This window comes from Cryobacterium sp. MDB2-A-1, from assembly GCF_004402675.1.
Taxonomy (GTDB): Bacteria; Actinomycetota; Actinomycetes; order Actinomycetales; family Microbacteriaceae; genus Cryobacterium; species Cryobacterium glucosi.
In genome coordinates, this window is sequence record NZ_SOFK01000044.1 from 56710 (window position 1) to 112420 (window position 55711).

Annotated in this window: 53 protein-coding genes, 2 tRNA genes and 1 pseudogene (2 of these 56 running past the window's edge); 27 read left to right on the plus strand and 29 right to left on the minus strand. The window is 67.6% G+C overall.

What is annotated here, in order from left to right; translation table 11 throughout:
• On the plus strand, window positions 1-45 hold the end of the coding sequence (locus tag E3O39_RS16645; RefSeq protein WP_134449134.1) for a VOC family protein. 402 nt of this gene lie to the left of the window's left edge; only the last 45 of its 447 coding nucleotides appear in the window; its start codon lies beyond the left edge, outside the window; its stop codon occupies window positions 43-45.
• Between the two features lie 182 nt (window positions 46-227).
• Window positions 228-2747, plus strand: coding sequence for a bifunctional diguanylate cyclase/phosphodiesterase (locus tag E3O39_RS16650; RefSeq protein ID WP_134449135.1), 2520 nt, complete (start codon window positions 228-230; stop codon window positions 2745-2747).
• A gap of 38 nt (window positions 2748-2785) precedes the next feature.
• Here E3O39_RS16650 and E3O39_RS16655 read toward each other — a convergent pair whose 3' ends face one another.
• Entirely contained in the window at window positions 2786-3775 is a 990-nt protein-coding gene (locus tag E3O39_RS16655) for an aldo/keto reductase (RefSeq protein WP_134449136.1), read from the minus strand.
• Between the two features lie 186 nt (window positions 3776-3961).
• Here E3O39_RS16655 and E3O39_RS16660 point away from each other — a divergent pair, with 186 nt between their 5' ends.
• Window positions 3962-5086 carry a hypothetical protein gene (locus tag E3O39_RS16660; RefSeq protein ID WP_134449137.1) on the plus strand — a complete coding sequence of 375 codons (1125 nt, stop codon included), beginning with the start codon at window positions 3962-3964 and terminating at the stop codon, window positions 5084-5086.
• 70 nt (window positions 5087-5156) lie between these two features.
• A complete protein-coding gene (locus E3O39_RS16665) occupies window positions 5157-5798 on the plus strand; it encodes an NADPH-dependent F420 reductase (protein ID WP_134449138.1) in 642 nt (213 codons plus the stop codon).
• Between the two features lie 122 nt (window positions 5799-5920).
• On the opposite strand, the gene E3O39_RS16670 is transcribed toward E3O39_RS16665, so the two are convergent.
• Genes E3O39_RS16670 through E3O39_RS16680 form a run of 3 tightly spaced genes read right to left on the minus strand, consistent with a single transcriptional unit; the run spans window position 5921 to window position 8597 of the window.
• Window positions 5921-6937 carry an aldo/keto reductase gene (locus E3O39_RS16670; protein ID WP_134449139.1) on the minus strand — a complete coding sequence of 339 codons (1017 nt, stop codon included), beginning with the start codon at window positions 6935-6937 and terminating at the stop codon, window positions 5921-5923.
• 34 nt (window positions 6938-6971) lie between these two features.
• A complete protein-coding gene (locus E3O39_RS16675; RefSeq protein WP_134449140.1) occupies window positions 6972-7859 on the minus strand; it encodes a helix-turn-helix transcriptional regulator in 888 nt (295 codons plus the stop codon).
• A gap of 57 nt (window positions 7860-7916) precedes the next feature.
• Window positions 7917-8597 (minus strand): SDR family NAD(P)-dependent oxidoreductase, encoded by a 681-nt coding sequence (locus E3O39_RS16680; RefSeq protein WP_134449141.1) that lies wholly within the window; start codon window positions 8595-8597, stop codon window positions 7917-7919.
• An 85-nt stretch (window positions 8598-8682) separates the two neighbouring features.
• Here E3O39_RS16680 and E3O39_RS16685 point away from each other — a divergent pair, with 85 nt between their 5' ends.
• Together E3O39_RS16685 and arr are read left to right on the plus strand one after the other, a co-directional pair.
• Window positions 8683-9510 (plus strand): helix-turn-helix transcriptional regulator, encoded by an 828-nt coding sequence (locus E3O39_RS16685; RefSeq protein WP_134449142.1) that lies wholly within the window; start codon window positions 8683-8685, stop codon window positions 9508-9510.
• Window positions 9511-9573: 63 nt separating this feature from the next.
• Window positions 9574-10002, plus strand: a complete 429-nt coding sequence (gene arr / locus E3O39_RS16690) for an NAD(+)--rifampin ADP-ribosyltransferase (protein ID WP_134449143.1) — start codon at window positions 9574-9576, stop codon at window positions 10000-10002.
• Window positions 10003-10058: 56 nt separating this feature from the next.
• Here the strand turns inward: arr and pgi are convergent, their stop codons facing one another.
• The gene (gene pgi / locus E3O39_RS16695; protein WP_134449144.1) at window positions 10059-11786 is read right to left on the minus strand and encodes a glucose-6-phosphate isomerase; all 1728 of its coding nucleotides are present in this window, start codon (window positions 11784-11786) and stop codon (window positions 10059-10061) included.
• 244 nt (window positions 11787-12030) lie between these two features.
• On the opposite strand from pgi, the gene E3O39_RS16700 reads away from it, so the two are divergent.
• Entirely contained in the window at window positions 12031-12504 is a 474-nt protein-coding gene (locus tag E3O39_RS16700) for an aromatic ring-opening dioxygenase LigA (protein WP_134449145.1), read from the plus strand.
• A gap of 256 nt (window positions 12505-12760) precedes the next feature.
• Window positions 12761-13651, plus strand: a complete 891-nt coding sequence (locus E3O39_RS16705; protein ID WP_241975245.1) for an NADPH:quinone oxidoreductase family protein — start codon at window positions 12761-12763, stop codon at window positions 13649-13651.
• Here the strand turns inward: E3O39_RS16705 and E3O39_RS16710 are convergent.
• Window positions 13648-14256: a TetR/AcrR family transcriptional regulator gene (locus tag E3O39_RS16710; protein WP_134449146.1), complete on the minus strand. Its 609-nt coding sequence runs from the start codon at window positions 14254-14256 to the stop codon at window positions 13648-13650. The genes E3O39_RS16705 and E3O39_RS16710 overlap by 4 nt on opposite strands.
• 87 nt (window positions 14257-14343) lie before the next feature.
• On the opposite strand from E3O39_RS16710, the gene E3O39_RS16715 reads away from it, so the two are divergent.
• Together E3O39_RS16715 and E3O39_RS16720 are read left to right on the plus strand one after the other, a co-directional pair.
• A complete protein-coding gene (locus tag E3O39_RS16715) occupies window positions 14344-14733 on the plus strand; it encodes an MmcQ/YjbR family DNA-binding protein (protein WP_134449147.1) in 390 nt (129 codons plus the stop codon).
• 82 nt (window positions 14734-14815) lie between these two features.
• Window positions 14816-16138, plus strand: a complete 1323-nt coding sequence (locus tag E3O39_RS16720; protein ID WP_134449148.1) for a replication-associated recombination protein A — start codon at window positions 14816-14818, stop codon at window positions 16136-16138.
• Window positions 16139-16825: 687 nt separating this feature from the next.
• On the opposite strand, the gene E3O39_RS16725 is transcribed toward E3O39_RS16720, so the two are convergent.
• The gene (locus tag E3O39_RS16725) at window positions 16826-17398 is read right to left on the minus strand and encodes a TetR/AcrR family transcriptional regulator (RefSeq protein ID WP_166787370.1); all 573 of its coding nucleotides are present in this window, start codon (window positions 17396-17398) and stop codon (window positions 16826-16828) included.
• Between the two features lie 228 nt (window positions 17399-17626).
• Between E3O39_RS16725 and E3O39_RS16730 the strand changes: the two genes are divergently transcribed.
• The 3 genes and pseudogenes from E3O39_RS16730 to E3O39_RS16740 form a co-directional block, all read left to right on the plus strand.
• Window positions 17627-18427, plus strand: coding sequence for an alpha/beta hydrolase (locus tag E3O39_RS16730; RefSeq protein ID WP_198413462.1), 801 nt, complete (start codon window positions 17627-17629; stop codon window positions 18425-18427).
• A 10-nt stretch (window positions 18428-18437) separates the two neighbouring features.
• Window positions 18438-19538 (plus strand): SDR family oxidoreductase, encoded by a 1101-nt coding sequence (locus E3O39_RS16735; protein WP_241985116.1) that lies wholly within the window; start codon window positions 18438-18440, stop codon window positions 19536-19538.
• A 415-nt stretch (window positions 19539-19953) separates the two neighbouring features.
• Window positions 19954-20118: pseudogene (locus E3O39_RS16740) on the plus strand (tyrosine-type recombinase/integrase); the annotation flags it as partial.
• Between the two features lie 103 nt (window positions 20119-20221).
• Here E3O39_RS16740 and E3O39_RS16745 read toward each other — a convergent pair.
• From E3O39_RS16745 to serS, 5 genes are all read right to left on the minus strand, one after another.
• Window positions 20222-20312: transfer RNA gene (locus E3O39_RS16745), tRNA-Ser, on the minus strand.
• Window positions 20313-20406: 94 nt separating this feature from the next.
• On the minus strand, window positions 20407-21690 hold the full coding sequence (locus tag E3O39_RS16750; protein WP_241975523.1) for an LCP family protein: 1284 nt from the start codon (window positions 21688-21690) through the stop codon (window positions 20407-20409).
• Between the two features lie 41 nt (window positions 21691-21731).
• Window positions 21732-21816: transfer RNA gene (locus E3O39_RS16755), tRNA-Ser, on the minus strand.
• Window positions 21817-21957: 141 nt separating this feature from the next.
• A complete protein-coding gene (locus E3O39_RS16760; RefSeq protein WP_134449151.1) occupies window positions 21958-22767 on the minus strand; it encodes an HAD family hydrolase in 810 nt (269 codons plus the stop codon).
• A complete protein-coding gene (gene serS / locus E3O39_RS16765; protein WP_134449152.1) occupies window positions 22764-24029 on the minus strand; it encodes a serine--tRNA ligase in 1266 nt (421 codons plus the stop codon). The genes E3O39_RS16760 and serS overlap by 4 nt, the downstream gene beginning before the upstream one ends.
• 48 nt (window positions 24030-24077) lie before the next feature.
• On the opposite strand from serS, the gene E3O39_RS16770 reads away from it, so the two are divergent.
• A complete protein-coding gene (locus E3O39_RS16770) occupies window positions 24078-25079 on the plus strand; it encodes a diacylglycerol kinase family protein (protein WP_134449153.1) in 1002 nt (333 codons plus the stop codon).
• A 153-nt stretch (window positions 25080-25232) separates the two neighbouring features.
• Here E3O39_RS16770 and pheA read toward each other — a convergent pair whose 3' ends face one another.
• Window positions 25233-26168: a prephenate dehydratase gene (gene pheA, locus E3O39_RS16775; protein WP_134449154.1), complete on the minus strand. Its 936-nt coding sequence runs from the start codon at window positions 26166-26168 to the stop codon at window positions 25233-25235.
• A gap of 35 nt (window positions 26169-26203) precedes the next feature.
• On the opposite strand from pheA, the gene pgm reads away from it, so the two are divergent.
• A complete protein-coding gene (gene pgm, locus E3O39_RS16780) occupies window positions 26204-27820 on the plus strand; it encodes a phosphoglucomutase (alpha-D-glucose-1,6-bisphosphate-dependent) (protein WP_134449155.1) in 1617 nt (538 codons plus the stop codon).
• A gap of 85 nt (window positions 27821-27905) precedes the next feature.
• Here pgm and E3O39_RS16785 read toward each other — a convergent pair whose 3' ends face one another.
• The 3 genes from E3O39_RS16785 to E3O39_RS16795 form a co-directional block, all read right to left on the minus strand.
• Window positions 27906-28670: an amidase domain-containing protein gene (locus tag E3O39_RS16785; protein WP_134449156.1), complete on the minus strand. Its 765-nt coding sequence runs from the start codon at window positions 28668-28670 to the stop codon at window positions 27906-27908.
• A gap of 97 nt (window positions 28671-28767) precedes the next feature.
• The gene (locus E3O39_RS16790; RefSeq protein WP_134449157.1) at window positions 28768-30126 is read right to left on the minus strand and encodes an amidase domain-containing protein; all 1359 of its coding nucleotides are present in this window, start codon (window positions 30124-30126) and stop codon (window positions 28768-28770) included.
• Between the two features lie 98 nt (window positions 30127-30224).
• On the minus strand, window positions 30225-31070 hold the full coding sequence (locus tag E3O39_RS16795; RefSeq protein ID WP_134449158.1) for a M15 family metallopeptidase: 846 nt from the start codon (window positions 31068-31070) through the stop codon (window positions 30225-30227).
• Between the two features lie 155 nt (window positions 31071-31225).
• On the opposite strand from E3O39_RS16795, the gene E3O39_RS16800 reads away from it, so the two are divergent.
• Window positions 31226-33010 (plus strand): MDR family MFS transporter, encoded by a 1785-nt coding sequence (locus E3O39_RS16800; protein ID WP_241985117.1) that lies wholly within the window; start codon window positions 31226-31228, stop codon window positions 33008-33010.
• An 80-nt stretch (window positions 33011-33090) separates the two neighbouring features.
• A complete protein-coding gene (locus E3O39_RS16805; RefSeq protein WP_134449159.1) occupies window positions 33091-33771 on the plus strand; it encodes an NAD(P)-binding oxidoreductase in 681 nt (226 codons plus the stop codon).
• 93 nt (window positions 33772-33864) lie between these two features.
• On the opposite strand, the gene E3O39_RS16810 is transcribed toward E3O39_RS16805, so the two are convergent.
• The 3 genes from E3O39_RS16810 to E3O39_RS16820 form a co-directional block, all read right to left on the minus strand.
• Window positions 33865-34794: a carbohydrate ABC transporter permease gene (locus tag E3O39_RS16810; protein ID WP_174774658.1), complete on the minus strand. Its 930-nt coding sequence runs from the start codon at window positions 34792-34794 to the stop codon at window positions 33865-33867.
• A complete protein-coding gene (locus E3O39_RS16815; RefSeq protein WP_134449160.1) occupies window positions 34791-35918 on the minus strand; it encodes a carbohydrate ABC transporter permease in 1128 nt (375 codons plus the stop codon). The genes E3O39_RS16810 and E3O39_RS16815 overlap by 4 nt, the downstream gene beginning before the upstream one ends.
• 84 nt (window positions 35919-36002) lie before the next feature.
• Window positions 36003-37334 (minus strand): ABC transporter substrate-binding protein, encoded by a 1332-nt coding sequence (locus E3O39_RS16820; RefSeq protein ID WP_134449161.1) that lies wholly within the window; start codon window positions 37332-37334, stop codon window positions 36003-36005.
• Between the two features lie 306 nt (window positions 37335-37640).
• Between E3O39_RS16820 and E3O39_RS16825 the strand changes: the two genes are divergently transcribed.
• The gene (locus tag E3O39_RS16825) at window positions 37641-38669 is read left to right on the plus strand and encodes a LacI family DNA-binding transcriptional regulator (protein ID WP_134449162.1); all 1029 of its coding nucleotides are present in this window, start codon (window positions 37641-37643) and stop codon (window positions 38667-38669) included.
• A 131-nt stretch (window positions 38670-38800) separates the two neighbouring features.
• Here E3O39_RS16825 and E3O39_RS16830 read toward each other — a convergent pair whose 3' ends face one another.
• Window positions 38801-39724, minus strand: coding sequence for an LLM class F420-dependent oxidoreductase (locus E3O39_RS16830; protein ID WP_134449163.1), 924 nt, complete (start codon window positions 39722-39724; stop codon window positions 38801-38803).
• 27 nt (window positions 39725-39751) lie between these two features.
• Complete coding sequence (locus E3O39_RS16835; RefSeq protein ID WP_134449164.1) at window positions 39752-40708, minus strand: site-specific DNA-methyltransferase; 957 nt, start codon at window positions 40706-40708, stop codon at window positions 39752-39754.
• A gap of 34 nt (window positions 40709-40742) precedes the next feature.
• Between E3O39_RS16835 and E3O39_RS16840 the strand changes: the two genes are divergently transcribed.
• Window positions 40743-41096 (plus strand): GNAT family N-acetyltransferase, encoded by a 354-nt coding sequence (locus E3O39_RS16840; protein ID WP_134449165.1) that lies wholly within the window; start codon window positions 40743-40745, stop codon window positions 41094-41096.
• Window positions 41097-41132: 36 nt separating this feature from the next.
• On the opposite strand, the gene E3O39_RS16845 is transcribed toward E3O39_RS16840, so the two are convergent.
• A complete protein-coding gene (locus tag E3O39_RS16845; protein WP_134449166.1) occupies window positions 41133-42182 on the minus strand; it encodes a biotin/lipoate A/B protein ligase family protein in 1050 nt (349 codons plus the stop codon).
• Window positions 42183-42191: 9 nt separating this feature from the next.
• Entirely contained in the window at window positions 42192-43055 is an 864-nt protein-coding gene (locus E3O39_RS16850; RefSeq protein ID WP_134449167.1) for an alpha/beta fold hydrolase, read from the minus strand.
• Window positions 43056-43145: 90 nt separating this feature from the next.
• Here E3O39_RS16850 and E3O39_RS16855 point away from each other — a divergent pair, with 90 nt between their 5' ends.
• Together E3O39_RS16855 and E3O39_RS16860 are read left to right on the plus strand one after the other, a co-directional pair.
• Window positions 43146-43622 carry a MarR family winged helix-turn-helix transcriptional regulator gene (locus E3O39_RS16855; RefSeq protein ID WP_241975505.1) on the plus strand — a complete coding sequence of 159 codons (477 nt, stop codon included), beginning with the start codon at window positions 43146-43148 and terminating at the stop codon, window positions 43620-43622.
• Entirely contained in the window at window positions 43619-44950 is a 1332-nt protein-coding gene (locus E3O39_RS16860) for an MFS transporter (protein WP_166787371.1), read from the plus strand. The genes E3O39_RS16855 and E3O39_RS16860 overlap by 4 nt, the downstream gene beginning before the upstream one ends.
• Before the next feature lie 154 nt (window positions 44951-45104).
• Here the strand turns inward: E3O39_RS16860 and E3O39_RS16865 are convergent, their stop codons facing one another.
• Window positions 45105-46571, minus strand: coding sequence for a peptide MFS transporter (locus E3O39_RS16865; RefSeq protein ID WP_134449168.1), 1467 nt, complete (start codon window positions 46569-46571; stop codon window positions 45105-45107).
• A 127-nt stretch (window positions 46572-46698) separates the two neighbouring features.
• On the opposite strand from E3O39_RS16865, the gene E3O39_RS16870 reads away from it, so the two are divergent.
• Window positions 46699-47094 carry a sortase gene (locus tag E3O39_RS16870; protein ID WP_134449169.1) on the plus strand — a complete coding sequence of 132 codons (396 nt, stop codon included), beginning with the start codon at window positions 46699-46701 and terminating at the stop codon, window positions 47092-47094.
• A gap of 153 nt (window positions 47095-47247) precedes the next feature.
• Complete coding sequence (locus tag E3O39_RS16875; protein ID WP_134449170.1) at window positions 47248-47838, plus strand: DJ-1/PfpI family protein; 591 nt, start codon at window positions 47248-47250, stop codon at window positions 47836-47838.
• 6 nt (window positions 47839-47844) lie between these two features.
• On the opposite strand, the gene E3O39_RS16880 is transcribed toward E3O39_RS16875, so the two are convergent.
• Window positions 47845-48612, minus strand: a complete 768-nt coding sequence (locus E3O39_RS16880; RefSeq protein ID WP_134449171.1) for a dienelactone hydrolase family protein — start codon at window positions 48610-48612, stop codon at window positions 47845-47847.
• A gap of 262 nt (window positions 48613-48874) precedes the next feature.
• Here E3O39_RS16880 and E3O39_RS16885 point away from each other — a divergent pair, with 262 nt between their 5' ends.
• Together E3O39_RS16885 and E3O39_RS16890 are read left to right on the plus strand one after the other, a co-directional pair.
• Window positions 48875-49684: a FadR/GntR family transcriptional regulator gene (locus E3O39_RS16885; protein WP_241985118.1), complete on the plus strand. Its 810-nt coding sequence runs from the start codon at window positions 48875-48877 to the stop codon at window positions 49682-49684.
• 81 nt (window positions 49685-49765) lie between these two features.
• Complete coding sequence (locus tag E3O39_RS16890; protein WP_134449173.1) at window positions 49766-51028, plus strand: alpha-hydroxy acid oxidase; 1263 nt, start codon at window positions 49766-49768, stop codon at window positions 51026-51028.
• A gap of 66 nt (window positions 51029-51094) precedes the next feature.
• Here E3O39_RS16890 and rocD read toward each other — a convergent pair whose 3' ends face one another.
• Together rocD and ddaH are read right to left on the minus strand one after the other, a co-directional pair.
• Complete coding sequence (gene rocD, locus E3O39_RS16895) at window positions 51095-52393, minus strand: ornithine--oxo-acid transaminase (RefSeq protein ID WP_134449174.1); 1299 nt, start codon at window positions 52391-52393, stop codon at window positions 51095-51097.
• The gene (gene ddaH, locus E3O39_RS16900) at window positions 52390-53247 is read right to left on the minus strand and encodes a dimethylargininase (protein ID WP_134449175.1); all 858 of its coding nucleotides are present in this window, start codon (window positions 53245-53247) and stop codon (window positions 52390-52392) included. Before ddaH ends, rocD begins: the two co-directional genes overlap by 4 nt.
• Before the next feature lie 275 nt (window positions 53248-53522).
• On the opposite strand from ddaH, the gene E3O39_RS16905 reads away from it, so the two are divergent.
• The gene (locus E3O39_RS16905; protein ID WP_134449176.1) at window positions 53523-53960 is read left to right on the plus strand and encodes an Lrp/AsnC family transcriptional regulator; all 438 of its coding nucleotides are present in this window, start codon (window positions 53523-53525) and stop codon (window positions 53958-53960) included.
• A gap of 40 nt (window positions 53961-54000) precedes the next feature.
• Here E3O39_RS16905 and E3O39_RS16910 read toward each other — a convergent pair whose 3' ends face one another.
• Both E3O39_RS16910 and E3O39_RS16915 read right to left on the minus strand, forming a co-directional pair.
• Window positions 54001-54774, minus strand: a complete 774-nt coding sequence (locus E3O39_RS16910) for an ABC transporter permease (RefSeq protein WP_198413463.1) — start codon at window positions 54772-54774, stop codon at window positions 54001-54003.
• Between the two features lie 108 nt (window positions 54775-54882).
• Window positions 54883-55335, minus strand: coding sequence for a YdeI/OmpD-associated family protein (locus E3O39_RS16915; RefSeq protein ID WP_134449177.1), 453 nt, complete (start codon window positions 55333-55335; stop codon window positions 54883-54885).
• A 93-nt stretch (window positions 55336-55428) separates the two neighbouring features.
• Between E3O39_RS16915 and E3O39_RS16920 the strand changes: the two genes are divergently transcribed.
• A protein-coding gene (locus E3O39_RS16920) for a GntR family transcriptional regulator (RefSeq protein ID WP_134449178.1) crosses the window boundary here: on the plus strand, window positions 55429-55711 show its 5' portion. Its footprint extends 80 nt past the window's final position; 283 of the gene's 363 nt are visible here — the first part of the coding sequence; the start codon lies at window positions 55429-55431; its stop codon lies beyond the right edge, outside the window.

Consider the following 55711-nt stretch of genomic DNA (forward strand, 5'->3'; position numbering starts at 1 on the left):
GACCCCGACGGCATCCAGCTGGAAATCTGGGAGTCGCCCGCCTGAGCCCGCCCCCACACCTCCCCCTTCCTCGCGAAAGCGGGTGAGCCGTCGTTCTGAGCGCGGCAGAACGACGATTCACCCGCTCTCGCGGAGGCGAACCGGACTGCGTGCACGGCACCGCATCGGAAGCCAGTACTGTTCAAGTGTCGACCGGCACCAATGCCCGGCAGTTGGGGGGAGCGGTGGTGCGCGTCAGCCGTGACAGTCGGGTCGTTTCCGCCCTCGTCGCCCTGGTGACCCTCTTCTCCCTGGTCCGGTGGTACATGCTCGACCTGTCGACCGGCGCAGCGTTGCCACACGACGTCATGAAGCCGACAACGATCGTTGGGCTCCTCGTTCTCGCGGTCGCCCTCGCCCTCGCCGACCGCCCGGCGGTCGCGACAGCGCTGGGCGCCGTCGCGACCGTCATCGGCGGACTGACCCTCGCCGAATACGTCTCGGGCGTTGGCCTGGGCGTCGACGTTCTCCTGCCGGGGCTCCGCCTCGGTGGCTCGCCACCAAGAATGGCGATCGGGACCGCACTCTCCCTCGTGCTCCTCGGACTTGCCTTCTGCCTCCGTGGCGTGGCGGGTGCCGCCGTCACCGCCGGCTTCGCCGTTCTCACCCTGTTGCTGGTGCTCCTGACGATCCTCAGCGCCGCTTACGGAGTATCGGCCGTGAGTGACCCCGGCCGGCCGCTGAACATCTCCACGCTCACCGTTCTCTGCGTGGGCGCGATCGCCGCGGCCATCCTGTACGAACGACCGGATATCGGGCTGGTCGGCCTGGTCCGCGACCGCCGGAGTGCGGGCCGGCTACTCCGAAGCGGTCTCCCCATTATCATTCTCGGTCCGTTCTTTCTTGGTTGGCTGCGCCTCTGGGCCCAGCGAGAAGGCTGGTTCGACGCCGAATTGGGCAACGCGCTGCTCGTCTCGTCCACCATCGGGCTCGTCCTCGGCGTCGCCTGGATCGCGGCCGGACGGCTCCGCGCGCTCGACATCCAACGGGACGGCGCTTTCGACGCCCTGGCCGTGGCCAATGCAACCCTGGAGAGCGCGGTGCACGACCGTACCCGCGAACTGGCCAGGACCGCCGAGCGACTGCACGCGCTCATCCGCATCGCGCCCGTCGGCATCGTGCAATTCGACGCCGGCGGCGGCGTCGTCACAACCAACGAGCAGTGGATGCGAATGACCGGACTGAGCGTCGAGGCGTCGCGGGGAGACGGCTGGGGCCGGAACATCCACGCCGACGACGCGGAGCGGGTGATCGACGCGTGGAGGACGACCGTCGCATCCGGTGCCGCCTTTGAATCGACGTTCCGGTTCCAGACCCTGACCGGTGAGGCGAAATGGGTGCAGGCGAGCGCCACCCGGATTCTCGACACGACCGGCGTCACCGGCTACCTGTTGAGCGTCACCGACGTCACGGCCGTGCGAGCGGCGGAGGCGCGTGTGGAGCACCTCGCCTTTCACGACCCCCTGACGGACCTGCCCAACCGCCTGCTCCTGCTCGACCGGCTCGACCAGGCACTCCTCTTCGCCGCCAGGGCGCACCGTGGAGTCGGCCTGCTCTTCATCGACCTCGACCGCTTCAAGGTCGTCAACGACAGCCTCGGCCACCACGCCGGCGACGCGGTCCTCGCCCAGATCGCGGTCCGGCTGCGCGCGGCGGTCCGGGCCTCTGACACGGTCGCCCGGATCGGCGGCGATGAATTCGTCGTGCTCTGTCCCGACATCGGCACGGGCGCGGAGGCACGCCGGATCGCAAAGGCGGTGCAAGCCGCGGTGTCCCTGCCCATTGAGATCGGCGACCAGACCGCAATGGTCGACACGAGCATCGGCATCGCCGTCAGCGCGGGTACCGAGGACGCCGAGACGCTGCTCCGGCAGGCCGACCAGGCGATGTACCTGGCGAAGGACCAGGGTCGCGCCCGGTATGAGGTGTTCAACGACGACCTGCGCGGGCGCATCCGCCGGCGGGTCGACACGGAGATCGGGCTTCGCACTGCTGTCGGACGCAGTGAGATCGAGACCTGGTACCAGCCGATCGTCGACCTGCAGAACCCGCGGGTCGCGGCCGCCGAGGCCCTGGCGCGCTGGCGGCGACCGGAAATCGGCATTGTCGCGCCGGGCGATTTCATCGCGATCGCCGAGGAGACCGGGCTGATCAGGGACATCGGCCGCGCGGTGCTTCGGCAGGCGTGTTCTGCGGCCACTTCGCTCGATGCCGATCAAGCCGTCAGCGTCAATGTCTCCGCGCGGCAGTTCGTGCGCTCGGACTTCGGCACCGTCGTTCGCCGTGCCCTCCTCGAGACCGGGCTGGCGCCCGGCCAGCTCTGGCTAGAACTCACCGAGAGCGCCGTTATCGACGTCATGGATTCGGCGACCCGCACGTTCGACGAACTGCGTGATCTCGGCGTCCGCCTCGCGATCGACGACTTCGGAACCGGCTATTCCTCGTTCGCCCAGCTCCGTTCGCTGGAGGTCGATCTACTCAAGATCGACATGACCTTCATCGACAACCTTGTCTCCTCTGACCGCGACCAGGCGATCGTACGCGGAATCCTGCACCTGGCCGATTCCCTCGGACTCGACGTCGTCGCCGAGGGAATCGAGACCAGCGAACAGCTTGAGCTCCTCCGCGATATGGGCTGCCGCTACGGTCAGGGTTATCTCTTCGCGCGCCCGCAGCCGGACATTTCGGTCGCGGTCCTCGTCCACTAAGACGACCGAAGGACGGTGCCAGCGCCCCGCGGGTGAGGTCAGTAGCGCTGGGGGGCAGGCGGTTCGTTGCCGAGGATCTCCTCGATCGCTGCGACCACCTCGGCGGTCAGAGCGGCCTTCGAGTCCAGGGCCGCGAGGTTGTCGGCCAGTTGTTCCTTCTTACTCGCCCCCAGGATCACCGTCGACACCCGCGGGTTGCGCAGGCACCAGAGCAGCGCCAGGTGCGTCAACGGCAGCCCGGCATCCGAGGCGACGATCGCCAGTCTGCGGACCTTCTCGAGCTTGGCCTTCCCGGCTTCGGATTCCCACTCCGCCCTGAGCCACTCGTAGCCCGGGAGGTTCATCCGGCTGTCCGAGGGAACCCCGTCGTTGTACTTGCCGGTGAGGACCCCGGAGGCCAGCGGCGACCAGATGGTCGTGCCGAGGCCGAAGGTGTCGTACAACGGCAGGAACTCGCTCTCCACCTTCTGGCGCGTGAACATGTTGTACTGCGGCTGTTCCATGGTCGGCGGCGTGATGTGCAGGGCACGGGCGACGGCGTGGGCCTCGGTGATCTGCTGCGCACTCCACTCCGACGTTCCCCAGTACAGCACCTTGCCTTGCATGATGAGGTTGTGCATCGCCCAGACCGTCTCTTCGATCGGCGTATCGATGTCGGGACGGTGGCAGAAGTAGAGGTCGAGGTAGTCCACCCGCAGGCGCTTCAGCGCGGCATGGCAGGCTTCGGTCACGTGCTTGCGCGACAAGCCCCGCTGTGTGGGCTTCGATCCGCCCCAGAAGACCTTCGACGACACGGCGTAGGAATCACGGTCCCAGCCGAGCTTCTCCAGCGCGGCCCCCATCAGGGCCTCCGATGCACCTGCTTCATAGCCTTCGGCGTTGTCGAAGAAGTTGATCCCCGAGTCATAGGCGAGCGTCATCAACGCCAGCGCGTCGTCCTCGCGCACCTGCTTGCCGAACGTCACCCACGACCCGAGGGACACCTCGCTGACCTGCAGCCCGGACTTGCCCAAACGGCGATACTCCATGTTCAATCCCTCTCAGTCGCGACCGGCCCGAACCAGACATCCTGGCGATCGGACCTCACTGGAACACTACGGCCCGCAGCTGCACGGATGCGCCGCGCGGCCCTCCGGAGCCGGGGCTACACTGTCGTCGTCGCGGGGGACGCACGAGAAACCAGACAACGACTCTCCGGAAGGTACGGGCCAGACATGCTGCACACCGACATCCCCAATCCAACGTCGATCCGGCAGCTGGCGGCCGTGCGGGAACCGTTCTGCGTCTCGATCTATCTGCCCACGAGTCCGGTTCCGACCGAATCCGAACCGTCCCGGATCGAGCTCCGCAACCAGGTTGCGGCCGCAGCCCGGCAGCTCACCGAGGCCGGGGCGGGCCGGGCCGCCGTCGAAGAGCTCGAGGACGCGATCGCGGACCTCATCCAGGACCGTCAGTTCTGGTCCTACCTGTCGCGGTCGCTCGCGATCTTCCACTACTCGGGCCACCTGCAGACGTTTCGGGTGCCCAACGTGCTCCCCTCCGTGCTCGAGGTGGCCGATCGCCTGTACATCAAGCCCCTGCTCCGGGCGATCACCTTCCCGCAAACGGCGTTCGTGCTCGCCGTGTCGCAGAATGCGGCCCGGCTGGTCGAGGTCTCGCCGGACGCGGGAGCATACGTCGTCGACGTGCCCGGCCTGCCTGCTGACGCGGCGAGCGCCGTCGGTCTTCCGTCGATCAGCGGCCGATCACCGTCCGGGCGCATCCAGGGCTCAGAGGGGCAGAAGGTGCGCCTCGCCCAGTATTCCCGATCGGTGGATGCCGCGATCAGGCCACTCGTGACGGGTTCGGGCCTGCCACTCATTCTGGCCACCGCGGAACCGTTGAACAGCATCTTCCGCGGGGTCAGCGGGTATCCGCTCCTCGCCGCCCCGACCATCGAAGGAAACCCCGACGAACGGACTCCCGAGGAGCTCGCGGCCGTCGCGCGTCCCGTGCTGGACCGGCTCTATGCCGCCCAGCTCGGTGAACTCTCCGATCTGATCGAGGCCCGTTTCAACGAGGGCCGCGGCGCCACCGACCTCAGCGATATCGCCCGTGCCGCCACCTACGGCGCCATCGACACCCTCGTTGTCGACATCGACCGGAAGATCCCGGGGTACGTCGACGAGGAATCCGGTGCGATCACCTTCGACGACGTCGACGACGACGCCCACAACTACGGCGTCGTGGACGAGATCGCCCGCCGGGCCCTGCTCTCGGGCGCGCGGGTGCTCGCGGTCCGCGCCGACGACGTTCCCGGCGGAGGGCCGGCCGCGGCCATCACCCGATTCGCCGTGTGAACGATTTCGCCAGGCGCGTACTTGTCGCTGATGCGGGAACATTTTCCGCCCGGACCTCGTTGTCGCGATCATGACAACTATCGGAATCATCGGAGCAGGAAACATCGGCAGCCAGGTCGCCCGCAAGGCGATCGAGAGCGGCTACGACGTCGTGATCAGCAACTCTCGCGGCCCGGAGACCCTCGCGGACCTCGTGGCCGAACTCGGCCCGAAGGCGACGGCCGGAACCGCCGTCCAGGCGGCAGAGGCCGCAGACGTCGCCGTCGTGACCGTGCCGCTCAAGGCATACGCGGACGTGCCCGTCGAGCCACTCGCCGGCAAGATCGTGATCGACACCAACAACTACTACTTCGAACGCGACGGCCACATCGACGCCCTCGACAAGGGCGAGGCGACCGTCACCGGCATGCTGCAGGCGCACCTGCCCACGTCCCGGGTCGCGAAGGGCTTCAACCACATCATGGCCGTCGACATCACCGGAGACGCGCACCCCGCCGGCGACCCGGCGCGGCGCGCGCTCGCGACCTCGTCTGACTTCGCGGATGCCTCCGACTTCGTCACGAAGCTGTATGACGAATTCGGCTTCGACACCGTGAACATCGGCCCGCTCTCCGAGAGCTGGCGAGTCGAGCGCGACCGCCCGGCCTACGTGATCCGCCAGAACACCGCCGAGCTCGAGGCCAACCTCGCGAAGGCCCCGCGCACGGTCTGACCTTCGCACGGTCTCATCGTCGGCCTCGCAGCATCCGCCCTACCGCGAGAGCGGAGTTTTGGCCCTTAAACCCATGGTTTAAGGGCCAAAACTCCGCTCTCGCGGAGACAGGACGGCGATCGTCAGCGGCGGCGCGCGGCCGGGGTGAGCTCGGTCGCTCCGTAGCTGTTGTCGTCGGGGTTCAAGGTGACGCCGGGGGCGACGAGAGCGTCGATCGCGTCGAGCACCTCGGTGGAAAGGATCACGTCCGCGGCGGGAAGCTGCGAGATGAGTTGCTCCATCGTGCGCGGGCCGATGATCGCCGAGGTGACTCCCGGGTGGTTGATCACGAATGCTATCGCCATCTGGATCAGTGTGAGACCGGCCTCGTCAGCGACCCGGGCGAGGGCGTCGACGACCTCGAGCTTCTGCTGGTTGGCGACGCTCGTCATATCGAAACGGGCGCTCGGGCGTGCCGCCGAGGTCGGGACGGGAGCGGCGTCCTTGCGCCACTTGCCGGAGAGCCACCCGCCGGCGAGTGGGCTGTACGTGAGGGTGCCCATGCCGTAGCGACGTGCCGTGGGAAGGACGTCCTGCTCGATGCCGCGGACGAGGAGCGAATAGGGCGGCTGTTCGGTGACGAACCTGGCGAGGTTCCGGTCGCGTGCGGCCACCTGCGCCTCGACGATCTGGCTGCCGGAATACGACGACGAGCCGATATAACGGACCTTTCCCTGCCTGACCAGATCGGTCAGCGCGCCGAGCGTCTCTTCGACGTCCATCGCGGCGCTCGGGCGGTGCACCTGGTACAGGTCGAGGTAGTCGGTCCCGAGGCGGCGCAGTGAGCCTTCGACGGCCTGCATGATCCACTTCCGAGACCCGCCGCTCTGGTTCGGGCCCTTCCCCATCGGCATGAAGAACTTGGTGGCGAGGACGACATCGTCACGACGTCCCGCGAGGGCCTTCCCGACGATCTCCTCTGATCCGCCTCCGGAGTAGACGTCGGCAGTGTCGACGAAGTTGATCCCGGCATCCAGGGCGTGGTGGATGACCCGGATCGAGTCGTCGACGTCCTGGTTGCCCCAGGCACCGAACATCATCGTGCCGAGGCACAGGGGGCTCACTTCTACACCGGTGCGTCCCAAGAGGCGGTAGTCCATCTGGTTCTTCCTTTCGTTGGCGGGCTGGGGTTCCTCAGCCCGCGTGGTGCTCATCGATCGACAGGGCGCGAGATTCCCGCGCCTCTGTCGCAGCCCAGCTCGCCAGGAGGCCGAGGGCGTCTGCGGACTTCGTGCCCGGCTCGGCGCCGTACACGAGCAGGGTGAGCCCCTCGTCCGTCACAAGCTGCATGGCCTCGTAGGTGAGTTCGAGGTCGCCGACCACGGGGTGGTGGAGCCGTTTCTCCCCTGACGTGTGTTGGTAGACATCGTGGGCAGCCCAGCGGATGCGGAACTCCTCACTTCTCGTCGAGAGCTCCCCGATCAGGTCGGTCAGGCCCTTGTCATACGGGTTCTTGCCCGCTTCCGCCCGGAGCGTCGCGACCGTGCCGGAAGCGATCAGGTTCCAGTCGGGCCAGAAGTCGACCGCTCTCGGATCGAGGAACGCGAACCGCGCGGTGTTGGGGGGCGTCAGCGGGCCGTCGAAGACCGGCGCGTACAACGCGCGCCCCAGAGCGTTCGTCGCGAGGATGTCCATCCGCCCGTTACGCAGCCACGCCGGTGCGGCGATCGAATCCAGCACCATGATGACACCGGGGCGAACCCGGCTGACGGCTGGTCGCCGCCGCGTACCGACAGAAGCATTGGCCGTCCGTGCCAGGTCGAACAGGTGAGCCCGCTCGGTTTCATCGAGCTGGAGAGCACGCACCAGGGCCTCGAGGACACTCTCGGAGACGCCGCCGAGGTTGCCGCGTTCGAGCCTGACGTAATAGTCCACACTCACCCCGGCGAGCATCGCGACCTCTTCGCGGCGGAGTCCGGCGACTCTCCTCTTCCCACCGAAGTCAGGCAGCCCGGCCTGTTCGGGCGTGATGCGTGCCCGCCGCGTCACCAGGAAGTCACGAATCTCGGTCTTGTTGTCCACGCCAAAACGGTACGTCACATCCCTCGAGGGTGGGAGGTCCTGCCAGTACCCGGAACGTCAGTAGGCGATGAGACCGTCACGGTCGCTGAACGTTCCGGTCGGACCGTCGTGACCGATCGTCGCCATCGCCACCGCAGCATCCGTGCCCTCGGTTACGGTCTGCGGGCCGCTGTGACCGTTGAGATCGGTGGACGTGTAGCCCGGATCGATCGTGTTCACCCGCATCGACGGCAGCATTTTGCTGTACTGCAGGGTGAGCATGATCACCGCGGCCTTGGACGTCATGTAGCCGAGGCCGGTGATCGTCGATTCGACGCGGGCGGGGTCTGTGACAAAACGCGGGAACCCGAGCCCACTGGCGACGTTGACGATCCGGGCGTTGCCGGACGCTCTGAGCAGCGGCAGGGCGGCCCGGGTGACGCGGACGATCGAGTACACGTTGGTGTCGAAGACCGCGGCCAGGTCGTCCGCACCGAATTCGTCGACTCCGGCGTGCGAGCCGACGATCCCGGCGTTGTTGATCAGAACGTCCAGCTCGGGTAGTGAGGCGATCGCGGATGCGACGGACTCGTCGTCCGTGACGTCCAGCTGCAGGACGTGGGCGCCGAGAGCCGCAGCATCCGTGCCGTTGGCCGTGTCGCGCATGCCGGCATAGACGGTGTGTCCGGCCCGGAGGAGGCGGCGGGCGGTTTCGAGTCCGAGGCCCTTGTTGGCACCGGTGATGAGTGTTGTTGTCATGATTCCAGCCTGCGGGCGTGCCCGCGACACTTGCTGGGATTGCCAGTACCACCCGCTGCCCAGCCGGGAAGGGCAGAGTGGAGCCATGCCAGAACTCGCTTCCCTGCTTCGCGCGTGGCGCGACCGGATCTCTCCCGTTGAGGCGGGTTTGCCGTCCGGTGGAGACCGACGCTCGCCCGGGCTGCGCCGCGAGGAGCTCGCGATGCTCGCCAACCTCAGCGTCGACTACGTCGTTCGTCTCGAGCAGGGCCGCGCCACGCATCCGTCACCGCAGGTGCTCGGGTCGCTCGCCCGCGCGCTTCGACTCACCAACGACGAACGGGACCACCTGTTCCGCATCGGCGGGGTAGCGGTGCCGACGAAGACCATGGTCCCCCGGCACGTGACGCCGGGAGTTCGGCACATCGTCGACCGGCTCAGTGAAGTCCCCGTCGCGGTCTTCTCTGCCGCCTGGGATGCCCTGCTGGTCAACGACCTCTGGCTGACCTTGTTCGGTGAGGCTCCGGCGGCGGGACGCGGTTCCAACCTGCTCTGGAACCGGTTCGCCGGGGGCCCGTCGTTCGTCGAGCACAGCCCGGAGCACCTCGTTGAGTTCCATCGGGACCTCGTCGCCGATGTTCACGTGGCCTCGACCCGGTACCCGGACGACACCGCGCTCTCTGAACTCATCGCCGACCTGCGCGCGACCTCGGAGGAGTTCGAACGGTTATGGAGTTCGGCGACGTTCGGGGAACACCGCGAGTCCCGCAAGACCGTGCAGAACGCCCTCGTCGGCCCGATCACCTTCGATTGCGATGTCCTTGCGGCGCCCGGGAGTGACCTGAAGATCGTCGTGTACACGGTGGTTCCTGGCTCAACGGATGCTGCCAGGCTCGACCTCCTGCGGGTGAGCGCCATCCGGACGTTCGCCTGACCGCCCTGTTCTCGCACGGGGTCGGCCGGGTACGATCGTGAATCGACCTTTCAGGGAGTGCGCATGACAAACGAACCCACACCATTCGAAGTCCACGAATCGGGGGCCCTCTTTCACGGCACGAAAGCCGACCTGGCCGTGGGGGACCTGTTGGTGCCCGGGCGCGGGTCCAACTTCGAAGCGGGACGGACGACGAACTACGTCTACCTGACGGCGACCCTGGATGCCGCGACGTGGGGGGCCGAGCTCGCGGCCGGAGACGGCCGCGGCCGGATCTACATCGTCGAACCGACGGGTGCCCTCGAAGACGACCCCAACGTGACGGACAAGAAGTTCCCCGGGAACCCGACCCTGTCGTACCGCACCACGGAGCCGGTCACGATCGTCGGCGAACTCGAGGACTGGACAGGGCACTCCCCCGACCGGCTCCAGGCCATGCGCGACGGTCTCGCCGAACTCAAGCGCCAGGGTCTCGCGGTCATCTACGACTAGGAGCGACCGGAGACCCCTACCGGGTACGTCACCATGCGTGACGTACCCGGTCGGCGTCAGTTGCGCAGCTCGAGGTACTTCGAGATCAGGGCCTTCGTCGAGGAGTCCTGGGCTGCGAGTGCGTCCGCATCCCCGTCGACGGCGGGAGCGACCTGAAGCGCAAGCTGCTTGCCCAGTTCGACGCCCCACTGGTCGAACGAATCGATGCCCCAGATCGTGCCTTCGGTGAACACGATGTGCTCGTAGAGCGCGATGAGCTGGCCGACGACGCTCGGCGTGAGGGCCGGCGCGAGGATCGACGTCGTCGGACGGTTCCCGCTGAACGAGCGGGCCGGCACCACGGACTCGTCCGTGCCTTCTGCACGAACCTCCGCGGCCGTCTTCCCGAAGGCGAGCGCCTTCGTCTGGGCGAAGAAGTTCGCCATGAACAGCCCGTGGACGTCCTGTCCTGGCTCGACGGCGGCGCCGTCGCCCGTCTCATCCTTCAACGGGTGGGCGGGATTCGCGACCGCGATGAAGTCCGCGGGGACCAGGCGCGTGCCCTGGTGGATGAGCTGGTAGAAGGCGTGCTGTCCGTTCGTGCCCGGTTCGCCCCAGAAGATCTCACCGGTGTCGGTCGTGACGCTTGTCCCGTCCCAGCGGACGCTCTTTCCGTTCGATTCCATGGTGAGCTGCTGGAGGTACGCCGGGAAGCGGTGGAGGTACTGGGCGTATGGGAGCACAGCATGGCTCTGGGCCTTGAGGAAGTTGGAGTACCAGACGTTGAGAAGACCCATCAGGACCGGGACGTTCTGCTCGAGGGGCGCCGTGCGCATGTGCTCATCGATGGTGTGGAAACCGGACAGGAATTCGCGCCAGTTGTCCGGGCCGATGGCGACGACCACGGACGTGCCGATGGCGGAGTCGATCGAGAAACGGCCGCCGACCCAGTCCCAGAATCCAAAGGCGTTCTCGGGATCGATGCCGAATGCGGCGACCTTGTCGAGGGCGGTCGACACGGCGACGAAGTGCTTGGCGACGGCCGCAGCACGGGCGGCGTCAGTGTCCTCGATGGCGCCGGAGGCGAGGAGCTGGTTCCAGAGCCACTCGCGTGCCAACCGGGCGTTCGTGAGGGTCTCGAGGGTACCGAACGTCTTGGACGCGACAATGAAAAGGGTGGTCTCCGGGTCCAGGTTCGCCGTCTTCTCGTAGACATCCGTCGGGTCGATGTTCGAGACGAAGCGGCACTCGAGGCCCGCCTGCACATACGGTTTCAACGCTTCGTAGACCATGACGGGGCCGAGGTCGGACCCGCCGATCCCGATGTTGACGACAGTCTTAATGGCCTTGCCCGTTATACCGGTCCACGCGCCGGACCTCACCTTGTCGGCGAATGCGTAGACCTTGTCGAGTGTGGCGTGGACGTCGGCGTCGACATCCGCACCGTCGACGACGAAGCCGGTCGGCGGCACGAGGTCTGCGCCATTCTTCGGGCGGCGGAGCGCCGTGTGGAGAACCGCACGGTCTTCGGTGACGTTGATGTGCTCGCCGGTGATCATGGCGTTGAACCGGCCTGAGACGTCGACGTCCTTCGCGAGCTGCACGAGGTGGGCCAGGATCTCTTCGGTCAGGAGATTCTTCGACAGGTCGACCGTGAGGTCGCCGGCCTGCAAGGTGTAGCGACCAGCTCGTCCCGGGTCGGTGGCGAACCACTCGCGGAGATCAGGCGAGAATCCCTCGGCGATGCCGGCGAGCTGACTCCAAGCGTCGGTAGACGTGGGATCAACGGGGGCGAATTCGGTCATGGATTCCTCCTGGACAATGGATCAGCAAACCGCCCGCGACTCCCGCAGTTCAGCGAGGCGGACCGCTTACCAGCCTATGGCCGTGTTCGGCGACCGTCTAACGCCAACCGGTTCAACCAGAACGCAGCAGGGACGGGCGGCGGGCTCGGTGCAATCGGATCTCACGTCACAAGCGAGTTTCATCTGGAGTCGGCATGCAGAACTGTGTGACACTCGAGTGTTCCGCTTCACGAAAGGATGATCGATGTCGTCGTTGCCCACTGCAATCGCCCTTCGCCGCACCGCAGGTCTTACCATTGCGACCGGTTCGCTTTTCGTCGCCGTCGGAGCAGGTGCGTGGCTCACGGTCACGAAGCAGCTGCGCGATGAAAAGATCACAGTACCCGGCAACGCGCCCATTCTCGCGGGCAAGACGGTGCAGGGGCCGGTGACGGCCTACGTCGAGGCGCTCGTCATCAAGAACAATGCTGAGCGCGGAGCGGGTGGGCGCACATTCGCCGATATCAGTGCGGCCCTGAGAGGCCTTGACGCGACCAGCGACGAGGCAGTCGAGCTGCGCAAACAGAGCGCGGCGCTTTCAACAGGGGCATCGCTGCGCACCTCGCTGCTGACGTCCGTGCTCGCCTACGGGGTCAGCGCCTTCGCCGGCGGACTCGGGGCCTTCTTTCTGATCGTGGGTACGCAACTGCGTCGAGTCGACGCAGGTGGATCGCGCTGATTCACCAATCTGGCGCCTGAATTCTCGGGGCTGTCACCGCTGGCGCCGTGCCGCTCCAGGGATGACTTTCGCCCCGGGCTCTGTTGGCGCGCGGAAGATCCCAGGTCTGGCGGCCGACGCAAAGTCACTTGTCGGCATGATTGAACGTATGAACTCACGTGCGACGACAATGCGGGCAGTGCGGAACACCACACACGGTGGACCCCGGCTACTCGAAACACACACGATCCCGATTCCCGTCCGCGCACGAGGCGAAGTGCTCGTAGAGGTTCATGCCGCAGGGATCGCCTACCCGGATGTGCTGCAATCTCGGGGCGAGTACCAGCTGCGCGTCCCGGTTCCGTTCACAATTGGGAGCGAGTTCTCCGGGATCGTCGTCGACGCCGATGCCGACTCGGGATTCACGGCCGGCGACCGCGTTCTCGGCGTTGCCGGTTCTGGCGCGTTCGCAGACTTTGTGGTCACGCCTGCGGATCGCGTCCTGCCCCTTCCGGATGAGATCGACTTCATCGCGGCGGCGGCCATGCCCATCAACGTCCTGAGCGCAGAATTCGCCCTGGGGGAACGCGGCAATCTCCGTGCGGGCGAGACGGTGCTCATCCATGGCGCCGCGGGCGGTCTCGGAGTCGCACTCACCCAACAGGCGAAGCTGCGCGGCGCCGAGGTCATCGCCGTCGTCTCCACGCCGGAAAAGGCGCAACTGGCGCGAGACGTCGGGGCAGACCACGTCATCCGGCCTCACGACTTCCTGAGCGAGACTCGCAGAATCACGAACGGCCGCGGGGTGGACATGGTGCTCGATCCTGTCGGTGGCGAACGGTTCACCGACTCGCTGCGTGCGCTGGCGACCCGCGGGCGGCTCCTCGTTCTCGGTTTCACGGGCGGCAGCATCCCCACCGTGAAGGTGAACCGCCTGCTCCTGAACAACACGACCATCATCGGCGTCGCGTGGGAGGGACTGATGCCGACCTGCTCCGTCTCGCTTACGGCCCAATGGGAACGCCTGGCACCGGTCGTCGCTCGAGGCGCGCTCGCCCCGGTGATCCACGAGGTGGTGGCATTCGAGGAGGCCGCCGAAGCGGTCGCCGCCCTGGATGAACGACGGGCTGTCGGAAAGACCGTTCTCACGGTGCACCCCCGCCGTTAGACGCCGGGGGTGCTCTCGGCTACTCCTCGCCGGTCGCCGCGCTCCATGCGGGTGACGGCTATATCGACCAGAGCTCGATAGGCGCTGCGCACCATGCCCTGATCGAGCGGATCGCCGGGGTGGAGTGCCCGGTAGCTCCACCACCCCCACATGAGGGCGTCGACAGCACGGGCCGTGCCATCAGGCAGAGAGCGGCGAAGAACCATGAGGGACTCCTCTTGGAGGTCGCGGAGGACTTCCGCAACCCGGGGACTGCGCGCGCCGTAGAGGTGCATCTCCTCATACAAGCGGATGTCCGTGAGCGTTGGAGCTGTCGACCCGCACGTGGCGGCCACGAGCGCGTCAACGACATCAGTGTCGAGACGGGCGTCGCGCATCGGGGCCGCGTATCGCGGTTCGAGTCCGTCTCTCAAGGTCTCGAACGCGCTGACGATCAACGTCTCCAGGTCGGCGAAATAGTACGTCGTGGACCCGAGCGGCACGCCGGCCTGCACGGCGATGCGTCGATATGACGCCGCGTGCACGCCTTCTGACGCGATGACCTCCAGTGCTGCCCGAAGGATCCGGGTTCGGCGCTCCGGGTCATTCGGCTTGCCCTTCCTCACACAACCTCCTCGATGTCAGACAAAGTATGTACCATTGTACGCAGATTCAGAAAGCCCAGAAACGGGCAGTGACCCCAGGAGGACGACATGCAGGGTGACACACTCCAGCAACACGCCCGAGAGCGCGTCGGGGAGCTTCCCGGCGCGGAGCTCGAGCACCCCTTCGGACCCGACTGGGAAGTATTCAAAGTCCGTGGAAAGGTCTTCATGCTGATCACCGAAATTACTGGTGAATCGATCGTGATCGTCAAGGCGGACCCGGAAGACAGCCGAGCTCTCCGCCAGCAGCACAAGGACATCACGCCGGGCTACCACATGAACAAGCAGCACTGGATCACCTTGAATCCAGGCGGAGACCTGCACGAGTCTCTCATCGACGATCTCGTCACCGAGTCCTACCTCCTCGTGGTCGAGAATCTGCCACGCGCAAAACGCCCGGTCGATCCCGAACTGTTCGGCCACCGGAGCGGACTGTGACGCTCTCGCGCGGGCAGCTGCAGCAGCACACCCCTAGCGTCGGCACGATCACGAGCGGTCACTATTTTGACAAGCGGCAGTCGTGAGCGAGACACCGTCTCTCTTCGACATCGACGACGAGTCACGGCCGCTGGCTGATCGGCTCCGGCCGCGCACCCTGAACGACGTCATCGGGCAGGTCCATGTTCTTGGGGCGGACGCACCGATCGGGCGAATGGTCAACGCACAGAGACTCATGTCGATGGTGCTCTGGGGGCCACCCGGGTGCGGCAAGACCACGATCGCGCGGCTTCTCGCCGAGCAGACCAACCTCGCGTTCGAACCCCTTTCTGCCACCTTCGCCGGCGTCGCCGACCTTCGAAAAGTGTTTCAAGCAGCGCGGCGCCGGCGCGAGGTCGGTCAAGGCACGCTGCTGTTCGTCGACGAGATCCACCGCTTCAACCGCGCCCAGCAGGACTCGTTCCTTCCCTACGTCGAAGACGGCACCGTCATCCTCGTCGGCGCGACCACGGAGAACCCCAGCTTCGAACTCAACGGAGCACTGCTCTCCCGCACCCAGGTCTTCGTTCTGAAGCGCCTCGACGACGTTGCGCTCAGCACGCTCATCACCCGCGCCGAAGCGCTCATCGGTCAGCCGCTACCGCTGACCGATGAGGCGCGTCAGGCTTTGATCGCGATGGCGGACGGTGACGGCCGGTACCTGCTGAACATGATCGAGCAGGTACACGCCCTGCCCGCACCCGTCGACCCGGCAGCCCTCGCGGCCGCCGTGCAGAGACGGGCACCGCTGTACGACAAAGCGCAGGAAGGCCACTACAACCTCATCTCCGCTCTCCACAAGTCGATGCGCGGCTCCGACCCAGACGCAGCCCTGTACTGGTTGGCACGGATGCTCGACGGCGGTGAAGACCCCCTGTTCATCGCCCGCCGCATCACCCGATTCGCCACCGAGGATATCGGCATGGCCGACCCGAACGCCGTTCAACAGGCCCTCGCCGCCTGGGACGTCTATGATCGCCTCGGTTCACCAGAGGGAGAACTCGCACTCGCGCAGGCCGTCATCTACCTGGCAACCGCGCCGAAGTCGATCGGCGTGTATCGCGGATTCAACAAGGCCCGCGCCGCCGCGAAGCGGACCGGATCGCTGATGCCGCCCGCGCACATCCTCAATGCCCCAACCCGCCTCATGAAAGATCTCGGGTACGGCGAGGGCTATCAGTACGACCCGGACACCGAGAACGGGTTCTCAGGCGCGAACTTCTTCCCAGAGGGCATACCCCGACAGACCTTCTACGAACCCTCCGCCGAGGGATATGAGCGAGCCATTTCCGCACGGCTTCGCCACTGGGCCCAGCTCCGGGACGGTTCCGCCAGTGGCCGTACTCCCGAATCCGACCCCGACTAATCCGGGCAATGAAAAAGACCCCCGGACTTCCGCGTAATTACGCGGATCTCGGGGGCCTTACAGTGCGGAGACGGTGGGATTTGGACTCTGGCCGAGCAATCATCTGGACTCTTCGACGCTCACGAACCGCATAATTACGCGGAAGTTCGATAACTCGGACGTCGCTCGATCACGTGGTTTTTGTACGAGTGTTGCCATTTTGTTGCCACGGCCCTTCTTGGAGCCCAGACGCGGTCGTCGCTCCCGACCTCTTGATCCGTAGTCGAAACCGGCTGCTCGAAGCACAGCCGAGGGTCCGCGAATCCCGTAGATTCACGGAGTTAGGGTGCTGTTGACTCACTCGCGACAAACGCATTTTGCTTGAGCTGCAGGCAGGATGTGAGCACGGGCCTCCTCTCGATTGCCTAGTACACCTATCTCGTTTGCATTTGAGATCTCGTTCCAACTCGACTTTGATTCGTCGTTCACTCTCCAACACAAACTGCGTTTAGGTTGGAATTGTCGATGACGTTCCAAATCCGCTTGTCGATGACACGTCGGCCTGGCCGGACAACATCATCAGTACAAGCTTCGACGCGCTCGGGGACCGCCCTGGTGACTAGCTCCGACAGCCCGGTCCCGCACCTCGAAGCCCACGATGTCCATGCCAGCCGTGGCGTGGCGCGGCGCGGCGCGGCGCGAGAATAATCACGGAGCCGTGAGTGCCCGAATGACGGCGGACGCTCCCGCCGGCTGAGCACCCGCGATGAGGGTTCTGAACAGCACCGTCCCGATGAGCGCATCCGCGAGTGCCGCGGGGTCCGCGGCCTCACGAAGCTGGCCGAGCGACTGGCCGCGCGCGAGCCGATCAACCAGGCCCTGGTGATAGGGACCGGTCGTCATGGCGTACAGCAGTTGGGCGTGACCCTGATCGTCGGAGGCCGCCGAGATCAGCGCACGCGTGAGCGCGGCGACGGCAGGGTCCCGGAGGGACGCCGTGATCCGTTCGAGCCACTCAGTCAAGTCGACGTCGAGCGATCCCGTGTCCGGCACCGGTTGCTGGGGCAGCGTGAGTTGCCCCTCCAATACGAGGTCCGCGACGATGAGGGCCTTGGAGGCCCACCACCGGTAGATCGTCTGGCGCCCGCACCCTGACCGCGTTGCGATCGCTTGAAAGCTGAGCTGCTGATAGCCGCGCTCGGCGATCAGGTCCCGGGCTGCTTCCAGGATGGAGCGTCGAACGGATTCACTGCGGGGTCTCCCTCGCGCAGCATTCGTCATGTGTCTAGTATAAGTTCGTACTCGCATTACGAGGCAGATGTATCGTAATATCGGCGCTAGCGCATCCGCCGCGCAACCAAGGAGATTCCCATCAAGGCTTCCCAGCTCAACCCTGAACTGCGCGCAATCTATCGTTTCGTCCCGAACCTGCCGACCGGGCGACTGTGGCGGATCAGGGCCATCCGTCGACTCCTCCGTGCTGCGCCCCAACCGAAGCGCCCCACAGGAATGACCTTCGAGAAGATCGACTTCGGACCAGGTGCTGGCGTGCGCGTCTTCACTCCCGCTTCGGGGGGATCCGGCGCCGCATTGCTCTTCCTACACGGCGGTGGCATGGTGATCGGCGCGGCGTCGCAGGAAGACGCGCGCCTCATCCAGATCGCCGACGAGCTCGACATCGTCACCGTGTCCGTCGAGTACCGCCTCGCACCCGAGAATCCCTATCCTGCCCCACTCGACGACTGCCTCCAGGCGTGGCGCTGGCTGCAGGACAATGCGAAAGCACGCGGCATCGACCCGGAGCGCATCGCGGTAGGCGGACAAAGCGCGGGTGGGGGCCTCGCTGCGGGCCTCGCGCTGCGCATCCACGACGAACTTCCGGTGCAGCCCATCGCACAACTCCTGTTCTGCCCGATGCTTGACGATCGGACGGCAGCAGACCGCACGCGAGACGCCGAGAACAATTTCCTTTGGAACAACCGATCTAATCTGACCGGCTGGACTGCGTACCTCGGTGACGCGCCCGGCGGTCCCGAGGTTCCTGCCTACGCGGCGCCGTCGCGACGTCGTGACCTCTCCGGCCTGCCTGCCGCGTGGATCGGGACGGGCGACATCGAACTGTTCTTCACAGAGGACCGCAGCTATGCGGAAGGACTCTCGGCGGCGGGCGTCGACTGCACTCTCGTCGTCGTCCCCGGTGCACCCCACGCTTTCGAATCGGTCGCCATCAGCGCTCCTATAGCAAAAAAATATTCTGCAGACGCGCTCGCGTGGCTGAAGCAACAGCTCACGATCACCGGAAATAACTAAGGAGAATCCCATGGCGAAGACAGACAAGCCCCTCACCGCGAAGTCCTCGATCGGCGAGTGGTTGAAGCATCCGGTGGGTGCTCCTCTGATCCGGGACCTGCTCGCGGGCGGCGGACAGACCGAATTGGCGCTGAGGCCGGTTCGCATGCTCGCACTCCAGAAACTCGTCAGCCTCAGCCAGGGACAGATGCCCCAGTCCGTGATCGATGACCTCGTCCTGCGCGCCAATGGCGGCGAAGCGCCCTCCGAAGACGCCGAAGAGGAGGCGGGCGACCTCGCAGCCCCGGTCAACCTCCCGTCGAAGTTGAGGGGCGAAGTCGTCGTCGTCATCGGGGTCGGTGGCATGGGTGAGCTCATCGCTCGCCGCCAGGGCACCGGCAAGCGCCTCCTCATCGCCGACTTCAGCCAGGATGCCCTCGACCGGGTGCGCACCGCCCTGCGCGGCGACGGGTACGACGTGACAGACCGCAAGGTCGACGTGTCCTCCCGCGAATCGATGGCCGCGCTCGCGGCGGAGGCGGCGGCCCTGGGCCCCGTGTTCCAGGTCATCCACACCGCCGGACTGTCGCCCGTCCAGGCATCCGCCGCCGCAATCACCGCCGTCGACCTGGTCGGTGTGGCAAACATGCTGGAGGAGTTCGCGGCCGTCGTCGAGGCAGGCGGTGCCGGTCTCGTCATTTCCAGCATGGCCGGATACGGCATCGACCTGACACAGCAGGACGAGGAGGCGCTCGCTAACGATGACCCGGCCAGTCTCGCGCAGCTGCCGTTCATCAGCGCCCTCACCGACCCCGGTGCGGCGTACGGTTACGCCAAGCGCGGCAACATCTTGCGCGTCGAGGCCGCGAGCGTCGCCTGGGGCCGCCGCGGAGCCCGCGTGAACTCGATCAGCCCCGGGGTTATCGCCACCCCACTCGGCCAGCAGGAACTCAACGGCGAACACGGCGACGTCATGCGTGCCATGATCGAGTCCTCCGGCGCCGGCCGACTCGGAACCCCGAACGACATCGCCGACGCCGCAGCCTTCCTCCTCGGCCCGACGGCTTCCTTCATCACCGGCACCGACCTCCTCGTCGACGGCGGAGTAGTCGGAGCGCGCAGCGCAAGCTAAAGGACGATCCACGGGTCGTGCGGCAGCACATGTGAGCCAACTGCCGCACGACCACCTTGGTCTTCAACGACTCCTCATCGCATCAAATATCGGAACAGGTGTTCAGGAGCTGCATCGCAGAGGGCCGACGGCGCCCCCGTCTATCGTTCCGGTCAAGATTCGACTCTGACAACTGCGCGAGCCACGTTGGCACTTCAAGAGCATGGCCAGCCGAGAGCGAGATATCGGGCCGAGACCGTCGCGACCGAGACCTCATGCCTTGTGGTCTGCCGGAACAGGTTCGGCGGCTGCCGCCCGATCGCATCGTGCGTCGCCCAGATCGCGCCCAGGGCCCACCGGATCGCATCGACTTCCGCCAACGCACAATGCCCAGCCAATCGACCATCGCCAGATCACGCTCTGTCACCTGCCCCTCCATGACCTCCGGCACACGGCCGCGAGTCTCGCCGTGAGCGTCGGCGCGAACGTGAAATCGGTGCAGCGGATGCTCGGCCACGCCTCCGCCGCGATGACCCTGGACATCTACGCGGACCTCTTCGATGCCGACCTGTACGCCGTTGCCACCCTCCTGAATCAGGCTGCCACGTTCTCAAGTGTTGCCAAAGTGTTGCCACGGGAGGATTTTGGCCAAGAAAAACCCCCACATCCCTTGAAAACACTGGGATGTCGGGGGCCTTACAGTGCGGAGACGGTGGGATTTGAACCCACGGTACCCTGTGAAGGGTACTCCACCTTAGCAGGGTGGTGCACTAAGCCGTACTATGCGACGTCTCCTTGGCGCCTGCGCAGAATTCACCGAGCAAACACACGAGTGTAATCATAACCGTACCGGCGGCATCCGTTTGCACGGGTGCCCGAAGGCCCGCGCCTACTGGTTGTTGAGGGTGCGGCCGACGGAGCAGGTCAGTTCCCCGGCGGTCTGGCCGGTCGCCGACTCCGACAGGGTCGTGGCGTCCGTCGGGGTGGGGATCGGGGTGGCGCCGGCGGATGCCGTGGGATCGGGCGTCGCGGAAGCATCCGTCGTCGCGGCGGGCGTCGGAGTCGCGGTCGCGCTCGGGTCGAGCGTCGCGCCGCGCCCCGTTGTGCCGCCGAGCTTGAGGGCCTTGTCGGCCGCGACCGCGGTGAAGAGTTCCTTGAAGTCGGGCTGGAGCGGGAGCACTCCGCCGGTCGTGCCGCCGGTGGGCACCTGCACGAAGACGACCTGGTTCAGGTCGATGTCCTTGAGCGCGACCGCGATCGACGCGATCACGGAGACGTTGTTGAGGCTATCGGAGAGCTTCATGTTGGCGGTCACGGCCTTCGCGAGCGAATACACCTTGAGCGGGTCCGACAGCGTGCTCGCGCTCTTGATGGTGCGCACCAGGGCCGACATGAAGACCTGCTGGTTGTTGATCCGGGTGAGGTCGCTGCCGTCGCCCACACCGTGGCGGGTACGGAGGAACTGCAGGGCCGCAACACCCTCGAGGGTGTGCATGCCGGGCTTGAGGAAGGTGCCGGTGTACTCGTCCTGGATCTCCTCGGCGACACAGACCGGTACGCCGCCGACGGCGGTGGACATGGCCATCACGCCGCTGAACTGGACCTCGGCCGCGAAGGGGATGGTCAGACCGGTGAGCTTCTCCACGGTGAGCACCGTGCAGGCGAGCCCGCCGTACGTGAGCGTGGTGTTGATCTTCTGGCGGCTCATCGAATTGAACGTGCCGCCGCTCGGGTCGGGGCAGGCCGGGATCGGCACGAACATGTCGCGCGGGAAGCTGATCACGGAGGCGTTGGTGTGGTCCTGCGAGATGTGCAGGAGCATGGTGACGTCGTTGAGGTCGCCGGTGGAGTCCTCCGGGCCGAACGACGGGTCCTGGCCCTTGCGGCTGTCACTGCCGACGATGAGGAGGTTGACGCCGCCTGTGATGGCGCCGATCTGCGGGACGGGGCCGTTCGTCTCATTGGCGAGGTGCACACCGGGCTGCGCGCTCGATGCGACGTCGAGGGTGGCGATCGCGGCGACGGAGACTCCGCTGACGAGCACGACGGCCATGGCCGCTGCGAGGAACTTGACGACGGTGACGACCGGGTTCGAGTGCTTCAACCGGCCGTGCCGCGCGATGGTGCTGAGCTTGTGGGATCGTGCGGAACGGAGTCTCGGTTGGTCGCTCACTCAGATCCCTTCTGTGGTGCCGGCCGGGTAACGGGTTCGTGCGGAGGGCGTGGGATTCGAACCCACGAGACATTTCTGTCCACCAGTTTTCAAGACTGGCTCCATCGGCCGCTCGGACAGCCCTCCCGTTCGCGGCCCGGTCCGGCGAAGAACGCCCGGTCGACAACACACGAATACCGACCGATTCTAGCCGATCGCGCCTTCCTCACCCTGCCAGCAGGCTGGGACGCCCGCAGCGAGGCGGTTCGGAGTGGTGCCGGAGCGGCGTCAGAGCGACGCGAGAACCGTGGCGAGGCCGTCGTCGAGCACGGCTCCCGTGATCTCCCCGGCCGCCGCGAGCACCTCATGGGGGGACTGGCCCATGGCAACGCCGCGGCCCTCGAGCCCGGCCCACTCGAGCATCTCGATGTCGTTGCGTCCGTCACCGACGGCCATCACCCGGGCACGGGGGATGTCCAGCTCGGCTCGGACCCGCTCCATTGCGGTGGCCTTGTTGACGCCGTCGGGCGCGATGTCGAGCCACGCGGTCCAGCCGATCGAGTAGCTCACCCGGTTGAGGCCCATCTGCTCGACGACCTGCAGGAAGTCTTCCATCTCGTGGTCAGGCGAGATGACGACGACGCGGGTGGCCTCGTGGCGGAGCAGCTCGTCGAACTCGACGTGTTCACTGTCGAGGCCGATGGTGGCATCCGGGAAGGGCTCGGTGTACCGGTAGAAGCCGTGCTCGTCTTCGACGGCGTAGCGTGCGTCGCCGAGGTGCGAGCGGATCGAGAGCAGCACCTCGCTCGGGTCGAAGGTCTCGACCCATTCGCGGCGATACCCGGTCGGCGCGGTCAGATCCCGGCGCAGGGTGATCGCGCCATTCGAGCAGACCACGTAGCGGGGCGTGATGTCGAGGCGCTCGAGCACCGGCAGGGTGGCCGCCGTCGAACGACCGGTTGCGAGCATGATCTCGTGCCCGGAGCGGGTGAGCCGCTGTACTTCTTCGAGCACGGCGGGGCTGATCGAACCGTCTTCGTGCACGGTGGTTCCGTCGATGTCGAGGGCGACGAGCCAGGGCGAGACGGTCGCGGTCATCGGATCGGCTCGAGGACTTCGAGGCCGCCGAGCCAGGGCCGCAGCGCCTCGGGGACGAGCACCGAGCCATCCGCTCGCTGGTGCGTCTCGAGAATCGCGACGATCCAACGCGTGGTCGCGAGGGTGCCGTTGAGGGTGGCGACCGGCGCGGTCTTGCCCGATTCGGTGCGATAGCGGATGTCCAGACGTCGGGCCTGGTACGTGGTGCAGTTGCTCGTGCTGGTCAGCTCGCGGTAGGCGTTCTGGGTGGGCACCCACGCCTCGATGTCGAATTTGCGGGCCGCGCTCGACCCGAGGTCGCCCGCTGCGACGTCGATCACGCGGTAGCTGAGACCGAGGGACTGCAGCATGCCCTCCTGCAGGGCGACGAGGCGGTCGTGCTCTGCCTCGGCGTTCTCGGGGAGGACGTAGGTGAACATCTCGAGCTTGTTGAACTGGTGCACCCGGATGATGCCGCGAGTGTCCTTGCCGCCGGAGCCGGCCTCGCGGCGGTAACAGGTGGACCAGCCGGCGTAGCGCAGCGGGCCATCATTCAGGTCGAGGATCTCGTCGGAGTGGTACCCGGCGAGCGCGACCTCGCTCGTGCCGGTGAGGTAGAGGTCGTCGGCGGGAAGGTAGTAGATCTCGTCGGCGTGCTCGCCGAGGAAGCCGGTGCCGTCCATGATCTCCGGGCGGACGAGCGTGGGCGTGATCAGGGGGATGAACCCGGCCTGGAGCGCGCGGTCGAGGGCCATGTTCATCAGGGCGATCTCGAGCCGGGCTCCGATGCCGCGCATGAAGTAGAAGCGCGCTCCGGACACCTTCGCGCCGCGGGCCATGTCGATCGCGCCGAGCATTTCGCCCAGCTCGAGGTGATCGCGGGCCTCGAAGTCGAAGGTGGGGATCTCGCCGTGGGTGCGGAGCGTGGTGAAGTTCTCCTCGCCTCCGGCCGGGACGCCGTCGATGATGGGATTGGCGAGGGTGCGGACGATCCCGGTGAAGTCCGCCTCGGCATCCGTCGCGGTCGCCGCAGCGGCCTTGACCCGGGCGGCGAGGGCCTGGGCCTCGGCGACGAGGGCCTTCTTCTCGGCGGGGGGCGCGCTCGCGACCTGCTTGCCGAACTGGTTCTGGGCGGCGCGCAGGTCTTCGTAGGCCTTGATCGAGGTGCGCCTGGCCGTGTCCGCGGCGAGCGCGGCGTCGACAGCTTCGACCGAAGCGCCCCGCGCCTTCTGCGAACGCTTGATCAGATCGGGATTCTCTCGCAGCAGTACAGGATCAATCACCGTGCCAGTCTACAAGCGCCCGCCGGAGCGCCTTGCTAGCCTTACCCCGTGAATACTCCCGGTGAGACTCCGAGCGGCCGTCGAGCGGCCGTCGTGTACAACCCGATCAAGGTTGACGTGGTCAAGCTCCGCGCGAGCGTCGCAGCGGCGGAGTCCGCCGCCGGGTGGTCGGGCACGGTGTGGCTGTCGACGACCGAGACGGATGCCGGTCAGCGGGCGACCCGGACGGCGATCGAACAAGGGGCATCCGTGGTGCTCGCGGCGGGAGGGGACGGCACCGTGCGCGCGGTCGCCGAGGCCCTGCGCGACACGGGCGTTGCCCTCGCGATCGTGCCGGCCGGCACGGGGAACCTGTTGGCCCGAAACCTGGCGCTGCCGCTCGCGAGCCTCGATGCGGCGGTGGAGATCGCGTTCGGCGGCGTGGACCGGGCGATCGACCTCGGCGTCGCAGTGCTCACCGACACCGAGGGTGAGAAAGCCGAACACGTCTTCCTGGTGATGGCCGGCCTCGGGCTCGATGCCCAGATGATCGCCAACACGAGCGCCGATCTCAAGAAACAGGTCGGCTGGCTCGCGTATGTCGATGCCGGCATGCGGGTGATCCCGAAGTCGAAGCCATTCCGCATCCGTTATAGCCTCGAGGGTCGCACCGACCGGCCGGCGCACGTGAGCACGATCCTGGTCGCGAACTGCGGGGTCCTGCCGGGCAACATCCAGTTCCTGCCCGATGCCCAGGTGGACGACGGGATTCTCGACATCGCCGTGCTGCAGCCCAAGGGCGTCCTCGGCTGGCTGACCATCTGGCGCAGGGTGACGTGGGAGAACGGCGTGCTGCGCCGCTCCGCGGTCGGGCGCAGGATCATCGCCCAGAGCGAGTCGAGCAACGAACGGGTGATGACGACGCTTCGGGGTTCACGGATCAGGATCGTGCTCGAGCACCCGCAGGAGTTCGAGATCGACGGCGACGAGTTCGGCCCGGTGCGCGCCGTCTCCCTGCGTGCCGACCCCGGCGCGCTCACGGTGCGGATGCCCGCGCCCGCTTCCGCGTAACGCCCCCCGGCCCCGCCCCACTCCGCCTGCTTTCCTGCTCGCGAGAGTACACTTTTGGCCCTTAAACCCGCGGTTTGAGGGCCAAAAGTGTACTCTCGCGGACCGAAGGAGACCGGGGAGCGGCGCGGCGGGGCGCGGGGCGGGGGTGGCGGGTCAGGCGCCGCGGAGGAGGGCGTCGAGCCAGGCGCGCGCGCCGATGTAGACGTCGTCGTCGTAGCGCTTGGTGTACTCGTTCTGCTGCAGGTCGGCCCGGGGGTACGAGCCGAGGAAGATCACCTTCGGGCTGAACCGGCGCAGGCCGAGCAGGGCGTCGGCGACGCGTTCGTCGTGGATGTGCCCGTCGGCGTCGATCACGAACCGGTAGCGACCGAGCGCGTCGCCGATCGGACGCGACTGGATCAGCGAAAGGTTGACCCCGCGGGTCGCGAACTGCTCAAGCAATTCGAGGAGCGCCCCCGCGCGGTCCTCCGGCAGCTCGACGATGAGGCTCGTCTTGTCCGCACCGGTGCGTTCCGGGATCACGGTCGTGCGGCTGACCAGCACGAACCGGGTGACGGCGTTCGGGTTGTCACCGATGTCGGTGGCGAGAACCGTGAGGTCGAGATGGTTCTCGATCCCCGGAGGGGCGACCGCGGCATCCGCCTGTTCGGTCTCGAGCAGTGAGGCCGGCGCCGCCACATTGCTCGAGGCGGGGATGTGGCCGTGGTGCGGAACGTTCGTCTCGAGCCAGTTCCGGCACTGGGCGTATGCGACCGGATGCGCGGCGACGATCTTCACGTCGGCAAGCGTCGTGCCCGGTCTGGCCACGAGCACGAAGTTCACCGGCACGAGATACTCGCCGATGATCCGGAGGTCCGGCACCTTCGCGAGCGCGTCCTGGGTGGCGGACACGCCGCCGTCGACGGAATTCTCGATCGCGATCATCGCGGCGACGCTGCGACCGGAGACGACGTCGGCGAGCGCCTCGCCCACGTTGTTGACGGAGCGCCAGGCCTGGCCGCGCGCCTCGGGCACCTGGGCGAGTGCCGCCTCGGTGAAGGTGCCCGCCGGCCCCAGGAAGCTGTAGCTGGCTTTGCGCGTCTCGGACATGGCTCACAGCCTACTTGCAGTGCCAGACTGGGGACATGAATGAACGTGCGGGCACTCCGGCCCTGGAATCAGACCTGATCGATGTCGACGCGCTGGTCAAGGCGTACTACGACCTGAAACCCGATGTGACCGTGCCCGCCCAACGGGTGGCATTCGGCACCTCCGGGCACCGTGGCAGTTCGCTGAACACGGCCTTCAACGAGAACCACATCATCGCGACGACGCAGGCCATCGTCGAGTACCGCACCAATCAGGGCATCACGGGCCCCCTTTTCATCGGGACGGACCCGCACGCGCTGAGCGCCCCGGCGTACACGACGGCGCTCGAAGTGCTCGTCGGCAACGGCGTGCGCGTGCTCGTCGACGAGTTCGACGACTACGTGCCCACCCCGTCGCTCTCGCACGCGATCCTCGCCTACAACCGGGCAGGGAACACCGATGAGGCCGACGGCATCGTCGTCACCCCCAGCCACAACCCCCCGACCGACGGCGGCTTCAAGTACAACCCCCCGCACGGTGGACCGGCCGACAGCGACGCCACCTCCTGGATCGCCGCGCGCGCCAACGAGCTCATCGCCGGCGGACTCGTCGACGTGAAGATGAGCGAACCGAGCGCGGTCGAGACCTACGACTTCCGCGGTGCGTACGTGAACGACCTCGAGAACATCATCGACATGGCCGCCATCAAGGCGAGCGGCATCCGCATCGGCGCAGACCCCCTCGGCGGCGCGAGCGTCGGCTACTGGGGAGCGATCCGCGACCGCTACGAGCTCAATCTCACCGTCACGAACCCCAAGGTCGACCCGACCTGGCGCTTCATGACCCTGGACTGGGACTCCAAGATCCGGATGGACCCGTCGAGCCCCTCCGCGATGGCCTCGGTCATCGCCCACAAGGATGACTTCGACATCCTCACCGGCAACGACGCCGACGCCGACCGGCACGGCATCGTCACGCCGGACGGCGGCCTGATGAACCCGAACCACTTCCTCGCCGTCGCGATCGACTACCTCTACAGCCACCGCGAGGGCTGGCGCGCTGACGCCGCGATCGGCAAGACGCTCGTCTCCTCGACGATGATCGACCGGGTCGCCGGCTTCCTCGGCCGCGACCTCTGGGAGGTGCCGGTCGGGTTCAAGTGGTTCGTGCCCGGGCTCATCGACGGTTCGGTCGCGTTCGGCGGCGAGGAGAGCGCCGGTGCGAGCTTCGTGCGCTTCGACGGCACGGTCTGGACGACGGACAAGGACGGTATCCTGCTGGCCCTGCTCGCCTCCGAGATCCTCGCCGTCACCGGCAAGAGCCCGAGCCAGCGCTACGCCGAACTCGTCGAGCACTTCGGCGACCCGGCGTACGCCCGGGTGGATGCCGCGGCGACGCCCGCGCAGAAGGCCCAGCTCGGCAAGCTCGACGGCGACGCGATCACCGCGACCGAACTCGCCGGCGAGAAGATCCTCGCGAAGCTCAGCCACGCCCCAGGCAACGGGGCCGCGATCGGCGGCCTCAAGGTCGTCACCGAGAACGCCTGGTTCGCCGCCCGGCCGAGCGGCACAGAGGACGTCTACAAGATCTACGCCGAGTCCTTCAAGGGCCCGGAGCACCTCCGCCAGGTGCAGCTCGAGGCGAAGGCGATCGTCGACGCCGCCATCGCGTAGACACTTTCGTAGACGGATGCCGTCGCGCACGTTCGCCGGTCGGCGGGCGCGGGCGGCGGCATCCGTCGTGTGACGCGGCCGGTGGTTAGGGGATGCTCCAGTAGTACGCGGTGGCGCCCGGGTGCTTCACGGTGATCGCGTAGTCGACGGAACGGTAGTCGGTGTCGTCGGTGTGGCCTGCGTAGTAGATGACGATGTCGTCGCCGCTGCCCTCGATGCGGGTCACGACGCCGGTGTGGTCGCGGTCGCCCGAGTTGTCCCAGTCGAACTGCACGACGTCGCCGACCTTGACCTGGTCGCGCTGCTGGTCGGTGAGCGCGGTCGCACGCCCAGAGCTCGCGAGGTAGTTGCGGAACGCGGTCGAGCTGACCCAGGCGTTCGAGTGGGTGAAGGACGAGCCGGTGCCCTTGGACCACCAGCTGCCGTCCATGGCCCAGCCGCGCTGGATCAGGGACTGGCTCGTGAAGTTGACGCAGTCGTTGTCGGTGACGACGCCGTAGTCCGCCGTGTTGTAGTTCGTCCAGTGCGCGATCATGTAGTCGACCTGGGCCTGCACTCCGCCGGTCGAAGCCGCCGCGACGGGGGCGGGCGCGGCGGTCGTCACGGGCGCCGGAGCGGGTGTCGGCGTTGCGGTCGCGACAGGCGCGGTGTCGACGGCGACGGGAGCACCGGCATCCGCCGGCGTCGCCCGAGGGGTCGCGGTGTCTGTGGGGGTCACCGATGTGGCGATCTCCGCTCGCGCCGAGTCTGAATCGTCGTCGCCCCAGGATGCGACGGCGGCGGTGCCGATCACGAGAGCAGCGAACGCGAGCGCGGCTGCGCTGATGCGAAAGCGTCGGGTGAACTGCACGAATTCCTCGTCTCATTTGGGGGGGGATATATCCAGATAATCACACTTCAATGGGAAAACTGCCCGCCAAGCTATGAAGTGTCGCTGAATCGCCGGGCTAGGCGACGCTCCAGTAGCTCACCGTTCCCCCGGTGTTCGCGAGGGATTCCTCGACGGACTTGTCGAGGCTATCTTCGGTGTGACCTGCGTAATAGAGGTGCGTTCCCGAGGCGTCCTTGACGACGCGGGTGACGATTCCGGTGTGGTCTTTGTCGCCGGAGCGGTCCCAGTCGAATTGCACGATGTCGCCCACCTTGACCCGGCTGCTTTCGCCGGCGGTGAGCGGCGTGGCACGCTCGGGGTGGGCGGACAGGTACGCGGCGAACGCGGTCGAGCTCGACCAGGCGGAGCTGTATCCGGCGCCTGCAGCGCTATAGGACCACTCGGCGTCCATCGTCCACCCGCGCGCGATCAGCGACTGGCTCGTGAAGTTGACGCAGTCGTTGCCGCCGATGGCGCCGTAGACGGCGGAGTTGTATGAGTTCCAGTGGGCGCGCACGTAGCCGATCTGGGCCGTGATGCGCGGGTCGGGGACGTACTGGAAGGTGAGCGGGCTCACGCCGGCGGCGACGGCCACAGCGGGTGCGGTGTCGGCCGCGGCGCCGGTGCTCGCTGCGCCGCTCGGGGCCGGGGTCGGGGTCGCGGCGGCGAGGGGGGCCGCGGCATCCACGAGGGGCGTGATCGCCTGCGAGAGCGACGCGACCGAAGACGCCTTCGACGCGGCGGCTGCTGTCGCGGCCGCTGCGGCGGCGTTCGCGGCATCCGCAGGGGTGCTCGCGACGGGAACGATCGCCCCGGTGCTGTCGACGAGCGAGACCGCCACGGAACCGGTGCCGTAGTCGGTCGACGCGGGCGTCGAGATGGTGACCGTCGTGTCGGTCGCCGAGAGCACGGTGCCGGCGTTGCCGCCGAAGCTCACGCCCGACACTCCCGCGAGCCCGGAGCCGGTGACGCTCACGACCGTTCCGCCGGTGACAGGTCCGGCAGAGCCGCCGTCGCCGGCGCTCACCGCGCTGTAGATGACGGGGCTGCCGGCCACGACGGGCACGGCGGCCACGACACTCGCCGGCACCGGGCGCGAGGCCGCGAGTGGGGCGGATGCCGCGGTGGCGACCCCGGGGGACGCCTGGCTCGAGAGCGGGACGAAGAGGCCGAAGCACAGGCTGGCGGCGGCGGCCGAGCCGGCCAGCCAGATCAGCGGGCGGTGGCCGGACGGCGCCTTCTCGAGGCGGTGCCGGGAACGGACGACGCCGAGGGAGTCGGAGGAGCGGGCGGCGGTCGCCAGGGAGCCTGTCGACAGGGAGTCCGAGGACGGCGAATCGGTCGGCCGTGGAGGGCTGATGGGGCGGAGGGGCAGTGGATCTTCCCGGCGATGGCGGGAGCGGGCGGGACCTTCAGGACGTGTATGGGGGCGCACGAAATCGTTTCTGGACGGCGGACGGGGACCCGACATGCGAACACGCGCACATGCCAGAACCCTGTGCGGAACCTCCGAAACCCATGCGTGAGCCGGACCTAGTGATAGGTCGGGGCCGCCGGGAGACCGAAGAATTCCTCGAGAGTGGTCACGCCATCCGTGTGCATTTCGGTCGCGAGGTCGACGCCGATGTAGCGGAAATGCCACGGTTCATACGCGTAGCCGGTCACGGCGACCTTGTCCTCCGGATAACGGAGCAGGAAACCGTATTTCCAGGCGTTGTGCGCGAGCCAGGTGCCCTGGGGAGTCGCCCCGAAGCAGGCGTCGAGGGAGCAACTCGCCGGCAGGGCGCTGATGTCGATCGCGAGGCCGGTCTGGTGTTCGCTCGTGCCCGGCCGGGCGGTGCTCGTGTCCGCGACGGCCTGCCCGTGGGCCGAGACGTCGTCGTTGTACACCGCGACCTGGGTGGGATAACTGCGGTAGGAACTCTGCGACTGCAGCTTCAGCCCGGTCTCGGCCGTGAAGGCGGCGAAAAGGGCCACGACGGCGTCGGATGCCTCCCGGCGGAGCTGCGGTTCCCAGACGTGCGGCACGGGCACGGTCACGAGATCCGGCGGGGTGTAATCGGCCGGCTGCAGGGGGCGGTCCTTGTCGACGACGACCCAGATGCTGGTCGGGTCATCGTGCGAACGCGCCGCCTTGTCGAAGCGCGGGACCAACGCTATCGGCGTCGGTGATGCGGTCGGGGCCGGGCGCGCGGCATCCATGGGTGTCGGCCGGTCGCCGGGCGTGTGCGTCGCGGGAGACCCGGGGTCTGGCGTCGCGCCGGGCAGCGCCGTTGCGACGGATGCCGGGGCGTGCGTCGCGAAAAAACCGAGCGCGACGGCCCCGCCGGCCACGAGAACGGCAGCGAGGGAGATAGCCGTGATCCGTCGCCAACCCATCCTGTGTGAACCCCCCGTTTGACCTTCTGTACGCACGCTCATGAGCCTAGTCCCGGGACTCGCCCCACGAGCGTGCCGAAACACCCCCCAACGGCCGGGAACGGGGTCCGGGAATCTGTTGATGATTCCCTGCCCGTCGTGTAACTTTGCAGACGATGCAAACTCCTCCCGCTTCCGCCTCCTCGCCCGCCTCCGCTCCCCTGATGTCGCACCGGCAGATCCTGTTCGTCATCTTCGGCCTGATGGCCGGGATGTTCCTGTCGGCTCTCGACCAGACCATCGTCGGGACGTCGATGCGCACCATCGCCGACGACCTCGACGGAATGTCGCTGCAGGCCTGGGTGACGACCGCGTACCTGATCGTCTCGTGCATCAGCACGCCGATCTACGGCAAACTCAGTGACATCTTCGGGCGCCGGCCGCTGTTCCTGATCGCGATCACCGTGTTCCTGATCGGGTCCCTCCTGGCCGGGATGTCGCACTCGATGTATGAGCTCGCGGTATTCAGGGCAATCCAGGGCCTCGGCGCCGGCGGCCTGATGGCCCTTCCGCTCACGATCATGGGCGACATGCTCGCGCCGCGGGAGCGCGCCAAGTACCAGGGCTACTTCCTCGCCGTCTTCGGCATTTCGAGCGTCATCGGCCCGCTCATCGGCGGTGTCCTCTCCGGCGCGACGACGATCCTCGGCATCACCGGCTGGCGGTGGGTGTTCCTGATCAACATCCCGATCGGCATCGTCGCGCTCATCATCGTGATCCGCTTCCTGCACATCCCGCACTTCAAGCGTCCCGTACGGATCGACTGGTGGGGTGCCGTTACAGTCATCGTCGCCGCAGTGCCGCTGCTGCTCGTCGCCGAACAGGGCCGCACCTGGGGCTGGTGGTCGTTCACCTCGGTCGCCTGCTACGTGACCGGCGTGCTCGGCATCGTGCTGTTCATCGTGGCCGAGCGACTGATGGGCGATGACGCGCTCATCCCGCTCAAGCTCTTCCGGTCGGCGACGTTCTCGATGGCGACAGTGCTCGGCGTCTTCGTCGGTTTCGGAATGTTCGGCGCGATGATGACCGTCCCGCTCTACCTGCAGCTCGTGAACGGCGCCACCCCGACCGAGAGCGGCTTCATGATGCTCCCGATGATCCTCGGCCTGATGATCTCCTCGATCGTGAGCGGCCAGATCATCGCCCGCACCGGCAAGTACCGCGTCTTCCCCACGGTCGGCACCGCGTTCATGGCCGGCGGGTTCTTGCTCTTCACCTTCGCGACCGCGGACAAGCCGGTCTGGTTCATGATGACGGGCATGCTCCTCGTGGGTCTCGGTCTCGGCCAGCTCATGCAGACGCTGACCATCGCGAGCCAGAACTCGGTGGGACCGCGGGACATCGGCGTCGCGACATCCGCTTCGACGTTCTTCCGTCAGATCGGTGGCACGCTCGGCACCGCCGTGCTGTTCTCGGTGCTCTTCACCCGCATCCCGGACACCCTCGGCGCGGCATTCGGCAATCCGACGATCGTCGCCGGCGTCAAGGCGGCCGCCTCCGATCCGGCCGTGCTCGCCGACCCAGCCAACGCCGGCATCCTGGCCCTGTTGCAGAAACCGGCCGGGCTCGGGACGGCCCTCGACGGGGACACCTCGTTCCTGAACGCGGCGGACCCTCGGCTCTCGCAGCCTTTCCTCGTCGGCTTCAACGACGCCACGGTCACGGTGTTCTGGGTGAGCCTCGTCGTCGTGCTGATCGCCTTCGTACTGAGCCTCTTCCTCAAGGTCGATCCGCTCCGCAAGACGAGCGCCATGCAGGAAGCGGCCGACGAGCACGCCGCGACACAGGCAACCGAGCGGGCCTCCGAGGCCATGATCGCGCAGCACGCCGCCGACACGATGGGAGCCCTCGTCGAGCCGGGGCTCGACACCGACGAATTCGAACGCCCGGGCCGCGCCTGACACGGGCGCCCGACACGGGCGGTTGGCGGGCGGATGCCGGGCGCGGGAATTCGGGAGCGCCCGGCGGCGTTGTCCCTGAGATGCGTATTATAATTGCAGGTGGACACGGAAAGATCGCCCGGCTTCTGACCCGGGACCTCACGGCTGACGGCCACGAGGTGATCGGACTGATCCGGAACCCGAACCAGGCGGACGACCTCCGCACCGACGGCGCGACCCCGGTCGTGCTCGATCTCGAGGCAACGACTCCCGCCGAGCTCGCGGAGGTTCTGTCCGGGGCCGACGTGGCCGTCTTCGCCGCAGGCGCAGGCGGGGGCAGCGGCGACGCGCGCAAGACGAGCGTCGACCTGGGGGCATCCGTTCTACTCGCCGATGCGGCGGAGACCGCAGGCGTGCGCCGGTTCCTGCAGGTCTCGTCGACCGGGGCCGACCTCGTGCGCGACGACGCCGAACCGGCCGGAGTGCCCGCGGACTTCGTGGCCTACCTCCGCGCCAAGCTCGCCGCGGAGGAGGATCTCGTGCGCCGGGACCTCGCCTGGACGATCGTGCGCCCGGCCGGTCTCACCGACGAGCCGGCCGCCGGGCTCGTGACCCTCGAGCACACCGGTCCGGGTATCCCGGAGGTGCGCGGCACGATCCCGCGCGCGGACGTCGCGGCGGTGCTCGCCGCGCTCATCGTCTCGGGCTCCGGCGCCCTCGAGACGCTGTACCTGGTCTCCGGCCGCACGCCGGTCCAGGCCGCGGTCTCCGCCCTCGCCTGACCGGCGCTGTAGACCGCGAAAGCGGGTGAATCGTCGTTCTCACCATTCGAGAACGACGATTCACCCGCTTTCGCGTTTCTGATCGGACGGGAATCAGCCCTTGACGGCGCCCGCCATGATGCCGGAGATGAGCTGCTTGCCGGCGAGGACGAACAGGATCAGCAGGGGAAGCGTCGCGAGCACGGCGCCGGCGAGGACGACGGAATAGTCCACGTACTTGGCGGACTGGAGCTGGCTGAGCGCGACCTGGAGTGTCGGGTTCTGCGGGGACACGATCATCGGCCAGAGGAAGTCCGTCCAGGCCATCATGAAGGTGAACAGCGAGAGGATCGCCATCGCCGGTCGTGCCGCGGGCACCGCGACGTTCCAGAAGGTCGTGATCATGTTCGCGCCGTCGACACGGGCTGCCTCGATGAGCTCGTCGGGGATGACGTCGACGAGGTACTGCCGCATGAAGAACACGCCGAACGCGGTGACGAGGGTCGGGATGATGATGGCACCGACGGAACCGGTCCAGCCGAACTGACGCATCAGGATGAACAACGGGATGATCCCAAGCTGGGTGGGAATCGCCATGGTCCCGACGACGAAGACCATCAGCCCGTTGCTGCCTCGGAAGCGCAGCTTCGCAAAGGCGTAGCCGGCGAGCGTGGAGAACGAGACCACGGAGACCGTGATGATCGTCGACACCACGACGCTGTTGAGCAGCGCCTGCCAGAACGGGATCGTGTCGAAGACGGCGGCGACGTTGATCCAGAACTGTCCGCCCGGGAGGAGGGGCGGCCATTCCTGGCTCAATACGGATGACGAGCTCGAGCCGACGACGACCGACCACCAGAGCGGGTACGCACCACCGAGGAACAGGGCGAGCAGGATGCCGTACGTGAGGAAACCGGGTCGTCTGTCGATCCCCAGGCCCTTGTGGCCCTTCATCCGCCCGGCGGGGTTCTTCTCGGCGCGGGGCTTGACGGGCCGGGCCGGCCGAACCGGCTCGGTGGGAGTTGGGGTGAGTGTGCCGGTCATGATCTGGGCTCCTTCGCGCCGGTGGGGAGCGTGCTGGATGGAGGGGAATCAACGGGCTCGCCCGCTCCGGATGCCGCCAGTGCAGCCTCCCGGTCGGCCGCGGCCTTGCGCCGCAGCACCCGTTTCGCAGACTTGACGTCCGTGCGGGAATCCGTGGTGGCGATGCGCTGAGAAATCAGGAAGTTCAGGACGCCGAACGCCACGATGATGAGGAACAGGATGAAGGCGACGGCCGAGGCCTTGCCGAAGTTCTGCCGCTGGAACGCCATCTCCCAGAGATAGAGCACGGTGGTCTGGAATTGCCGGTGGGCGCCGCCCGGCGTCGGGGTCGTCGCATCGTACAGGCGAGGCTCCGTGAAGATCTGCAGGCCACCGATGGTGGCGGTGATGATCACGAAGATCATGGTGGGGCGGATGCTCGGCAGCGTGATCGAGAAGAACCGGCGGAAGAATCCGGCCCCGTCGAGGGCTGCCGATTCGTGGATGTCGCGCGGCACCGATTGCATGGCGGCGAGGAGGATGAGGGCGTTGTACCCGGTCCAGCGCCAGTTCACCATGCTGGCGATCGCGATGTGACTGGGGAAGACATCCGTCTTCCACATCACCGGATCGACGCCGACGAAGCTCAGGAGGTGGTTGATCATGCCGTTCTGCTCGCTGAACATGTTCGAGAAGATCAGCGCGACGGCGACCGGAGTCACCACGTACGGGATCAGGACGCTCATGCGCCAGAAGGTCTTGGCCCGCAGGTTCTGGTCGAGAACCGCCGCGATGAAGGTCGCGGCGATGAGCTGCGGGATGCTCGAGAGCAGGAAGATGCTCATCGTGTTGAACAGCGAGTTCCAGAACAGCGGGTCGTTCAGTTCGGCGGCGTAGTTGTCGAATCCGACCCACTCCCCCGGGCCGCTCAGCAGGTTCCAGTGGTTGAGCGACACCACGAAGGTGTAGACCAGCGGGAACAGGCCGACGACGCCGAAGAGCACGAAGAACGGCGAGATGTACAGGTAGGGCGAGAGCTTCACGTCCAGGCGGCTGAGCCGGTGCTTGTAGGTGAGGGCGCTCTTGCGACCGGTACGGTCGGGCCGCGGCGGGCTGCTGGCTTCTGGTTCACGTGTGAGTGTCATGGTGGCTTTCTGCCTTCGAGCGGGAGTGCCCCGGCGCCTGCGGGCGCAGGTACCGGGGCACTCCCACCGAGCGGATGCTTGCTGCTACTTGTTGACGATGAGCTGGTTGAACAGCGTCATGGCGTCGGACCAGGCCTTGTCGCCTGACACGCCCTGATCGAGGGAGATCGTGGACGGTCCGAAGACCTTCTCCTGGATCGTGGAGTCATCCGGTCCCTTGTACTGGGCCTTCACGCCGTCGGCGCGCTTGCTCAGGATGGATGCGATCGGTGCGTCGTTGAAGAAGGCCGAGATGCCGGACCCCGCAGCGAGTGCAGGATCGGTCTGGGCGGCCGTGACGCTCGGGAACGCGCCTGCCGCCTGGAATTCGGCGACTTCCTGCTTGGCGTCGGTCAGCCAGGTGGCCAGTTCAGCGGCTTCCTTCGGGTGCTTGGACTGCGTCGGAACGGTCAGGAACGAACCGCCCCAGTTGGCGGCTCCTCCGGGGAAGACGTCGGCGAAGTCCCAGCCGGCCGTCGCGCCGACGGCGTCGCCGCCGGCGGTCTTGACCTGGCCCTGGACGACTCCGAGCATCCAGCCCGGGCACATGAAGGTTGCGAAGGTGCCGTCGGTGAACGACGTGCCCTTGTTCCAGTCCCACTGGGTCTGCTTGGCGGAGAGGCCGGCCGCGTTTGCGGCGGCGAGCTTCGTCCATGCGGACTTCAGGTCTGCGTTGTTCTCGACGTTGAGCTTGCCGTCCTTGGTGTAATAGCCCTCGGGGAGCTGGTTGACCATCGAGTTCCAGATGAAGCCGGACTGGTCGAACCACGCCTTGCCGGTTGCCTTCTGGTACTGCTCGCCCACCGCGAAGTACTTGTCCCAGGTGGAGCCGCTGCCCCCGAGCAGGGTGGCGACTGCGGCGCGGTCGGTCGGGAGACCGGCTGCTGCGAAGGCCTTGCTGTTGTAGCAGATGCCCTCCGGGCCGATATCCGTGCCGTATCCGATGATGCGACCGTCCTTGTCGGTGGCCTGGTCGACCTTCCACGAAACCCAGCGGTCCTTGACCGAGTCTGCACCGTAAGCCTTGAGGTCGGTGAACTGGCTCGAGACGTTCTGAATCGCGCCCAGCCAGCCTTCCTCGACGGCGAGAACGTCGGAGAGGCCGCTGCCTGCCGCGATCTTGGTGAAGGCATCCGTCTGGGCATTGCCACCGGTGTCGATGTTGTTGGCCTTGATGGTGATGCCGGGGTGCGAGGCCTCGTACTGGGCGTAGAGAGCATCCATGCCCATGGTGCCGAACGTCGTGACGGTCAGCTCGACCGGTGCGGCACTGGCTGAGGTGCCGGTTCCTGCCGATGAACAGCCCGTCGCAATGAGGGCGAAGGATGCGGCGCAGGCTACTGCTGCCCCGACCTTGGTGCGTCGTGAGAACTTCACTGTCACTCCTTTGTGTGCGTGTTTGTGCGTGTGTGTACTGCGAGAAATGTGTGTTGCAAGCGACCGGCGCCTGGCGGGTGGCTCTCAGGGAGAGGCGCCCGCCCAACGGGGTTGTGAGAGCGCTCTCATTTTGGTATGAGAGCGCTCTCACTGATCAACGCAACACTAGGTCACCCACCGATCCCTTGTCAAGGCGACACGAAACCCATTCGGCCGCGACCCTGCGGAGTGCCCCGCGCCCGCCTCGGGACGGCGCTCCGGCTCCGGTGTGCCAGCGCGCTGCGCGCATCCAAATAGACTGACCCCATGACATCGGGAGTCCGCAACGCGCGTCCGCCGCAGCCGACGCTCGAAATGGTGGCGGCCGAGGCCGGCGTGTCCCGCGCCACCGTGAGCCGCGTCGTCAACGGGTCGCCCAAGGTGCGGCCGGAGGTCGTCGTGTCGGTCACGGCCGCGATCGAACGGCTCAATTACGTGCCCAACCGCGCTGCCCGCTCGCTTGCCAGCCGGCAGACCCAGTCTGTCGCCCTCGTCGTGCCGGAAGACATGACGAAGTTCTTCGGCGATCCCTACTTCGCCGCCGTCGTGCAGGGCATCACCCAGCGCCTCGACGAGAGCGACTACACGCTCAACCTTCTGGTCGCCTCGACTGACCCGCGTCACAAGACCATGCGTTACCTGCGCGCGGGAAACGTCGACGGGGCACTCGTCATCTCGCACCACACCGGGGACAACTTCGTCGCCGACCTCGAATCCACGATGCCGGTCGTCTTCGGTGGGCGCCCGACCAACGACTCCGGCGCGAACAACTACTTCGTCGACGTCGACAACATCGCGGGCTCCATGAGCGGCGTCCAGCACCTTGTCGACATCGGCAGGCGCCGGATCGGCACGATCACCGGGCCCGTCGACATGCCGGCAGGCATCGACCGCCTCACCGGGTTCCGCCGGGTGCTCGAGAACGCGGGCCTCGCGACGGATGCCGTCGAGCACGCCGACTTCACGGCCTCAGGGGCCGCGGCGGCCACCCGCCGCCTGCTCGAGCGCTGCCCGGACATCGACGCCCTCTTCGTGGCGAGTGACCTGATGGCGACCGGCGCGCTCGGCGTCCTCGCCGAGCTGGGCAGGGCCGTGCCGAGGGACATCGCGGTTGTCGCATACGACGACAGCCCGGCAGCCACCTCGGGGCCGATCGGGATGACCACCGTGAGCCAGCCCTCGAAGGAGATGGGCTTCGCAATGGCGGACCTGCTCCTGCGCCTGCTCGCGGACGACGAGACCGTGCCGCACCGCAACATCATGCCGACCAGCCTGGTGCTGCGCGAGTCCGCCTGACCCGCTCCGCAGCATCAGCCCCGCACCGCCCCCTGCTCGCGAGAGTGCACTTGTGGCCCTTAAACCCGCGGTTTAGGGGCCGAAAGTGTACTCTCGCGGAACTTCGCGCCCGGCCACAGCCGCTCGAACGCTCAGGGAAGCCGGGGTGCGACCTCGCGGGCGATGAAGTCGAGGTGGTCCAGGTCGGCGAGGTCCATGATCTGAAGGTAGACGGTGTCGACGCCGGCTTCTGCGAGGGCGCCGAGACGGTCGACGATCTCCGCGGCGGTACCGGCGAGGCCGTGCTCGCGCAGCTCGGCGGGCTCCCGGCCGACCGCGGCGGCCCGGCGTGCGAACTCGGACTCATCGCGCCCGGCGACCGCGATGAGCGCCACGGAATAGTGCAACTCCCCCGGGTCCCGCCCGATCGTCGCACACGCCGCCCGCACGCCGGCGAACTTGCCGGGAATATCGGCGAACTCGGGGAACGGCAGGTTGAACTCGGTCGCGAAGCGGGCCGCGAGGGCCGGGGTGCGCTTCGCCCCGCCGCCGCCGACGATCACGGGAACCCGCTGCTGGGCGGGTTTCGGGAGGGCGGGGGAATCGACGAGGGTGTAATGCTCACCGGTGAAGTCATACCGATCGCCGACAGGCGTCTCCCAGAGCCCGGTGACGATTTCGAGCTGCTCCTCGAGCATGCCGAAGCGTTTGGCCGGGAACGGGATGCCATAGGCGAGGTGCTCCTTCTCGAACCAGCCGGTGCCGAGCCCGAGCTCGACCCGGCCTCCCGACATCTGGTCGACCTGGGCGACCTGGATCGCGAGGATCCCCGGCGCGCGGTAGGTCACCGAGGAGACGAGGGTGCCCAGGCGGATGCGGCTGGTCTCGCGGGCGAGTCCGGCGAGGGTCGTCCAGGCATCCGTCGGTCCGGGAAGCCCGCCGCCGTCGCCCATGACCATGTAGTGGTCTGAGCGGAAGAACGCATCGAACCCGAGCGCCTCTGTGGCCTGCGCGACCGCGAGGATATCGTCGTAGCTGGCGCCCTGCTGGGGTTCTGTGAAGATGCGGAGTCTCATCCGTCCAGTCTCCCAGACGGCCCGGAATCAGGACGCGTCGAGGAATTCGACCTCCGGAAGGGCCGCGAACCGGGTGCGCATCACCTGGATCGACTCCGGGTTCTGGTCGACGAGCAGGAAGCGGCGGCCGAGGGACTCGGCGACGGCACCCGTCGTGCCGCTGCCCGCGAAGAAGTCGAGCACCCAGTCGCCCTCGCGACTCGAGGCCTGGATCATCCGCCGCAGGATGCCGACCGGCTTCTGCGTGGGGTAACCGGTCTTCTCCTTGCCCGTCGGCGACACGATCGTGTGCCACCAGACATCCGTGGGCAGCTTGCCGCGCGCGACCTTCTCCGGCGTGACGAGGCCGGGGGCCATGTAGGGCTCGCGGTCGACCGTCGTCGAGTCGAAGTAGTAGTGCTGCGGGTTCTTCACGTAGACGAGGATCGTGTCGTGCTTGGTCGGCCAGCGGTTCTTGGACTTCGCGCCGTAGTCGTATGCCCAGATCAGTTCGTTGAGGAAGCAGTCGCGGCCGAAGAGCGCGTCGAGGAGGACCTTGGCGTAGTGCGCCTCGCGGTAGTCGAGGTGCAGGTAGAGCGTGCCGTCTTCGGCGAGGAGTCGCCAGGCCTCGATCAGCCTGGGTTCGAGGAAGGCCCAGTAGTCCTCGAACTGGTCGTCGTAGCCGAGCAGGTCGCCCTTGATCCGCTCGTAGAGCTGCCCCTTGAACCCCGTGATGGTGCCGGCGGCCGCCAAACCGCCCGCTCGCGGCGAAGACACAGCGACCCCAATCAGGGGGGCGTCCGCCGATGCCGGGTCAGGGACAGACCCGGTCACCGCAGCCACTCGCACCGAAGTGGTCGTGCGCCGATTCTGCTTGCGACCGGTATTAAAGGGCGGGTCGAGATAGATCAGCGTGAACGCCCCGTCGGGAAGGGCAGGCAGGATTTCGAGGTTGTCTGCATGGACGACACGGTTGGGGGAGGACGGGGACCACGCGGTTTGCATTCCCTCATTGTGTCAGTCGGCTTACTCTATGGGGATGACTACAGACTCCCCGACGACCGAATCAACGACTCCGGCGGATGCGACGACGCAGGATACCGCGCGGCCCACCTTCCGGCATGAGCCGGCCCTCTCCCGGTACAGCCTGCTCTTCGGGGACACGACCGCGGGTTTCGCCGACTATGAGATCGACGGCTCCCGGGTGCTCTTCACCCACGTCGAAGTCGACCCCCGGCACCGGGGCGAAGGACTCGCGAGCATCCTCGTCGAGCAGGCCCTCGACGACATGCGCGAGCGCACTGACCTGACGGTCGTCGCCGTCTGCCCCTATGTCGTCGCGTGGATCGACAAGCACGCCGAATACCAGGACCTGCTGACCCGCGGCCGGTAGCCGCCGTCCCCCCCTCGAGCAGGCCTCGACCGTCGGTCAGGGGACGCGGGCGATCCACTCGTCGGTGCCGAACTTGCTCGCCACGAGCGCCTCGGCGGCGGCGTATTCCGCCTCGGTGATGTCCCCGTCTACCGCGCCGTACAGGGTTGTGAAGGTCTGCTTCATCCTGTCGATGATCTCGGCACGGCTGAGGCCGGTCTGGCTGCGGAGCGGGTCGACCCGTTTGACGGCGCTCGTGATGCCCTTGTCGCTGAGCTTTTCGCGACCGATGCGCAGTACCTGCACCATCTTCTCGCCGTCCATGTCGTAGCTCATAGTCACGTGGTGCAGCACGGCACCGCTGCCGAGACGCTTCTGCGCGGCGCCGCCGATCTTGCCGGTCGGGCTCGTGATGTCGTTGAGCGGCTGGTAGTGCGCGTCGATGCCCAGCGAGCGCAGCGCGGTGAGCACCCATTCGTCGAGGAAGGCGTAGGAGTCGGCGAAGGTCATTCCCTGCACGAGCGCGGTGGGAGCGTAGATCGAGTATGTGATGACCGAGCCTGCCTCCATGAACATGGCGCCGCCGCCGCTGATCCGGCGGACGACGGTGAAGCCGTGGGCCTCCGCCTGCTCGGCGTCGACCTCGTTCCGGAGCGACTGGAAGCTTCCGATGACGACGGCGGGCTCCGTCCACTCCCAGATCCGCAGCGTGGGCTTACGCCTGCCCTCGCCGACCTCGATCGCGAGCACCTCGTCGAGCGCCATCTGCATCACCGGGGGCACGGCCTTGGAGTGCACGAGCTGCCAGTCGTAGTCCCGCCAGCCACTCGCCTGCGCGAGGGACCTGCGGATCGCGACCGCCACGGCCTCGGGGGAGAACCCGAGCAGGGTGGCCTGGGGTGGCAGGGCCGCGCGCACCGCGGCGGCGAGCCCTGCAGCATCTGTGCCGGCCGGCAGGCCGGTCACGGCCGCATTGATCGCCCCGAGGGCATCGTCTGGCTCGAGGAAGAAGTCCCCAGCCAGCCGGAAATTGACGATCGTGTCGTCGACGACGTCCAGGTCGACGACCACGAGCTTGCCACCAGGGACCTTGTATTCACCATGCATGAGGCCAGCCTAACCGTCGATCCCGCCGACCCCCGGGGGTAACTGCCTGTCGAGCCAGCCGATCAGCTCGTCGAAGACCTCGGCGCGGTTCGTTTCGTTGAAGACTTCATGCCGGGCACCGGGATATACCACCAGGCGAATGTCCCGCAAGCCTGAGCGCCGCGCGTATGCGTTCTTGAGCATGGTTGCGCTGCGCTCCCCGCCAACGGTGTCGTCCCCGCCGACGAGGATCAGGAGCGGGAGGTCGGCCGGCAGTCCGCGCGCCGGACGTCCGAAGAGCCGCGCGGCCTCCCGGAGGCCGAAGAGCTTCGCGAGCGGCGTCATGGTCGTCAGCGGATCGGCGACAAAGGCGTCCGCGACCGCGGGATCACGGCTGAGCCATTCGACGCCCGTCGTTCCGAGGTGCTTGTGCCGCGCATTGAGGTCCCCGCCGTTGAGGTAGCCCGGCCAGCGATAGGCGGTACCGGTCAGGACCACCGCGGCATAGGCATCCGCGTGCTCGTTGAGGATCATCTGCGCCATGAACGAGCCCCAGCTGTGCCCCAGCAGAACGAGCGGCAGGTGCGGGTGCGCCGAGCGGATGATGCCGCTCAGCTGATACACGCCGGCGACCGCGGCCCGCAACCCGCCGGGGCCGAGCCGTCCGAGCCTGGTCGTGTCGCCGGCATACTGTCGCAGCCCGGTCTGCCCGTGGCCGCGGTGGTCGTCCGCGTACACGGTGTAGCCGGCCTCGTTCAGCCGGCCGACGAGCTCGGTATAGCGGTTGGCGTGTTCACCGACGCCGTGCACCACCTGAACGACCGCCCGCGGGCGCGGCACCGGCCAGACGTAGTACTCGAAGGTGACGCCATAGTCATCCGTATAGGTAGGCACGCGGCCAGTCTGTCAGAACGGGAGAATTCTGTCAGAACCGGAGAATTCACGGGAATACTTAGCCTCGCTAAACGGTTACAGTTATGAGTTATGGAATCCATGCTCGAACCGGCCGTGACCCCGCCGGACACCCACGCCGGACACCGGCCGAGCGTTGCAGAGCTCAGCCATGACTTCCGCGTCGCAAACGGTCGCCTCGCCCGCCGCCTGCGCCAGGAGAAGGCCGACAACGAGCTGAGCGCGAGCCAGTTCTCCGCCCTCGGCTCCCTCTTCTTCAACGGTCCATTCACCCTGCGCGAACTCAGCGAGCATGAGCGGGTCACTCCGCCCTCGATGAGCCGCACCGTCGGGGTGCTCGTATCGGCCGGCCTCGTCCACCGGGCGGGCTCCACGGACGACGGCCGCAAGATCATCCTCACCGTGACCGACTCCGGTCGCACCCTCATGCACGAGACCCGCAACCGACGGGATGCCTGGCTCGCCCTCCGCATCGCCAAGCTCAACCCCGAACAGCGCAGCGTGCTCACCGAGGCCATCACCGTCATGAAGGAGCTCACCGACAGTTGAGTACCATGTTCCGCTCCCTGAGCGTCCCGAACTACCGAATCTGGTTCGCAGGCGCCCTCGTGTCGAACATCGGAACGTGGATGCAGCGCACCGCCCAGGACTGGATCGTCCTGACGATGCTCACCGACCACAACGCAACGGCGGTCGGGATCGTGATGGCCCTGCAGTTCGGGCCGCAACTCCTGCTGATGCCGTGGTCCGGCCTGATCGCGGACCGGTTCAACCGGCGCAGGCTCTTGATCATGACCCAGAGCCTGATGGGCGTCCTGGCCCTCGGGCTCGGGCTGATCGTCGTGACCGGCGTCGCCCAGCTCTGGCATGTCTACCTCTTTGCGCTCGGACTCGGGATCGTCGCCGCGATCGACTCTCCCGCACGGCAGACCTTCGTCTCCGAGCTCGTCCCCGACAGCAACCTGTCCAACGCGGTCGCACTGAATTCGGCCTCGTTCAACGGCGCCCGCCTGATCGGCCCGGCCGTCGCCGGCCTGCTGACGGTCGCGGTCGGCGCGGGCTGGGTGTTCCTGATCAACGCCGTCACCTTCGCCGCGACGGTCGTCGCGATGACCCTGCTGCACACGAGCGAGCTGCGCCCCCAGCCGCGGGCGCCGCGGAAGCGGGGCCAGCTGATGGCCGGGTTCCGCTACGTCGCGCATCGGCCAGACATCATCGTCGTGCTGATCGCGGTCTTCCTGATCGGAACCTTCGGGCTCAACTTCGCGATCTTCACCGCAACCATGGCGACGGTCGAATTCCACATGGGCGCCGGCGAATTCGGGCTGCTGAGTTCCATCATGGCCGTCGGCTCGGTCGCGGGCGCGCTGCTGTCGGCCCGTCGCAGCCGCCCGCGACTGCGCCTCGTCGTCGCCGGCGCCGCGCTCTTCGGCGTGGCGTGCGGAATTGCCGCGGTGATGCCCACGTATCTCAGTTTCGCGGTCTCGCTCGTCTTCGTCGGGCTGTTCTCGCTCACGCTCATGACGACCGCGAACGCCTATGTGCAGACCACCACGAAGCCCGCGATGCGTGGCCGGGTGATGGCGCTCTACATGGCCATTTTCGCCGGCGGCACCCCGCTCGGCGCCCCGTTCGTCGGGTGGGTCGCCGACCGCTTCGGCCCGCGCTGGGCGCTGGGCGTCGCGGCTCTTTCGGGCATCCTGGCCGCGGGCGCCATGCTGTTCTGGCTGATCAGGTACCGCAGCCTGCGCGTTCGGTACCGCAGAGGGGTCGTGCCCCACATGCAGGTGCACCACGACGGCGACGGACGCGACCACGACCCCATCGACGTGGAGACCGCCACCCGCGAGATCGCGATCATCGAGGCGACCCGCTAGGTCGCGCCCGCGCCGGTTTCGGCAGGCCGCGCCCGCCGTTTCGGGAGCGGGCTGACGAAAGCGGCGCGGCGGCGACCGCACCGGCGGGGCGACGGATGCCGTGGGCCCGGCCAGCGGCATCCGCTCGCCGATACGCAGGGCGGCAGGGACCCCGCTAGCGCACGCCGCCCATGAGGCGGAGCACCGGACGGGCGAAGACCGCGAGCCCGATGCCGAACAGGATCGCGACGCCGCCGATCACGCTGAAGTAGAGCGTCTCGGGGACCTCGGTGTACCACTGGGCAAGCGAACCGGACACGGCAGTGCCCAGGGCGATCGACAGGAAGAACAGGGCGACCATCTGGGTTCGGAACGGCGCGGGCGCGAGCTTCGTGGTGAGCGCGAGGCCGACAGGGCCGATCAGGAGCTCGGCGACCGTGAGCACGAAGAGAATGCCGATCATCGCGAGCATCGGCGTCGAGTTGGCACCGCCGCCCACGAACGGCAGGAAGCCGAGGAAGGCCACGCCCATCACCGCGGTGCCGAGCGCGAACTTGACCGGAGTCGACGGCTGGCGGCTACCCCAGCGGGTCCAGAGCGCGGCGAAGACGCCGGAGAGCAGGATGATGAAGACCGGGTTGAAGGACTGGATCCAGGACACCGGGATTTCCCATCCGAACAAGTGTCGGTCGAGGCGCTCGTCCGTGTAGATCGTGACGACGGTGAACTGCTGCTGGGAGAGCGACCAGAACACGGCGCTCGCGAGGAAGAGCGGGATGAAGGCGTAGACCCGCTTGCGCTCGACGATGCTGATCCGTCGGTTGCGCAGGATGACGACGAAGTAGCTGATCGTCGCGATGACCGTCAGGGCGATCACGAGGGTGACGAGGCCGTCCGCTGTGATCACGCCGACAAGCACGAGCACCACGACGAGCGCCGCGGCGGCAACCGCGCCGACGAGGTAGGGGGTCCAGCGCGAGCGCGGGAGCGGGTTCGGAACCTGGTGCACGATCTCGGGCAGGCTCCTGCGTCCGAAGGAATACTGGGTGAGCCCGATCGCCATACCGACGGCGGCGAGGCCGAAGCCGAAGTGGAAGCCGGCCGTCGTCTGCAGGAGCCCGGTCAGGATCGGGCCGAAGAACGCGCCCAGGTTGATCCCGAGGTAGAAGAGCGAGAAGCCTGCGTCGAGGCGAGGGTCGTCCCGTGTGTACAGCGAACCGACGACGCTCGTCGCATTGGCCTTCAGGCCACCGCTGCCGAGCGCGATCAGCAAGAGTCCGACGGTCACGCCTGCGACGCCGGGCACGAGGGCGAGGGCGAGATGCCCGAGCATGATCACGATGGCGCTGTAGAACAGCACCCTCTCGCTGCCGAGCACCCGGTCGGCGATCCAGGCGCCCAGGATCGTCGAGAGATAGACCCCTCCGCCGTACGCGCCGACGATGCCGGCGGCCGTCGCCTGCTCGATCCCCAGGCCGCCCTCGGCGGCGGAGTAGTACAGGTACAGGAGCAGGATGCCCTGCATCCCATAGAAGGAGAACCGCTCCCACATTTCCACGCCGAAGATATTGGCGAGAGCTCGCGGCTGCCCGAAGAAGCTGCGGTCTTTGTGGGCGGGGACGGGTTTTTCGACCGTGGTCATCTCTCGACTGTATCCGCTGGCCCCCGGATCAGGGGCATCGGGGACCCTCACGGCGCCGCGCCGGGGCACGATACGATCGTGGTCACAGGGCGAACGAGCACGAGACGTGCGGGCGAGAGTGGGGCGAATGGACGCGCACGACCTCATCGGGCTCATCAGCGAGGTCCTGACCCTCGTCGGGTTCGTCGGAGGCGCCGTCCTCTATGTCCTCGGGCTTGCGATCCGCGGTGTCAAGGGCGGCTGGGTCGCCACGGATGGCGTGATCGCGTCCTCGGGATCGCACACGGTCATCCGCTGGTTCGACCGCTCGGGGGACGTGCACGAGCGGGCCGCGAACACGCACGAGAGCCACCGGCTCGCGCCGGGCGACGACGTGCAGGTCTGGTACCACTCCCGTGACGCATCCCGCGGGGTGACGCATGCCCCGGAATCGGAGGGCAAGGCCCTGCGCCTGACCGGGCTGATCCTGCTCGGCACCGGGCTCGCATCGGCGGTCCTCGGCGTCGTGCTGATGTTCGTCTGAGCCGGCCTGGACCCTTTCCCAGCTGTTCCGCACCGGCCTGCGCCGGTGGCACTTGCCCGGCGCGCCGGTCGGGGGAACACTGAAGGCGTCAACGGACGACCCGTCCGCTGAGTTCAGCAACGTTCAGATTCACACCGTTCAGAGAGGAACGTCATGACCAAGATCCTCATTCTCACCGGCGACGCCGCCGAGACCCTCGAGGTGTTCTACCCTTACCAGCGGCTGCTCGAGGAGGGCTTCGAGGTGCATATCGGCGCCCCGGAGAAGAGGAAGCTCCAGTTCGTCGTCCATGACTTCGTGGACGGCTTCGACACCTACACCGAGAAGCTCGGCCACACTTGGGACGCCGACGTTGCGTTCAAGGACGTCGACCCGGCCGACTACGCGGCCATCGTCGTCCCCGGCGGCCGCGCACCGGAGTACATCCGCAACGACGAGGACGCGAAGCGGATCGTCCGGCACTTCTTCGAACGGAACGCTCCCGTCGCCGCACTGTGCCACGGCCCGATGCTGCTCGCCGCCGCCGGGGTGCTCCACGGCCGCACGAGCACTGCGTACCCGGCCCTGCAGATCGACGTCGAACTCGGCGGGGGCGTCTTCGAGAACGGCGCGGGCGTCGTCGACTGCAACCTCGTCTCCGGCAGGGCCTGGCCGGACCACCCCAGCTGGATGCGCGAATTCATGAAGCTGCTCGCGGCATCCGGTGTCACTCCCACCGAACCCGCCCTCGCATCGGCTCGCTGAGACCGGTCAGTCGGCGGGCGCGGGGTCCGCGGCCGAGGCGAGGTGCTCGGCGAAGAACGCCTCGATGCGGATCCAGGCGTCAGCGGCGGCCTCCGGGTCGGGGCCGGCGCCGAGGATACGCTGCGTGAGGAAGCGCACCGCGGCCGGGCCTGTTTCGGCATCGTTGAGGAAGGAGTGCCCGGCCGTGGGGTATTCCTTGACGTCGTGCGGCACGCCGGCATCCTCGAGCGCGCCCTCGAGCCGGGCAGCGGCGCCGACGAGAGAGCGGTCCCTGCCGCCATAGCTGCCGACGATCGGGCACGCACCCGCCAGGGCTGCGTCGAGGTCTTTCGGCAGCCGGCCGTAGTTGACGGATGCCGCGGCGAACCCCCGCGTGGCGGCCGCGAGCGCGAAGCCGCCGCCCATGCAGAAGCCGAGCACACCCACCTCACCCGTGCAGTCCGCCCGGGCGATGAGCGCGTGCCGCGCGTTCTCGATGTCGACGAACGCGCGCCCCTCGCTCGCGGTCAGGGCGCGGAAGGTCGCGACGAGGCACTTCCGGGCGCCGCCCTCCGTGAAGAGGTCGGGCATCAGTGCGAGGTAGCCGGCCGCCGCCAGTCGTTCGACCTGCCGGCGCATCACGTCACTGATGCCGAAGGCCTCGTGCACGAGCACAACCCCGGGCCAGGGACCGGAGCCGGCAGGCACTCCGAGCACCGCGCGGAGTCCGGCGCTTCCGCCGTTCGCGGCCGGAAGTTCGAGGTCGATCAGCTGGGGAGCTGGGTTCGCGGTCATGGGGCCTCCTGGCCTGGACGTGCTCGGGTTGGAGGAACCCTATCGCAATGGTTCGCGCCTTCGACTCCGCGAGAGTACGAAAATGGCCCCTCCGCACGACGTGAAGGGGCCATTTTCGTACTCTCGCGGTTGGAGGGGCGGGTTGGGGAGAGGGCTGGACCCGGGCAGGCGTCGCCGTGTAGTGTGTGGTCAGACCACAGCGGCTTCGTCTCACGGCCGCCGCCGCAACGACCGACACCACCCCATTGCCGAGGAGGAGCCCGTGACCGTTGACGCCGTGCCCGCGCAGGGCGCACTCCCCGACGAACGCAGGGCCTGGCAACTCGTGCTCGAATCGATCGAGGGCGAGTTGCTCTCGGGTCGGCTGCGACCCGGGGATCGCCTCGCACCCGAACGCTCCCTCGCCGCCTCCCTCGGCGTCGGCCGGTCGAGCGTGCGCGAGGCCATCCGGGTGCTCGAGGTGCTCGGACTCATCCGTACCGCGACGGGCTCCGGGCCGACATCGGGGGCGATCATCGTGGCGCTTCCCGGCGGCGGGATGTCCGCGCTGATGCGACTGCAGGTCGCGGCCCAGGGCTTCCCGGTCGAGGACGTCGTGAAGACCAGGCTCGTGCTCGAGGCCGCCGTCGTCACCGAACTCGCCGAGGCGCACGACCCCGCGTCGCTCGAACCGGCGTCGCTCGAACCGGCTGAACAGCTCCTCGACGCGATGGATGCGCCGGGCCGGACCGAGTCCGAGTTCCTCGCGCTCGACGCCCAGTTCCACCTCGCCCTCGCCGAGGCAACCGGGAACCAGGTCATCACCGCGACCATGGCCGGACTCCGCAGTGCGATCGAAGCGTACGCACGTGCGGGCGTTGCCGCGCTCGGGTCGTGGGCGGAGACATCCGCCCGCCTCAGGCTCGAACACCGCGAGATCGTCGCGTGCATTCGCGCGGCCGACCCCGCCGCGGCCCGCCGCGCCGTCCAGGCCCACATCGCCGGGTACTACGCCGAGACCCGGCTCACGGCGGGACCGCGCGATCCCGACCCCGTCCGGGCGCCGCTCCCCTCCCGAGCCGACCTGACCTGACCTGACCCACCGATCACCCGATCTCCCGACCGCCGCAGCCCCCGACCCGCCCTGCCCAACCCCAGAACGGAAATCCTGACCATGGTCCAACGACGCATCCCCAAGATCAAAGACCTCGCCCCACTCATGCAGTTCAAGGTGCCGGAGCTCAACGCGAAGAAGCGCCGCCTCGAGAGCGCCCTCACCATCTATGACCTGCGCGCGATCGCCAAGCGGCGCACTCCCAAGGCTGCCTTCGACTACACCGAGGGGGCAGCGGAGGCGGAGATCTCGCTCGCGCGCGCCCGCCAGGCCTTCGAGGACATCGAGTTCCACCCCGCCATCCTCCGCGACGTCTCGACGGTCTCGACGGGCTGGGACGTGCTCGGGGCTCCGGTCGCTTTCCCGTTCGGGATCGCACCGACCGGGTTCACCCGGATGATGCAGACCGAGGGCGAGATCGCCGGCGCGCACGCGGCAGCGAAGGCCGGCATCCCGTTCTCGCTCTCCACGATGGGCACGACCGCTATCGAGGACGTCAAGGCCGCCAACCCCACAGGACGCAACTGGTTCCAGCTCTACATGTGGAAGGACAGGGACCGTTCGATGGCGCTCGTCGACCGGGCCGCCAAGGCCGGTTTCGACACGCTGCTCGTGACGGTCGACGTGCCCGTTGCCGGAGCGCGCCTCCGCGACAAGCGCAACGGCTTTTCCATCCCGCCGCAGCTCACCGTGGGCACCGTGGTCAACGCGTTGCCGCGCCCGGAGTGGTGGATCAACTTCCTCACGACCGAGCCGCTCGCCTTCGCCTCCCTCGACCGCTGGAGCGGCACCGTCGGCGAACTGCTCGACACCATGTTCGACCCGACCGTCACCTTCGAAGACCTCGCCTGGATCAAGGCGCAGTGGCCGGGCAAGGTCGTCGTCAAGGGCGTTCAGAACGTGGCGGATGCCGCCAGGCTCGCCGAAATGGGCATCGACGCGATCATCCTCTCCAACCACGGCGGTCGCCAGCTCGACCGCGCGCCGATCCCGTTCCATTTGCTGCCCGAGGTGGCCCGCGAGGTGGGCAACGACCTCGAGGTGCACCTCGACACCGGCATCATGAGCGGCGCGGACATCGTCGCGGCCGTGGCCCTCGGCGCACGGTTCACCCTCGTCGGCCGGGCCTACCTCTACGGGCTGATGGCCGGCGGCGAGGCCGGCGTCGACCGGGCGATCGCGATCCTGTCGGAGCAGATCACCCGCACGATGCGACTGCTCGGCGTGAAGTCCCTCGAGGAGCTCGAGCCCGGGCACGTCACCCAGCTGGCCCGGCTGAGCCGTATCGCCCGGCCGGAGGGCGTGACCGCGACGCGAAGCTAGCGAGGCCGATACTGCCCGTTTCAGCCGAGCCGACTCGTTGAAGTTCGCGCCGACCTGACGCGGACGCTAGGCGACGGCGAACCCGTCGAGGACGGCCGCGAGCTGGGCGACGGCCCAGTCGAGGTCGGCCTCGGACACGCAGAGCGGCGGGGCGAGCCGGATCGTGGAGCCGTGGGTGTCCTTGGCCAGGACGCCGCGGACCATGAGTGCCTCGCACACGGCGCGGCCGCTCGCGAGCGACGGGTCGATGTCGATTCCGGCCCAGAGCCCGGCGCCACGGACCGCGACGACTCCTCGCCCGACGAGGCCATTGAGGGCTTCGTGCAAGTGCGCACCGAGCACGCGGGCGCGCTCCTGGTACTCGCCCTCGGCCAGCATCCGCACGACGGCGAGGCCGACGGCCGCGGCGAGCGGGTTGCCACCGAAGGTCGAGCCGTGCTCGCCGGGCTGCAGGACGCCGAGGACGTCCCGGTTGCCGACGACCGCAGAGACGGGCACGATCCCGCCGCCGAGGGCCTTGCCCAGGAGGTACAGGTCGGGCACGACGCCGACGAGGTCGCACGCGAAGGTCGCTCCGGTGCGGCCGAGACCGGACTGGATCTCATCGGCGATGAAGAGCACGTTGCGGCGCGTGGTGATCTCGCGCACAGCGGGGAGGTACCCGGCGGGCGGCACGACGATGCCGGCCTCGCCCTGGATGGGTTCGAGCAGCACGGCGACCGTGTTCTCATCGATCGCGGCCTCGAGGGCCGCGGCGTCGCCGAACGGGACGGTGCGGAACCCGGGCGTGAACGGGCCGAAGCCGGCGCGGGCCGACTCGTCGTCGGAGAAGCTGATGATGGTGGTGGTGCGGCCGTGGAAGTTGCCCCCGGCGACGATGATGTTCGCCTGGTCCGGCGCGACGCCCTTCACGCGGTAACCCCAGGCGCGGGCGACCTTGATCCCGGACTCGACGGCCTCGGCGCCCGTGTTCATCGGGAGCACCATGTCCTTGTGGGCGAGCTCGGCGAGAGCCGTGACGAACGGGCCGAGCTGGTCGTTGTGGAACGCGCGGCTCGTGAGCGTGATCCGGCCCAGCTGGGCTCGGGCGGCATCGAGAAGCACGGGGTTCGAGTGGCCGAAGTTGACCGCGGAGTACGCCGCGAGGCAGTCCAGGTAGCGTTTGCCGTCGACATCCGTCACCCAGGCGCCGTCGCCGGTCGCGACGACGACGGGAAGCGGGTGGTAGTTGTGGGCCGCATGCTCCTCTTCGAGGGCGATGAAGGCGGCGGGCGTTGCGGATGCCTGTCCCGGCGTGCCGAGTGCGGCATCCTTCGTCTGGTCGGCCCGGTTCGCGTCCGGACGGATGTTCGTGTCGGTGCTCATCGGCGCAGCTCCAGGGTGCAGCACTTGACGCCGCCGCCGCCGAGCAGGAGCTCGGAGAGGTCGACGCCGATCGGGTTGTAGCCGCGTTCGCGGAGCTGGCGCTCGAAGTCCTTCGCGCGGGCGGCGATGACGACGTTGTAGCCGTCGGAGTAGGAGTTGAGGCCGAGGATCGCCGCGTCCTCCTCGGTGACGATGATGGCGTCGGGGTAGCGTTCGCGCAGCACGGCGAGGCTCTGCTCGTCGAAGGCGCTCGGCAGGTAGGCGATGTTGGTGTCGTCGAGCACGGCGACCGCGGTGTCGAGGTGGTAGAAGCTCGGGTTGACGAGGTTGAGCGTGATCACCGGGCGGCCGTAGATCGCCGACACCTCTTCGTGGCTGTTCGAGGCGCTGCGGAAGCCGGTGCCGGCGAGGATGACGTCTCCGACGAGCAGGAAGTCGCCCTCGCCCTCGTTGATCTCGACGGGCACGCGGACGTCGAAGCCGTTGTCGCGGAACCAGTCCATGTAGGCGGGGCCCTCCGGCTGGCGCTCCGGGTAGGTGAACGCGGCGCCGTATGCGATGTTGTCGATGACGAAACCGCCGTTGGCGGCGTAGACCATGTCGGGCAGGCCGTCGATCGGGTCGACCAGGTGCACGTCGAAGCCGAGGCCGATGTAGGTGTCGTAGAGGGTCTGCCACTGGGCGACGGCGAGGCTCGTGTCGGTCGGGATGGCGGGGTCCATCCACGGGTTGATCCGGTAGACGACGGTGAAGTAGTCGGGCTTGCACATCAGCACCGTGCGCTTGACGGCCGTGCGCACCGGGGCGGTGGCCGCGGTCTCCGGCGTCGTTGTGGGGTCGAGATCGATGGTCATGAGGTCTCCTTCGGCTGCGCTCCGTCTGCTACTGACGGAATCGGAACGCGGGGTGGATGGCGGACCAGGTCACTCATGAGAGCTCCGCGCGGTCGAACGTGAACGTCGAACAGTGAACAACGAACGGGTGAACGGCACCGCGCAAAGACGCCGTGCTCATTCTCACACAGCGTGAATCAACGTTGCACGCCAATATGCGCGCATAATCGGCGTGATCGTCGGCATATGCGCAGGAATTCCACGCCAGTGCGCGGAATTCCCCCTAGACTCTCGGAATGGACAACCTCGACCGCGGCATACTCGACCTTCTGAGACAGAATGCGCGCGCGGGCTACGGGGACATCGGCTCGGTCGTCGGGCTGTCCGCCTCCGCGGTCAAGCGCCGGGTCGACCGGCTCGTCGCCGACGGGATCATCCGCGGGTTCACGATCCAGGTCGACCCCGCGATCGATGGCATGAGCACCGAGGCATATGTCGAGCTCTTCTGCCGAGGGACCGTCGCCCCCGACGAACTCCTGCGCATCCTCTCCGGCGTACCGGAGGTCGTCGACGCAGGCACCGTCACGGGAAGCGCCGACGCGATCGTACACATCAGGGCGCGGGACATTCCCGGGCTCGAGGCCGCACTCGAGAAGGTGCGCCTCGCACCCAACGTCGACCACACCCGCAGCGCGATCGTGCTCTCCCGGCTCATCCACCGCGCCGCCGAGTAGCCGCGCCGCTGCCCGCGAGAGCGGTCTTCGTCGGTGGTGACTAGGTGGGGATCGTGGCGGGCTTCATGCGGATCGGCGCGAGGAACTGGATCAGGGTGACGGCCGTGATCGCACCGGCGCAGAGGATGCCGGCGAGCACGACGATCTGGAAGCGCCCGGCCTCGAGGGGCGAGGCTCCGCCGAAGATCGCGCCGACGAACGCTCCGGGCAGGGTGACGAGGCCCGTGGTCTTGGTCTGGTCGGTCGTGGGGATGATCGCGAAATAGACGGCGCGGCGCGCCAGGTCGAGCGTCGACTGCCGCGGGGTCGCCCCGAGCGCCATCCAGCCCTCGACCTCGTCCCAGTGCTCGGTGACGGCCTCGCCGAAGCGCCGGCCGGTCAGGGTCGCAATCGACATCGCGTTGCCGATGATGATTCCGCCGTAGGAGAGCACATACCGCGGCGAGAATTCGATGGCGCCGACCGAGAACACCACGATGAGTGTCGCAAGGATGCCGAGGCCCATCGCTGCGGCGATCCAGCCGAAGTGCTGCCGGGTCGCCCCGAGACGCCGGTTGACCGTGCTCACGGCGGCGATGAACATCACGCTGAGCCCGACTCCGACCCAGAGCGGATCGGAGATGATGCCGCTCAGGATGAGGCTGATCGCCGCGAGCTGGAGGGTGCCCCGGAGGATCGCGAGGGCGGGTGCGCACGGGCGGGGCACGTGGAAGCCGCGAAGCAGGGCGGTGACGACCGCGATCAGCAGCAGCACCCCGATGAGGCTGGGCAGGAGTCCGCCCAGTTCGGCGGGGAGGTCGGCGGGCCAGGTCACCTTCTGAGCCTAGCGAGCCATCCGGTTCGACCTCGCTCCACACGGGGTCAGTCATGCCCTCTGAGTGGAAAGCACTTCCCGAACCGGGAATCGACGGCGGGCCCGAGGCTAGGGAGTCGGTGCGGCCGGCGTGAGTGCGGACCGGGCCGCCTCGATCCGGCGCAGGCGGGTCTCCGGCGTCTTCGCGCTCTCGATCGCGAGGACGTGGGCGCGCTGGTTGCTGTACGACAGCGCCGTGAAGGCGGCCCGGGCATCCGGTTGCTCGTCGAGCGCTGCGGCGAAGTCTGCGGGCACCTCGACCACCCGGGGTTCGGTGTCGAGCTCGACGTCGACCTCGATCTCATCCCCTGCGGCGACGCCTGCCTGTTCACGGTTCTCGGCGCTGAGCGCGATCATGAATGCGCCGCGGTAGGGGGCGACGGAGCTGCGGTAGGTATGACCGCCGATCGTGACCGTGATGGCGTGGCGCTTGCCGGGGCCGAGGCCCGCGACGACCTCCTCGGGAACGCGGATGCCCGTTGCCGATTTGCCGGAAAGCTCGAGGACGGTCGTGAATCTCATGGAACCGAGTATGCCGCAGCGAGCGGTTCCGCGCACGGGTCCCTGCGGGCTAGCTTGGTACATAACCAACACAAGGAAACCGGGTGCGGCACCATGAAGCTGACCATCGACGAGCATTCCCCCACGCCGCCGTTCGAGCAACTGCGGCTTCAGGTGCTCGAGGCCGTTCGGACCGGTGCCGTGGCGCCCGGAGACAAGCTGCCGACCGTGCGCCGGCTCGCCGACGAACTCGGACTCGCCCCGAACACGGTGGCCAGGGCCTACCGCGAGCTCGAGCGGGGCGAGGTGATCGAGACCCGCGGCCGCCAGGGTTCCTTCATCGCCGCAACGGGCGACCCGACCCTGCGCCAGGCGCAACGCGCCGCTGCCGACTTCG

Coding starts and splice junctions, on each gene's coding strand:
- E3O39_RS16655 (WP_134449136.1), bottom strand. CDS start 3,775: ATGGAGTATCGCCGTTTGGGCAAGTCCGGGCTGCAGGTCAGCGAGGTG.
- E3O39_RS16660 (WP_134449137.1), top strand. CDS start 3,962: ATGCTGCACACCGACATCCCCAATCCAACGTCGATCCGGCAGCTGGCG.
- E3O39_RS16665 (WP_134449138.1), top strand. CDS start 5,157: ATGACAACTATCGGAATCATCGGAGCAGGAAACATCGGCAGCCAGGTC.
- E3O39_RS16670 (WP_134449139.1), bottom strand. CDS start 6,937: ATGGACTACCGCCTCTTGGGACGCACCGGTGTAGAAGTGAGCCCCCTG.
- E3O39_RS16680 (WP_134449141.1), bottom strand. CDS start 8,597: ATGACAACAACACTCATCACCGGTGCCAACAAGGGCCTCGGACTCGAA.
- E3O39_RS16685 (WP_134449142.1), top strand. CDS start 8,683: ATGCCAGAACTCGCTTCCCTGCTTCGCGCGTGGCGCGACCGGATCTCT.
- arr (WP_134449143.1), top strand. CDS start 9,574: ATGACAAACGAACCCACACCATTCGAAGTCCACGAATCGGGGGCCCTC.
- pgi (WP_134449144.1), bottom strand. CDS start 11,786: ATGACCGAATTCGCCCCCGTTGATCCCACGTCTACCGACGCTTGGAGT.
- E3O39_RS16700 (WP_134449145.1), top strand. CDS start 12,031: ATGTCGTCGTTGCCCACTGCAATCGCCCTTCGCCGCACCGCAGGTCTT.
- E3O39_RS16715 (WP_134449147.1), top strand. CDS start 14,344: ATGCAGGGTGACACACTCCAGCAACACGCCCGAGAGCGCGTCGGGGAG.
- E3O39_RS16725 (WP_166787370.1), bottom strand. CDS start 17,398: ATGACGAATGCTGCGCGAGGGAGACCCCGCAGTGAATCCGTTCGACGC.
- E3O39_RS16730 (WP_198413462.1), top strand. CDS start 17,627: ATGACCTTCGAGAAGATCGACTTCGGACCAGGTGCTGGCGTGCGCGTC.
- E3O39_RS16735 (WP_241985116.1), top strand. CDS start 18,438: ATGGCGAAGACAGACAAGCCCCTCACCGCGAAGTCCTCGATCGGCGAG.
- E3O39_RS16760 (WP_134449151.1), bottom strand. CDS start 22,767: ATGACCGCGACCGTCTCGCCCTGGCTCGTCGCCCTCGACATCGACGGA.
- pheA (WP_134449154.1), bottom strand. CDS start 26,168: ATGTCCGAGACGCGCAAAGCCAGCTACAGCTTCCTGGGGCCGGCGGGC.
- pgm (WP_134449155.1), top strand. CDS start 26,204: ATGAATGAACGTGCGGGCACTCCGGCCCTGGAATCAGACCTGATCGAT.
- E3O39_RS16795 (WP_134449158.1), bottom strand. CDS start 31,070: ATGGGTTGGCGACGGATCACGGCTATCTCCCTCGCTGCCGTTCTCGTG.
- E3O39_RS16800 (WP_241985117.1), top strand. CDS start 31,226: ATGCAAACTCCTCCCGCTTCCGCCTCCTCGCCCGCCTCCGCTCCCCTG.
- E3O39_RS16805 (WP_134449159.1), top strand. CDS start 33,091: ATGCGTATTATAATTGCAGGTGGACACGGAAAGATCGCCCGGCTTCTG.
- E3O39_RS16810 (WP_174774658.1), bottom strand. CDS start 34,794: ATGACCGGCACACTCACCCCAACTCCCACCGAGCCGGTTCGGCCGGCC.
- E3O39_RS16815 (WP_134449160.1), bottom strand. CDS start 35,918: ATGACACTCACACGTGAACCAGAAGCCAGCAGCCCGCCGCGGCCCGAC.
- E3O39_RS16825 (WP_134449162.1), top strand. CDS start 37,641: ATGACATCGGGAGTCCGCAACGCGCGTCCGCCGCAGCCGACGCTCGAA.
- E3O39_RS16830 (WP_134449163.1), bottom strand. CDS start 39,724: ATGAGACTCCGCATCTTCACAGAACCCCAGCAGGGCGCCAGCTACGAC.
- E3O39_RS16835 (WP_134449164.1), bottom strand. CDS start 40,708: ATGCAAACCGCGTGGTCCCCGTCCTCCCCCAACCGTGTCGTCCATGCA.
- E3O39_RS16840 (WP_134449165.1), top strand. CDS start 40,743: ATGACTACAGACTCCCCGACGACCGAATCAACGACTCCGGCGGATGCG.
- E3O39_RS16845 (WP_134449166.1), bottom strand. CDS start 42,182: ATGCATGGTGAATACAAGGTCCCTGGTGGCAAGCTCGTGGTCGTCGAC.
- E3O39_RS16855 (WP_241975505.1), top strand. CDS start 43,146: ATGGAATCCATGCTCGAACCGGCCGTGACCCCGCCGGACACCCACGCC.
- E3O39_RS16865 (WP_134449168.1), bottom strand. CDS start 46,571: ATGACCACGGTCGAAAAACCCGTCCCCGCCCACAAAGACCGCAGCTTC.
- E3O39_RS16870 (WP_134449169.1), top strand. CDS start 46,699: ATGGACGCGCACGACCTCATCGGGCTCATCAGCGAGGTCCTGACCCTC.
- E3O39_RS16875 (WP_134449170.1), top strand. CDS start 47,248: ATGACCAAGATCCTCATTCTCACCGGCGACGCCGCCGAGACCCTCGAG.
- E3O39_RS16880 (WP_134449171.1), bottom strand. CDS start 48,612: ATGACCGCGAACCCAGCTCCCCAGCTGATCGACCTCGAACTTCCGGCC.
- E3O39_RS16890 (WP_134449173.1), top strand. CDS start 49,766: ATGGTCCAACGACGCATCCCCAAGATCAAAGACCTCGCCCCACTCATG.
- rocD (WP_134449174.1), bottom strand. CDS start 52,393: ATGAGCACCGACACGAACATCCGTCCGGACGCGAACCGGGCCGACCAG.
- ddaH (WP_134449175.1), bottom strand. CDS start 53,247: ATGACCATCGATCTCGACCCCACAACGACGCCGGAGACCGCGGCCACC.
- E3O39_RS16905 (WP_134449176.1), top strand. CDS start 53,523: ATGGACAACCTCGACCGCGGCATACTCGACCTTCTGAGACAGAATGCG.
- E3O39_RS16915 (WP_134449177.1), bottom strand. CDS start 55,335: ATGAGATTCACGACCGTCCTCGAGCTTTCCGGCAAATCGGCAACGGGC.